57 protein-coding genes and 3 pseudogenes (2 of these 60 cut by a window edge) are annotated in these 57671 nt (G+C 46.2%); 48 read left to right on the plus strand and 12 right to left on the minus strand.

The genetic code is table 11. The features are described from left to right. On the plus strand, window positions 1-946 hold the 3' portion of the coding sequence (locus DXA13_RS09085) for an aminotransferase class I/II-fold pyridoxal phosphate-dependent enzyme (RefSeq protein ID WP_118243632.1). The gene continues 392 nt to the left of window position 1, outside the view; 946 of the gene's 1338 nt are visible here — the last part of the coding sequence; its start codon lies off the left edge, out of view; its stop codon occupies window positions 944-946. A gap of 166 nt (window positions 947-1112) precedes the next feature. Here the strand turns inward: DXA13_RS09085 and DXA13_RS09090 are convergent, their stop codons facing one another. Together DXA13_RS09090 and DXA13_RS09095 are read right to left on the minus strand one after the other, a co-directional pair. After that, on the minus strand, window positions 1113-1694 hold the full coding sequence (locus tag DXA13_RS09090; protein ID WP_118243634.1) for a LysR substrate-binding domain-containing protein: 582 nt from the start codon (window positions 1692-1694) through the stop codon (window positions 1113-1115). Next, window positions 1664-1987 (minus strand): LysR family transcriptional regulator, encoded by a 324-nt coding sequence (locus DXA13_RS09095; RefSeq protein ID WP_181995589.1) that lies wholly within the window; start codon window positions 1985-1987, stop codon window positions 1664-1666. The genes DXA13_RS09090 and DXA13_RS09095 overlap by 31 nt, the downstream gene beginning before the upstream one ends. A gap of 215 nt (window positions 1988-2202) precedes the next feature. On the opposite strand from DXA13_RS09095, the gene DXA13_RS09100 reads away from it, so the two are divergent. The 5 genes from DXA13_RS09100 (at window position 2203) to argH (ending at window position 8954) form a co-directional block, all read left to right on the plus strand. After that, window positions 2203-3096 (plus strand): DMT family transporter, encoded by an 894-nt coding sequence (locus DXA13_RS09100; protein ID WP_118243639.1) that lies wholly within the window; start codon window positions 2203-2205, stop codon window positions 3094-3096. A 63-nt stretch (window positions 3097-3159) separates the two neighbouring features. After that, on the plus strand, window positions 3160-4164 hold the full coding sequence (locus tag DXA13_RS09105) for an FAD:protein FMN transferase (protein WP_118243641.1): 1005 nt from the start codon (window positions 3160-3162) through the stop codon (window positions 4162-4164). Window positions 4165-4279: 115 nt separating this feature from the next. Next, window positions 4280-4708 (plus strand): GtrA family protein, encoded by a 429-nt coding sequence (locus tag DXA13_RS09110; protein ID WP_118243644.1) that lies wholly within the window; start codon window positions 4280-4282, stop codon window positions 4706-4708. A gap of 2 nt (window positions 4709-4710) precedes the next feature. After that, window positions 4711-7515, plus strand: coding sequence for a YfhO family protein (locus DXA13_RS09115; RefSeq protein WP_243009037.1), 2805 nt, complete (start codon window positions 4711-4713; stop codon window positions 7513-7515). Between the two features lie 59 nt (window positions 7516-7574). Beyond that, complete coding sequence (argH, locus tag DXA13_RS09120; protein WP_118243646.1) at window positions 7575-8954, plus strand: argininosuccinate lyase; 1380 nt, start codon at window positions 7575-7577, stop codon at window positions 8952-8954. A 259-nt stretch (window positions 8955-9213) separates the two neighbouring features. On the opposite strand, the gene DXA13_RS09125 is transcribed toward argH, so the two are convergent. The 3 genes from DXA13_RS09125 to DXA13_RS09135 form a co-directional block, all read right to left on the minus strand. Continuing rightward, on the minus strand, window positions 9214-10326 hold the full coding sequence (locus DXA13_RS09125) for an Ldh family oxidoreductase (RefSeq protein WP_118243648.1): 1113 nt from the start codon (window positions 10324-10326) through the stop codon (window positions 9214-9216). A 68-nt stretch (window positions 10327-10394) separates the two neighbouring features. Further along, window positions 10395-11747, minus strand: a complete 1353-nt coding sequence (locus tag DXA13_RS09130) for a 2-hydroxycarboxylate transporter family protein (RefSeq protein ID WP_181995590.1) — start codon at window positions 11745-11747, stop codon at window positions 10395-10397. A 384-nt stretch (window positions 11748-12131) separates the two neighbouring features. Then, on the minus strand, window positions 12132-12995 hold the full coding sequence (locus DXA13_RS09135) for a LysR family transcriptional regulator (protein WP_118243652.1): 864 nt from the start codon (window positions 12993-12995) through the stop codon (window positions 12132-12134). Window positions 12996-13165: 170 nt separating this feature from the next. Here DXA13_RS09135 and DXA13_RS09140 point away from each other — a divergent pair, with 170 nt between their 5' ends. The 3 genes from DXA13_RS09140 (at window position 13166) to DXA13_RS09150 (ending at window position 17247) form a co-directional block, all read left to right on the plus strand. Continuing rightward, window positions 13166-14248: a TAXI family TRAP transporter solute-binding subunit gene (locus DXA13_RS09140; protein WP_118243654.1), complete on the plus strand. Its 1083-nt coding sequence runs from the start codon at window positions 13166-13168 to the stop codon at window positions 14246-14248. 63 nt (window positions 14249-14311) lie between these two features. Then, window positions 14312-16207, plus strand: coding sequence for a TRAP transporter fused permease subunit (locus tag DXA13_RS09145; protein WP_118243656.1), 1896 nt, complete (start codon window positions 14312-14314; stop codon window positions 16205-16207). Beyond that, complete coding sequence (locus DXA13_RS09150) at window positions 16204-17247, plus strand: lactonase family protein (protein WP_118243658.1); 1044 nt, start codon at window positions 16204-16206, stop codon at window positions 17245-17247. The genes DXA13_RS09145 and DXA13_RS09150 overlap by 4 nt, the downstream gene beginning before the upstream one ends. A gap of 132 nt (window positions 17248-17379) precedes the next feature. Here DXA13_RS09150 and DXA13_RS09155 read toward each other — a convergent pair whose 3' ends face one another. The 3 genes from DXA13_RS09155 to DXA13_RS09165 form a co-directional block, all read right to left on the minus strand. After that, a complete protein-coding gene (locus tag DXA13_RS09155; RefSeq protein WP_118243660.1) occupies window positions 17380-18027 on the minus strand; it encodes an L-2-amino-thiazoline-4-carboxylic acid hydrolase in 648 nt (215 codons plus the stop codon). 112 nt (window positions 18028-18139) lie between these two features. Continuing rightward, window positions 18140-18718, minus strand: coding sequence for a TetR/AcrR family transcriptional regulator (locus DXA13_RS09160; RefSeq protein ID WP_118243662.1), 579 nt, complete (start codon window positions 18716-18718; stop codon window positions 18140-18142). A 556-nt stretch (window positions 18719-19274) separates the two neighbouring features. After that, window positions 19275-19982: a Bax inhibitor-1/YccA family protein gene (locus DXA13_RS09165; RefSeq protein WP_118243664.1), complete on the minus strand. Its 708-nt coding sequence runs from the start codon at window positions 19980-19982 to the stop codon at window positions 19275-19277. A gap of 252 nt (window positions 19983-20234) precedes the next feature. Between DXA13_RS09165 and DXA13_RS09170 the strand changes: the two genes are divergently transcribed. Both DXA13_RS09170 and DXA13_RS09175 read left to right on the plus strand, forming a co-directional pair. Further along, window positions 20235-20570, plus strand: a complete 336-nt coding sequence (locus DXA13_RS09170) for a hypothetical protein (RefSeq protein WP_118243667.1) — start codon at window positions 20235-20237, stop codon at window positions 20568-20570. Window positions 20571-20690: 120 nt separating this feature from the next. Beyond that, window positions 20691-21140 (plus strand): hypothetical protein, encoded by a 450-nt coding sequence (locus DXA13_RS09175; protein WP_118243669.1) that lies wholly within the window; start codon window positions 20691-20693, stop codon window positions 21138-21140. A 125-nt stretch (window positions 21141-21265) separates the two neighbouring features. On the opposite strand, the pseudogene DXA13_RS09180 reads toward DXA13_RS09175, so the two are convergent. Next, a pseudogene (locus DXA13_RS09180) lies at window positions 21266-22494 on the minus strand (argininosuccinate synthase). Between the two features lie 325 nt (window positions 22495-22819). Here DXA13_RS09180 and DXA13_RS09185 point away from each other — a divergent pair. The 11 genes and pseudogenes from DXA13_RS09185 to DXA13_RS09230 all read left to right on the plus strand — a co-directional run bounded on the left by DXA13_RS09185 (window position 22820) and on the right by DXA13_RS09230 (window position 29700). Next, complete coding sequence (locus DXA13_RS09185) at window positions 22820-23449, plus strand: cyclodeaminase/cyclohydrolase family protein (protein ID WP_118243672.1); 630 nt, start codon at window positions 22820-22822, stop codon at window positions 23447-23449. 21 nt (window positions 23450-23470) lie between these two features. After that, entirely contained in the window at window positions 23471-23944 is a 474-nt protein-coding gene (locus DXA13_RS22995; RefSeq protein ID WP_347559791.1) for a tetrahydrofolate dehydrogenase/cyclohydrolase catalytic domain-containing protein, read from the plus strand. Further along, window positions 23941-24312, plus strand: coding sequence for a hypothetical protein (locus DXA13_RS23000; RefSeq protein ID WP_347559792.1), 372 nt, complete (start codon window positions 23941-23943; stop codon window positions 24310-24312). Before DXA13_RS22995 ends, DXA13_RS23000 begins: the two co-directional genes overlap by 4 nt. A gap of 133 nt (window positions 24313-24445) precedes the next feature. Next, window positions 24446-24874: a DMT family transporter gene (locus DXA13_RS09195; protein WP_118243674.1), complete on the plus strand. Its 429-nt coding sequence runs from the start codon at window positions 24446-24448 to the stop codon at window positions 24872-24874. A gap of 77 nt (window positions 24875-24951) precedes the next feature. Continuing rightward, window positions 24952-25560, plus strand: a complete 609-nt coding sequence (locus DXA13_RS09200) for a helix-hairpin-helix domain-containing protein (RefSeq protein ID WP_118243676.1) — start codon at window positions 24952-24954, stop codon at window positions 25558-25560. Between the two features lie 18 nt (window positions 25561-25578). Continuing rightward, window positions 25579-26277, plus strand: a complete 699-nt coding sequence (locus tag DXA13_RS09205) for a response regulator transcription factor (protein ID WP_118243678.1) — start codon at window positions 25579-25581, stop codon at window positions 26275-26277. A gap of 216 nt (window positions 26278-26493) precedes the next feature. Then, window positions 26494-26987: pseudogene (locus tag DXA13_RS09210) on the plus strand (GNAT family N-acetyltransferase). Next, window positions 26984-27463 (plus strand): 23S rRNA (pseudouridine(1915)-N(3))-methyltransferase RlmH, encoded by a 480-nt coding sequence (gene rlmH / locus DXA13_RS09215; RefSeq protein WP_118243680.1) that lies wholly within the window; start codon window positions 26984-26986, stop codon window positions 27461-27463. Before DXA13_RS09210 ends, rlmH begins: the two are co-directional and overlap by 4 nt. 119 nt (window positions 27464-27582) lie before the next feature. Further along, entirely contained in the window at window positions 27583-27861 is a 279-nt protein-coding gene (locus DXA13_RS09220; protein WP_118243682.1) for a hypothetical protein, read from the plus strand. A gap of 202 nt (window positions 27862-28063) precedes the next feature. Next, the gene (locus DXA13_RS09225) at window positions 28064-29203 is read left to right on the plus strand and encodes an aldo/keto reductase (protein WP_118243684.1); all 1140 of its coding nucleotides are present in this window, start codon (window positions 28064-28066) and stop codon (window positions 29201-29203) included. Between the two features lie 26 nt (window positions 29204-29229). After that, the gene (locus tag DXA13_RS09230) at window positions 29230-29700 is read left to right on the plus strand and encodes a metallophosphoesterase family protein (RefSeq protein WP_118243686.1); all 471 of its coding nucleotides are present in this window, start codon (window positions 29230-29232) and stop codon (window positions 29698-29700) included. A gap of 58 nt (window positions 29701-29758) precedes the next feature. Here the strand turns inward: DXA13_RS09230 and DXA13_RS23005 are convergent, their stop codons facing one another. Genes DXA13_RS23005 through DXA13_RS23015 form a run of 3 tightly spaced genes read right to left on the minus strand, consistent with a single transcriptional unit; the run spans window position 29759 to window position 31898 of the window. Beyond that, window positions 29759-30553 (minus strand): EAL domain-containing protein, encoded by a 795-nt coding sequence (locus DXA13_RS23005; protein WP_347559798.1) that lies wholly within the window; start codon window positions 30551-30553, stop codon window positions 29759-29761. After that, window positions 30544-31599 (minus strand): PTS transporter subunit EIIC, encoded by a 1056-nt coding sequence (locus DXA13_RS23010; protein ID WP_347559793.1) that lies wholly within the window; start codon window positions 31597-31599, stop codon window positions 30544-30546. The genes DXA13_RS23005 and DXA13_RS23010 overlap by 10 nt, the downstream gene beginning before the upstream one ends. Before the next feature lie 32 nt (window positions 31600-31631). Next, window positions 31632-31898 carry a hypothetical protein gene (locus DXA13_RS23015; RefSeq protein ID WP_347559794.1) on the minus strand — a complete coding sequence of 89 codons (267 nt, stop codon included), beginning with the start codon at window positions 31896-31898 and terminating at the stop codon, window positions 31632-31634. 205 nt (window positions 31899-32103) lie between these two features. Here DXA13_RS23015 and DXA13_RS09240 point away from each other — a divergent pair, with 205 nt between their 5' ends. The 26 genes and pseudogenes from DXA13_RS09240 to DXA13_RS09365 all read left to right on the plus strand — a co-directional run. After that, entirely contained in the window at window positions 32104-33009 is a 906-nt protein-coding gene (locus DXA13_RS09240; protein ID WP_118243688.1) for a patatin-like phospholipase family protein, read from the plus strand. 161 nt (window positions 33010-33170) lie between these two features. After that, window positions 33171-34508, plus strand: coding sequence for an alpha/beta hydrolase (locus tag DXA13_RS09245; protein ID WP_118243690.1), 1338 nt, complete (start codon window positions 33171-33173; stop codon window positions 34506-34508). Window positions 34509-34548: 40 nt separating this feature from the next. Continuing rightward, window positions 34549-35382 (plus strand): helix-turn-helix domain-containing protein, encoded by an 834-nt coding sequence (locus DXA13_RS09250; protein ID WP_118243692.1) that lies wholly within the window; start codon window positions 34549-34551, stop codon window positions 35380-35382. 88 nt (window positions 35383-35470) lie between these two features. Continuing rightward, on the plus strand, window positions 35471-36409 hold the full coding sequence (locus tag DXA13_RS09255; protein ID WP_118243694.1) for a hypothetical protein: 939 nt from the start codon (window positions 35471-35473) through the stop codon (window positions 36407-36409). A 131-nt stretch (window positions 36410-36540) separates the two neighbouring features. Beyond that, window positions 36541-36975, plus strand: coding sequence for a DUF3592 domain-containing protein (locus DXA13_RS09260; RefSeq protein WP_118243696.1), 435 nt, complete (start codon window positions 36541-36543; stop codon window positions 36973-36975). A gap of 135 nt (window positions 36976-37110) precedes the next feature. Next, on the plus strand, window positions 37111-37722 hold the full coding sequence (locus tag DXA13_RS09265; RefSeq protein ID WP_243009038.1) for a sce7726 family protein: 612 nt from the start codon (window positions 37111-37113) through the stop codon (window positions 37720-37722). 81 nt (window positions 37723-37803) lie between these two features. Next, window positions 37804-38463 (plus strand): pentapeptide repeat-containing protein, encoded by a 660-nt coding sequence (locus tag DXA13_RS09270; RefSeq protein ID WP_243009039.1) that lies wholly within the window; start codon window positions 37804-37806, stop codon window positions 38461-38463. A gap of 11 nt (window positions 38464-38474) precedes the next feature. Continuing rightward, window positions 38475-40325, plus strand: a complete 1851-nt coding sequence (locus tag DXA13_RS09275) for a DUF6320 domain-containing protein (RefSeq protein WP_118243698.1) — start codon at window positions 38475-38477, stop codon at window positions 40323-40325. A gap of 12 nt (window positions 40326-40337) precedes the next feature. Next, entirely contained in the window at window positions 40338-41333 is a 996-nt protein-coding gene (locus tag DXA13_RS09280; RefSeq protein WP_118243701.1) for an alpha/beta hydrolase, read from the plus strand. 343 nt (window positions 41334-41676) lie between these two features. After that, window positions 41677-42612, plus strand: coding sequence for a hypothetical protein (locus tag DXA13_RS09285; RefSeq protein ID WP_181995591.1), 936 nt, complete (start codon window positions 41677-41679; stop codon window positions 42610-42612). Between the two features lie 166 nt (window positions 42613-42778). Beyond that, window positions 42779-43774, plus strand: a complete 996-nt coding sequence (gene spoIIIAA, locus DXA13_RS09290) for a stage III sporulation protein AA (protein WP_118243705.1) — start codon at window positions 42779-42781, stop codon at window positions 43772-43774. Beyond that, window positions 43755-44285, plus strand: coding sequence for a stage III sporulation protein AB (locus DXA13_RS09295; RefSeq protein WP_118243707.1), 531 nt, complete (start codon window positions 43755-43757; stop codon window positions 44283-44285). The genes spoIIIAA and DXA13_RS09295 overlap by 20 nt, the downstream gene beginning before the upstream one ends. A 10-nt stretch (window positions 44286-44295) precedes the next feature. Further along, the gene (gene spoIIIAC / locus DXA13_RS09300; RefSeq protein WP_118243709.1) at window positions 44296-44490 is read left to right on the plus strand and encodes a stage III sporulation protein AC; all 195 of its coding nucleotides are present in this window, start codon (window positions 44296-44298) and stop codon (window positions 44488-44490) included. Window positions 44491-44523: 33 nt separating this feature from the next. Beyond that, the gene (locus DXA13_RS09305; RefSeq protein WP_118243711.1) at window positions 44524-44910 is read left to right on the plus strand and encodes a stage III sporulation AC/AD family protein; all 387 of its coding nucleotides are present in this window, start codon (window positions 44524-44526) and stop codon (window positions 44908-44910) included. Between the two features lie 27 nt (window positions 44911-44937). After that, window positions 44938-46122 carry a stage III sporulation protein AE gene (locus DXA13_RS09310; protein ID WP_243009040.1) on the plus strand — a complete coding sequence of 395 codons (1185 nt, stop codon included), beginning with the start codon at window positions 44938-44940 and terminating at the stop codon, window positions 46120-46122. A gap of 58 nt (window positions 46123-46180) precedes the next feature. Next, a complete protein-coding gene (locus tag DXA13_RS09315; protein WP_118243713.1) occupies window positions 46181-46588 on the plus strand; it encodes a stage III sporulation protein AF in 408 nt (135 codons plus the stop codon). Window positions 46589-46916: 328 nt separating this feature from the next. Next, complete coding sequence (locus DXA13_RS23020) at window positions 46917-47246, plus strand: hypothetical protein (RefSeq protein ID WP_347559795.1); 330 nt, start codon at window positions 46917-46919, stop codon at window positions 47244-47246. Between the two features lie 22 nt (window positions 47247-47268). Further along, window positions 47269-48010, plus strand: a pseudogene (locus DXA13_RS09325) (SpoIIIAH-like family protein). Window positions 48011-48205: 195 nt separating this feature from the next. Next, a complete protein-coding gene (locus DXA13_RS09330) occupies window positions 48206-49597 on the plus strand; it encodes a sodium-dependent transporter (protein ID WP_118243715.1) in 1392 nt (463 codons plus the stop codon). A 116-nt stretch (window positions 49598-49713) separates the two neighbouring features. After that, entirely contained in the window at window positions 49714-50934 is a 1221-nt protein-coding gene (locus DXA13_RS09335; RefSeq protein ID WP_118243717.1) for a BMP family ABC transporter substrate-binding protein, read from the plus strand. A 201-nt stretch (window positions 50935-51135) separates the two neighbouring features. After that, entirely contained in the window at window positions 51136-52653 is a 1518-nt protein-coding gene (locus tag DXA13_RS09340; protein WP_118243719.1) for an ABC transporter ATP-binding protein, read from the plus strand. Next, complete coding sequence (locus DXA13_RS09345; RefSeq protein ID WP_118243721.1) at window positions 52650-53723, plus strand: ABC transporter permease; 1074 nt, start codon at window positions 52650-52652, stop codon at window positions 53721-53723. The genes DXA13_RS09340 and DXA13_RS09345 overlap by 4 nt, the downstream gene beginning before the upstream one ends. Further along, window positions 53723-54679 carry an ABC transporter permease gene (locus DXA13_RS09350; protein ID WP_118243724.1) on the plus strand — a complete coding sequence of 319 codons (957 nt, stop codon included), beginning with the start codon at window positions 53723-53725 and terminating at the stop codon, window positions 54677-54679. Before DXA13_RS09345 ends, DXA13_RS09350 begins: the two co-directional genes overlap by 1 nt. A gap of 190 nt (window positions 54680-54869) precedes the next feature. Then, window positions 54870-55766, plus strand: a complete 897-nt coding sequence (locus DXA13_RS09355) for a TIM barrel protein (RefSeq protein WP_118243726.1) — start codon at window positions 54870-54872, stop codon at window positions 55764-55766. Window positions 55767-55813: 47 nt separating this feature from the next. Further along, a complete protein-coding gene (locus tag DXA13_RS09360; protein ID WP_118243728.1) occupies window positions 55814-56779 on the plus strand; it encodes a D-2-hydroxyacid dehydrogenase in 966 nt (321 codons plus the stop codon). Window positions 56780-57195: 416 nt separating this feature from the next. Beyond that, window positions 57196-57671 carry the 5' portion of a cytidylate kinase-like family protein gene (locus DXA13_RS09365; protein ID WP_243009041.1) on the plus strand. The gene runs 172 nt beyond the window's last position, so the window shows 476 of its 648 coding nt (coding positions 1-476); its start codon is at window positions 57196-57198; its stop codon lies beyond the right edge, outside the window.

The raw sequence follows: 57671 nt of genomic DNA on the forward strand, positions 1-57671 counted from the left end.
AAAATTCCTCTGTCCTGTTCCGGGATATGACAGACACTTTACAATTATGGAATATTTTGGAATCGAGATGGTAAATGTTCCGATGACTCCTGCAGGTCCTGATATGGATATTGTGGAGAACCTCGTTTCCAAGGATGCTACCATTAAGGGAATCTGGTGTGTTCCGAAGTACTCCAATCCACAGGGGATTTCCTACTCCGATGAAACCGTAAGACGTTTTGCACGGCTGAAGCCGGCTGCTCCTGATTTCAGGATCTACTGGGATAATGCCTATACGGTTCACCATCTGTATGACCACGATCAGGATCATCTGATTGAAATCCTTGCGGAATGCAAGAGAGCCGGCAATCCTGACCTGGTATATAAATTCGCATCTACGTCAAAAATCAGCTTCCCTGGTTCCGGTATCGCTGCATTGGCAGCTTCACCAAACAACCTGGAAGATGTAAGAAGACAGATGAAGACTCAGACGATCGGACATGACAAGGTGAATCAGCTCCGTCATGTGCGTTTCTTTAAAAATATCCATGGCATGGTTGAGCATATGAGAAAACATGCGGAAATCATGAGACCGAAATTTGAAGCGGTAAATGAGATCCTGGAAAGAGAACTTGGCGGACTTGGAATCGCATCTTGGACAAAGCCAAAGGGAGGCTATTTCATCTCCTTTGATTCCATGGAAGGATGTGCAAAGGCGATTGTTGCGCGTTGTAAGAAAGCAGGCGTAGTGATGACTGGCGCGGGAGCAACTTATCCATATGGGAAAGACCCTCACGATACCAACATCCGTATCGCTCCGTCTTATCCTCCGTTATCAGACCTGATTATGGCGACAGAACTGCTGGCTCTTTGCACAAAACTGGTAAGCGTGGATAAGCTTCTGGCAGATATGGAAGAGAAAAAGGCAGCGCCTGTGAAGAAAGCAGAAAAGCAGGCAGAAGCGTAGTAGTCAAATAGAAGGATGGACTGGGAAAAAGGTCTTCTGGCCCTGGTATCCTATATTGCAGTAAATAAATTCCCGGCAGAGGGAAATGCCTGTACCGTTCCGGTCAGGCAGGGCCAACTGCCGGGAATTATGATGCGGATGAATGATTGTTGAAGCTGTTCTGAAGCTATTCTGAAAACAGGATTACGTTCACAAGGGACTGGAAGGCGAATGTCTGGTATTTGTCCTGCAGGAACATGACATGGCTGGTACAGGAGAGGTTAAACGCCTCTACGGGAAGTTCAACGAGGCGCCCCAGCCGTATCGAATCCTTTGCCAGAATTTTGGGAAGGATGGTAATACCGAATCCTTTTTCCGCTCCGGTGAGCAGGGCATGGGAGCTGGTGCTCGTCCAAACGGGACTGGCCGTTACGCTGTAAAACAGGAACGCGCTGTCGATCAGCTGCCGGATCAGACTTCCAGGCTCGCGCAGCAACAGCGGGTATTCCATCATTTCCGGCACGGTTATGGATGCAACGGAAGCCAGAGGATGGGAAGGCGCGGCGAGCACGGACATCGGTTCTGAAGAAACGGGAACCTTAACAAGGCTTTCGTTTTCCAGAAGCCCTTCCATGAGAACCAGGTCGATCTGGCGGTTAAAAAGCTGTGCTTCCAGTTCCCGCTCATTGCCCACGGCAATCCGTATATCTGTCTCACTGTTGCTGACAGAAAAACGCTTCAGTATTCCAGGCAGAATGGTATCGACAATAACCGGAGTAACGCCAGTCTCAGGACGGACATGCTCCCATTATCCTGAAATGTATTTTCAAGATCTTCGTACAGTTCCAGAAGAGGAATGACCTTGGAAAGAAATAGCTGACCCGTTTCATTCAGGACAACTTTTCTGGAAGAACGGTCAAACAGGCGGACGCCCACAGAATCTTCCAGCTCACTGATCGTTCTGGAGATTGCCGGCTGGGTGGTTGAAAGGCGTTCGGCTGCCTTTGTGATACTTTCTTCTTCACAGACAACACGAAAGGTATATAGTTGTTTCATTTTCATATCAATTTTCCTCGCAGGTATAAGAGTCTGGCGTAACGGTTTCGAAAAGTGCATGTTCATGCATACCTGTGATCGTACAAAGAGCAGCAAAGATTTCTTCGTCCGAAACCGTTACGTTATATAGTATATCACTTTTTGCATAGAAATCTATAACATATAACAAAAAAGTTTTAGCGGCTTGACCGCGTAAAGGAAAGAGCAATCAGGAGGCAGGCATGAATCATAGATATAAGGGAATTATTTTTATTATCATATCGGCGTTTTGCTTTGCCCTTATGAATGTGTTCGTAAGGGCTTCAGGCGATCTGCCGTTTATCCAGAAAAGCTTCTTCAGAAATTTTGTTGCAGCCATATTCGCAGCGGCAGTACTGATGAAAAACAGAGCGTGGTTTTCCGGCAAGAAAGGCAATCTTAAAATTCTGTTCTGGAGATCGGTTTTCGGCGCTGTAGGTATTATGTGCAACTTTTATGCAGTTGATCACTTGCTTCTGGCCGATGCCTCGATGCTGAATAAGATGTCGCCGTTTTTTGCAATTATTTTCAGCTGCTTTATCCTGAAAGAACATATCAGACCATGGCAGGCAGTGGCAGTCATAGCAGCATTTATCGGAAGCCTTCTCGTCATTAAGCCTACGGTTTTCGGAATGAGCATTTTTCCTTCTTTTATCGGTCTTCTGGGCGGTCTGGGAGCAGGTGCCGCTTATACGCTGGTAAGGCTGCTGGGAGAAAGAGGAGAGAAAGGTCCCTTTATCGTCTTTTTCTTTTCGGCATTTACATGCCTGCTGGCGGTCCCATACCTCATTCTGGACTATCACCAAATGACGCTCATGCAGTTTGGAAGCCTCATGATGGCAGGACTTGCCGCAGCAGGCGGCCAGTTTTCCATTACGGCGGCCTACTGTTATGCCCCGGCTAAGGAAATATCCATTTACGATTATTCACAGATTATTTTTTCAGCAGTTTTGGGATTCCTGCTGTTTGGCCAGATTCCCGATGGATTCAGCTGGGCCGGCTATATGGTAATCATCGGCGCGGCTGTAGGCATGTTCCTTTATAACAGAAGGGAAAACCGCAGGCCGGGGACACAGACGAGGACAAATGCACAATAAAGAAGGATAGAAACGTATAAATAAGTGAGAGAACAGGGAACAGGAAATATAAGGGAGAGTAAAATGAGCATCAGAAAATGGGGGGCGGCAGCACTTTCAGCTGTCATGATTATAACTGGAACCGGCTGCGGAAAAAGACCGTCCGAACCAGTCAGCATGTCGAATTTTCTGTTGAATACGGTTGTGACAGTGACCTTGTACGACTCTTCAGACAGCCGGATTCTGGAAGGCTGTATGGAGCTGTGCAGGGAGTATGAGGGGAAATTCAGCAAAACGATAGAGACAAGCGAGATATACCGCCTCAACCACAGAGAAGCGGGAACGAAAGAGATGGAGGTGTCTCCGGAAACAGCAGAACTGATCCGGAAAGGCCTTTATTACAGTGAAATATCAGATGGCGCATTTGATATAACAATAGAACCGCTGAGTTCTCTATGGGATTTTAAGGCGGAGGATCCTGAGATTCCTGATGAAAAACTGTTGAAACAGAACGCAGAAAAGGTCAATTATAAAAATATAAGGATCGAGGGCAATACGGTTGAATTCTTGTCGGATGATGTGACCATAGACCTGGGGGCGATCGCAAAGGGGTATATCGCCGATAAAATAAAAGAGTACCTCCTGGAGCAGAACGTTAGGAGTGCTGTGATCAATCTGGGCGGAAATGTGCTCTGCGTGGGGAGAAAGCCTGATGGAAAGCCGTTTAAAGTCGGCCTTCAGAAACCCTTTAAAGATCACAATGAGGCGGCTGACATCATGGCGCTGGATGATATGTCCATGGTGGTTTCCGGGGTATATGAGCGCCATTTTGTGAAAGACGGCGTTAATTACCATCACATACTGAATCCAAAAACGGGGTGGCCTTATGAAAATGGCTTGACGGCAGTGACGATTTTTTCATCGGAATCAGTGGATGGAGACGGACTGAGCACTACCTGCTTTTCTCTGGGAATGGAAAAAGGGATGGAGCTTATCAATTCTCTGGACGGTATATACGCTGTTTTTCAGACAGAAGACGGAAACATGTACTTTTCAGAGGGAGCAAAAGAACTGGAATGGAAGGATTGACCGGAACCTCTTTACTTTTTTTTCCACCTATACTAAAATATCAACTATATGCGGCCTGAAGAACCATGTGCCAAAATACGGACGTGGGGTCCGGATAAAGATGAAGGAGAACGTGATGTTTGAACGGTTACTGAATAAGGCAATGAACAGGGAGACGGTTTCATATCTGATATTTGGCGTACTGACAACGCTGGTGGACTGGATATCTTACAAGGCATTCCGGCTGGCCGGTATGGATTACCGCCTGGCGACGATCTGCTGCCAGGGAACAGCCATACTGTTTGCCTATATTACAAATAAACTTTGGGTGTTTCAAAGCTATAATTTCCATCCCAAATATCTGCTGAAGGAAATGACCTCCTTTTTTTCGTGCAGAATCCTAACTGCCGTATTTACCTATGTTGCCATGGTTGTGATGGTGGACGGAATGGGAATCAAACAGGATATGATCTGCAAGATTATCGTATCCGCTATTTCACTTGTCCTGAACTACGTGTTCAGCAAGCTGTTTATTTTTAAAAAGAAGTCGTCAGAGGGGAAATAATCATGAGGCAGCATGAGGCTGATCAGGCGTCAGAAGAATTAGAGGAAATTTTAAATATGATGGCAGAACGAGAATACGGAGGGCAGATGCCCTTTAAGAGCAACAGGGAGCCGGAGCAGATGCTTACCGACCCGGAAGGTGAGAATGATGAAATGTTTCCGGCTGAGGAAGATCTTCAGCCAGATGATGACGAACTTCAGATAGAAGAACTGGACATCGAGGATGAAGAAGACTTGAACGCGCTTTCCGCAGTTACGGAAAATGATATGGAAGAACCGGCGGATGAAGAACCGGCCAGTAAGAAGAAAACGGGCAGAAATCTGTCCACAGCCCTGGAAAAAGGAGGACTTTTTAAACCCGCGGACGGACTTGCCGTAGCGTTCTGGATACCGGTTGTAATCATGGTCATTATATTTATCCAGAGAGAAATCTTTCCGTTTGGTGATGAGAGCTTTCTGAGAACGGATATGTATCATCAGTACGCCCCGTTTTTCTCGGAATTTCAGTATAAGCTGAAACACGGAGAAAGCCTGCTTTACAGCTGGGATGTGGGAATGGGAGTTAATTTTTCCGCTCTTTATGCCTATTATCTGGCAAGTCCGCTGAACTGGCTGATCTGGCTGTGTCCGAAACGATTTATCATTGAATTCATGACGTATTCCATCGTTTTCAAAATCGGACTCAGCGGAATGTCTTTTGCGTATTATCTGAAAAGACATTGCCGGACAAACGATTTCGGAGTGGGGTTCTTCGGGATTTTTTATGCGCTGTCCGGCTATATGGCGGCGTACAGCTGGAATATCATGTGGCTGGACTGTATTCTTCTGTTCCCCCTGATTATGCTGGGACTGGAACGGCTTGTCCATGAGAAGAAATGCGGAATGTACTGCATCGCCCTTGGTGTTTCCATTTTGTCTAATTATTATATATCCATAATGATCTGCCTTTTTATGGTGCTTTACTTTATCGCTCTTCTGATTATGGAAGAGAAGAAGCCGGTAAAGGAGTATTGCATAAACTGTCTGCAGTTTGGAATCTATTCGCTTCTGGCAGGCGGCCTTGCGGCGGCAGTGCTTCTTCCTGAGATCTATGCGCTCCAAATGACCGCGTCGGGGGATTTTAACTTTCCCAAGACATATTCCGCCTACTTTTCCATTTTTGATATGCTGGCAAGGCACATCGGAAATGTGGAGGTGGAGATCGGACTGGATCATTGGCCGAACATTTACTGCGGCGTAGCAGTTTTCATACTGTTTCTGCTTTACCTCGCGAGCAGAAAGATATCGGTCAGGGAAAAAGCGGTATACTGTTCGTTGCTCCTGCTGTTTTTTGCAAGCTTTTCCATCAATGTACTGAATTTTATCTGGCATGGATTTCACTATCCCAACAGTCTTCCATGCCGGCAGTCCTTTATATATATCGCTTTGCTGCTACTGATGTGCTACAGGGCTTATATGCACCTGGAAGACACGCCGTGGAAGCATGTGGTGATCGCGTTCTGGGGGGCGGTAATATTTGTCCTTATGGCGCAGAAACTGGTGACGAATACCCAGTTCCATTTTATTGTTTTTTATGCGGCAATCCTGTTTCTGTCCGTGTACGCAGGCCTGATTTATCTGTGGAAAAAGATGGAGGTGAATCCGAACATCGTGCTTTTGCTGGCGCTGGCCGCCGTATCGGTAGAATCCGCAGTCAACACGACGGTGACAAGCGTAACGACTACAAGCCGTTCTGCATATGTGAGGGACAATGAAGACGTCAGGAGCCTGGTAGACGGCCTGTATCCAAGCGAAACATTTTTCCGTGTGGAAAAGGTCACCAGAAAGACAAAAAATGACGGAGCGTGGATGAACTTTCCATCCGTTTCCCTGTTTTCATCGACTGCAAATGCAGATTTGTCTGAGCTGTTTAAGAAACTGGGCTGCGAGGCATCTACAAATGCCTACAGCATTACCGGCAGCACGCCGCTTCTGGATTCTCTGTTCTCCGTCCGGTACGGCCTGTATTCAGAAGAACAGAGCGATAATCCGCTTCTTACATTTGTAGACCGTTCCGGAGATACGTGGCTGTACGAGAAGGCGTATACACTTCCTCTCGGATTCGGGGTACCGTATGATTTCGGAGAGCACTGGCAGCTGGACCTGGACAATCCGGCGCTTGTTCAGAATGATCTGTGTGACATCGTGGGAGCCGGCCGCGTGCTGGAGGAATACTGGGGAACGGAAGAAAACGGAACGTTCCGGTTTGTGGCGGAAGAAGACGGCGATCATTACGTATACGTAACGAATAAAAATGCAGATAAGGTGCGTGTAGATACGGGAATGAATGCCAGAACCTACGATAATGTAAAACGCGGGTATCTGCTGGAACTGGGATATATGAAGGCTGGAGACGAGGCTGTTCTGACATCGGAAGATGAAAAAAGCCAGAGAATAACAGCGAGTGTCTACCGCGTTTCGGAAGATCATCTCCACGAATTTTATGAGCGGCTGAACGATCATCCTTGGATACTGACCAACTGGTCAGATACATTGTTGGAAGGAACGATTGAACTGGATGAGCCGGGACGCCTGTTTACGTCCATTCCTTATGACAAGGGCTGGAGGGTGTGGATTGACGGGCAGGAAATGACGACAGCGAAGCTGGCGGACACCTTCCTGACGGTAACCGTACCGGAAGGCAGCCATACGATTACCATGAAGTACGAGCCTCAGGGACTGCGCCTGGGAGCCTTGATTACGTTTACAAGTATTTTTCTGTTTCTGGTATTTACAGGTATCGGGAGAATGCTGGAAAAGAAGAAATAGCTGTGCGCCGGGAAACGACGGATCAGAGCGAGATAAAAAAGAAAGAGGAGAGATGAGAGATGAAATTATGGGGCGGACGCTTCACTAAGGAGACCAATCAGTTGGTACACAATTTTAATGAATCCCTTTCATTCGACAGAAAATTCTATCACCAGGATATCGAAGGCAGCATTGCGCATGTGACAATGCTGGCAAAGCAGGGGATTTTGAGCGAAGAAGATAAGGACAAAATCATAGCGGGCTTAAAGGGCATCATGGACGATATCGAATGCGGAAAACTGGAGTTTACAAGGGAACACGAAGACATTCATTCCTTTGTTGAGGCCCATCTGACGGAACGGATCGGTGAAGCGGGCAAACGGCTTCATACTGGAAGAAGCCGCAATGACCAGGTAGCTCTGGACATGAAGCTTTATACGAGAGATGAGATCGGTGAAATGGACGGGCTGCTGAAAAAACTGCTTTTCGAACTGCTTGCCATTATGGAAAATAATCTGGATACTTTTATGCCTGGTTTTACTCATCTGCAGAAGGCGCAGCCGATTACTCTGACCCATCACGTTGGCGCTTATTATGAAATGTTCACACGCGACCGGTCCAGGCTGCACGATATTTACGAGAGAATGAATTACTGCCCGTTGGGATCAGGCGCTCTTGCAGGCACGACGTATCCGCTGGACAGAGACTATACGGCAGAACTTCTGGGATTCTACGGTCCTACATTAAACAGTATGGATTCCGTGTCCGACAGAGATTATCTGATTGAATTTTTGGCGGCGCTTTCTATCATTTCCATGCATTTAAGCCGGTTCTGTGAAGAAATTATCATCTGGAATACAAATGAATACCGTTTCGTGGAACTGGATGATTCCTACAGCACGGGCAGCAGCATCATGCCTCAGAAAAAGAACCCGGATATCGCAGAGTTGATCAGGGGAAAGACAGGCCGTGTTTACGGGGCTCTTATGTCCCTTTTGACCACTATGAAGGGAATTCCTCTGGCTTACAACAAGGACATGCAGGAAGACAAGGAACTGACCTTTGACGCCATCGATACGGTGAAGGGCTGTATTTCCCTTTTTACGGGAATGGTTTCATCTATGAGCTTCCGTAAAGATGTTATGGAAGCCAGTGCGAAAAACGGCTTCACAAACGCTACGGATGTGGCCGATTATCTGGTAAATAAGGGCGTACCGTTTAGGGATGCCCATGGAATATCAGGCCGCCTTGTATTAAGGTGTATTGGCAAAAACTGTGCTCTGGACGATCTGTCTTTGGAAGAATTCAAGGCGGAGAGCGAGGTATTTGATCAGGATGTCTATGAAGCAATCAGCATGAAGACATGCGTGGAAAAGAGAAATACGATCGGAGCGCCTGGAAAAGAGGCCATGGAAAAAGTAGTTAAGATTTACAGAGACAGGCTGGAAAACGAGAAATAAGCGAAAAAAATGTTCTATACTTTCTTCAAACAGGATGGGCGGCGTCCGTAAGAACATGCGGCATTACTCTGGGAGCGGCCACTTCCGGTGATGTATTATTTTTTTCCTGCCACAAATAAAACCTCCAAACGAAGTGATTTCTTTCACATCAGTTTGGAGGTTTATATAATTTTTGGGGGATAGCCCCAGGAACGTGCCGGTTACCGTTTAAATCCTTTTGGCTTTATCTTCTCTTTGCAACAGAAAACTTGTAATGGTACTATTTTTCAAATACCACATTCCCTGCATTATGTCCTATTTCGATTTCCATGTCTCCAAGGATATCCCTGCAGGGAACATTTCTCTTCTGGCATTCGAGGTACAGGCTCTCCTGAATGTTTCCGCTGATCAGAATTCCATGTTTCCGGCTGGCTTCCGTCTTCCGGTCCTCCGGTTCTCCCGGCATCAGGATTTCATCGACTCCCGCTGCTTTTGGAAGGGCTTTTAGTCTTTTATAGTAAATATCCATCTTCTTTTTATATTCGTCCATGCTCATGAACATATCGGCTTTCATAATAAACATGATATGTCCCAGATTCTGCGGCTCATCGAAACGGTAATACAGGCTGCTGACATCGCCGGCATAATTGGAACCTGTATACATACCCGCCAGCATATCCATCAGCATTGCCAATGCAGCTCCTTTCGGCCCTCCAAAGGGCAGGCAGACGCCTTCGAACGCTTTTTTCGCATCTGTCGTAGGATTTCCCTCACTGTCGAGTGCCAGGCCTTCGGCAATCGGTTCGTTGTTAATCATGGCAACGCGGATTTTCCCTCTTGCAGTTTTCGTCATCGCCATATCCAGCACATAGGCGGGACTTTCATATCCCCCGGCCATTCCGGCAGCAAACGGCGCAGCGCCCAGAAATACGGTGCGCCCGCCGCAAACCGGAAGGGCAGGACTTGAATTCGTATAAACCATACAGCAGTAGCCGGCCTCTACGGCCTGCTTTACATAGAGGGCGGCCATGCCATAATGGGTGCTGTGGGTACATCCGACCATTGCGATTCCCGTTTTTTCCGCCAGTTTGATTCCTTCTTCCATTGCTTTATGAGCGACCAGAAATCCCATTCCATCATCGCCGTTAACGCGTAAGACGGCAGAAGCAACCTGTTCAACCTTAATGTCTGGAACCGGTTTAACACATTTACATTCCATTCGTTTTAAATACATCGGTATCCTGGATATGCCATGGCTGTACAATCCCCTCATATCGGCAGCCACAAGGTCTTTTGCAATGACGGCGGCATCTTCTTTTCTCATGCCGCCGGTCAGCAGCAGCCGTGTCCCAAGATCAATTAATTCGCTTTCAGTGAATCTTCTTTCTTCCATCAATTATTCCCCTTTTCTAATATTATTCTTTATTACGGTTTTGCGCTTTCCCTGCGCGTAACTGTTTTTCAGCCTAAAAACATTCCGAACATGATGCTTGCAATTACTAAAATGATAGCACCGCCGAGACGTGAAGATATCTGGGCATAAGAGATCAGTGACATACGCTTTGAGGCGCCGAGGACGGCAATATCGCCGGAACCGCCTCTGTTTGCCATGCATAAACCGGCTGAGATACCGGCTTCGATCGGATAAAATCCAACCAGCCAGCCGACGACAGCCGAACCGATAAATGCACCTATCACAATAAGTCCTGCAATAATTACGTTAGGTATGGTCAGAGCCGACAGCATTTCATTAAAATTGGTCAACGCCATGCCGACAGCTAACATCTGAAGCCAGAGCAGGTTGCTTCCAAAAAAACTTTGCAGCCTTTTTGCGCCCTGCTTCATATTGGCAGGGATCAGATTGAATACGTTGCTGAGAGCTACAAATACAATCATATAGGCGTATGTATGAATCTTAACCCCGAGAATCGTGGGCAGCAGAACCTTGGAAAACAAAGTGCCCATCATATAAAAAGTACATGCGAGAGCAAGCCCGGCGCCGATATCTCCTAGTTTTAGTTCTACCTTTTCTTCTGGCTGGTCTGCATTAAAATCCATGTTGCCTTTTAATAATTCACCGTTTCCCGTCCAGCCCGGCTTTACATTTCCGATTTTGTTGAGAACAGATGCTGTAAAGATACATAATATATTTGCAATTGTCAGGATCGGCAGAGCAAACGACAGGAATTTCTCAGCTGATTCACCGGTAGCGGAGGCATAGATTTCGGCCATTGGAATGGCTCCTGCGCCGGTTCCGCCGCCCATGATCGGGAGCATATATAATGTGAGAATTTCTACGGGTGACTTGCCGAACAGGAGACCGGCAAGTACACCGCATACGGATGCCATCGCGATTCCTCCGATAATTGCTGGAAAATATCCCGTAAGCGCCCGAAGCAGCAGCTTCCGGTTAATCGCCAGTACGCTTCCTGTAATCAGCACGGATACAAAAAGGTCAAGATAACCGAATTCATCGAAGAAATGAATGACGAGATCGATGGTCTGCCTGGGCATCCATTCGTAAGTGTAGATCAGTCCTCCGACCAGAAATGCCAATATGGCGCCGCCGCCGATATACTCATTCCATATTGGTATTCTGTCTCCTGCTTCACCTAAAACAGCGCTTAATACTAATAAAACGGCCAGTGCTGCCGGAAGGCTGAAGGGAACGACATTTAAATAAATACATGCAAGAACAACAATCAGCATTGCCGCATATAACGGCCATGGAATACTGTAAATTGCAGGCTTTTTTTTGGAATCTGCATTATGGGCCAAATGCCCGGTTTCTTCTGATTTCGTTGGTTTTTCCACGGGAAACCTCCTCTTTTTGCTGTGATTATTTTCGAAATTCAATAAACGTTTATTCATTCATCTTCAGCTGCTTCGGGCGGCAGGCCATGTAAGAAAATACGCCGTCCGGATCAGCTGTTAGACCCATTATAATAATCATCAGGCACAAAGTAAAATCGCTTTAATGCATATTGCACCATACAAAAAAGCCATGATATTACAGGGAGACTGCAAAAAAATAACCTGCACGCTCCGCGCACAGGTCGTCGTATTCAAGAAAAAGAAGAGGGTGTTGAAAAGTCGAATCCGCATTACCGCCGATACCAGATTTCGTTCCAGGCGGTGGCTAAGTCACTGCATCTGGTATTGGCGGCAATGTTCTATTCCTTTTTGCAACATCCTCTATTAAACTGCATATTTGTCTTTAACAAAATCTACGAAATGCCTCAGGATTGTGTTATTGAGGTTTTCACGGTCGTAGACCAGCCATGTCTTGCGGGTCAGCTTCGAGCCGTCCTTAAACGTCATGGGTATGGAGTAGAGATGTTCATCTTTAAAAAAGTTGTGATCGGAAAAGATTCCATACCCTAAATTATGCCGGATCATTTCCAGGCATGTCTGGCCGTTGTTGACTTTCATCCATATATCAGGGGAAGCGGTAAAATGCTGCCGCCACCACTTGTCCGTAGCCTTGATAATCGTAGGTTCCTTCGAGTAGTCGATCTGCCTGAGTTTAGGAAGATCTTCGATGGCTATCGGGGTATTGGATACAATATAGATCTGCTCTTCGGAAATAAACAGCTTTTCCAGGCGGGTAGCAATATCACCTCTTACAAAACTGGCGTGGAGTTCATGATTTTCCAGCTGTTTTAATAGTTCACTGCTTAAATCAGTAGTTATTTCCAACTTAATTTGGGGAAAATCTATGGTGAAATTTTCTATAATTTCAGGAAGAAGGTAACGGACCAGGGAATTGGGGGCGCCAATGTGTATGGTACCTGTTCTTCCCCCGTTCATCTCTGCAATCAGCTGATGGACTTCATCGATCATGTTCAGTATCCGTTCCGCCCGTTTAGCAATCAATTCTCCCTCTGGAGTAAAAGAAACCCCCTTCGTGCTGCGGGTAATCAGAGTGATCTGAAGCTCCTCTTCGATAATCTGAATTCGCTTCGTAAGGGACGGCTGCGTAATAAATAGAAGATTGGCCGTCTTTGTTATATTTTTTGTCGCATGCAGGGTGGATATGATCTTCCAGTCAAAGTCTCTCATAAGTACCTCGGGTTCTGTGATTTTGCCATATAGTATTATTAAAAGATTATAGTTTTTTGGAATACTTGTCAATAGAATAAAGCAATTTTACATATGGCACAGGATTAGTTAGACTAAAAACAGCAAATAAACAGGGAGGACAGCCGACCAATAAAAGAAAGGGGAATAACATGAAGAAACAAATATTTATGGGGATTTTAGCAGTTACGACAGCGCTTGCGCTGGCTGGCTGCGGCGGAAGTACAGGTGTTTCGGCCCAGAACGGCAGCGCTTCTGGAAATGCAGAGAAAAAAGCGGAAAACGGCGGGAGCGATCATGCTGCTGAGGGAGAAACGATCCAGCTGACCTTTGCCGGAGGTAATTCCAGCACGGAGGCGTATACATACTGGGTAGCCGTCAATAAAGCGGTGAAAAGCATACACCCGGAACTACAGATTACAACGGTAGATGCAACAGGAGGCTTTGATATCGCTCAGAGGCTCAGAGCCGGTTCCATTGACGCCGGCAATGGGGTATCCACTTCTGATTATGAGAGCTTTGCAGGCACGGGCTCATTTGAGGGACAGCCGTATGAGGACCTGAGAATTATGTGGTACTATACGGAAAGCCCCATTAACTTTTGTGTCGATAAGTCCCTGGGGCTTAAATATGTACATGAATTAGACGGAGTAAAAATGCACCCGGGCGGAACGGGATCTGCAAATACGCTTCTCGTAATGAATGCATGTGATGTACTGGGAATCAAACCGGATTGGTTTGAAGCGAGTTCTTCTGATGGAATCGATGCGGTGATGAACCGTCAGATCCAGGGGGCGGCGAGAAACGGCGCGGCGCCGGACAGCCAGGTAGTGCAGATGCAGAGTGCGGTTGAATTGAGTTTCCTATCCCTTACGGATGAAGAAATAGAAAAAATACAGGAGAAATATCCATACGTACTGAAAGCCGTTATTCCGGCAGGCTCCTATGAAGGACAGGATGAGGACTTTTCCACGATAGCTACCTGTCAGGGGGGAATTGCGACACCGAGCCTCACTCAGGAACAGGGATATAAATTTATCAGCGCGATGATGTCGGAAGAAGGCCGTTCTTCCTGGGAAGCAGCATATCCTAAGGGGGGAAAGGCGGATGTAATGGAACTGACGCTAAAGACGGCCAGAGCGCCGCTTCATGCAGGTACGGTTCAGTATATGGCTGAACAGGGGATTGAAGTCCCGGAAAATCTGATTCCGCCGGAATATGTGCCTGTGAAATAAAGACAACTGGGGCGGTGCCCGCAGTTTTGATATTAGAAGAGAGGACAGGTGTAGGGAAGAATAATGAGAAAATTATCAAAAGCATGGCGGAACTTCATTACGATATTCTCCGTCCTTCTTGTAGGATTTCAGATATATACGGCAGGATTTGGAATATTGGACGACGCGCTTCAGCGGAGCATCCACCTTTCGTTCGTATTGACGCTGTGTTTTCTGCTAAAACCGGCTTCTAAGAAGCAGGCGTTGGATAAAGTGCCTATTTACGATATTCTGTTCAGCATGATAGCCGCCGCAGCGTGTATCTATGTGGCGCTTATGAATAAAAAATTAGTATGGAACCCACTTGTATGGATGAATCCGATGGACAAGTTTTTTGCATTTGCCCTGTGCATTCTCGTATTAGAGGCGGGCAGGCGAACCGTAGGATATGTATTTATCGTAATGGCGGCCATTTTCCTGGGATACGGGCTGTTCGGCCCCTATTTTCCGGGAATGTGGAAGCATAAAGGTTTCACGCTGGACATGATATTCCAATATTTCTACCATACCACAAACGGCGTATGGGGAACGATGACAGGACTGTCGGCCAATCTTTTGGCGATGTTCGGTATATTTGGAAGTATGCTGAGTGAAACAGGTGGTGCAGAAACATTTATTAAAATCGGGCAGAAGGCCGTAGGAAAGACGATCGGTGGAGCGGGAAAAGTTGCACTCGTAGGCAGCGGGCTGTTCGGAATGATCTCCGGCCAGCCGGTAGCAAATGTGCTGGCTACAGGCTCTTTTACCGTACCGATGATGGAGCGGGCCGGCTACAGCAGGGAATGGACGGCATCGACCGTGGCGATCGGTTCTACAGGAGGGCAGATTATGCCTCCGATTATGGGAGCCGGCGCGTTTATCATGGCACAGATCATCGGCGTAAAGTATTCCGACATTGCAAAGGCGGCTATTTTTCCGGCATTTTTGTTCTATGCAGGAGCGCTGATCGCCATCCATTACCAGTCCAAGCGATATGGGATCAGGGGAAGCGAGGCACAGGTAAATGAGAAGATTTCTGCCAGACAATACGTGACGATTATAGCCCCAATCGCTATTTTCCTGTTCTTTGTCATTAACAACTATTCCACGGTACTGGCGGCCTGCTACGCATCTGTGATCGGATTTCTTCTATATCTTCTGTGTTATGTGCCGTGGAAGGAAGGCGCAGGCGCAGCTGTTAAGGTTACGGGAAAATCCTTTCTGACGATCTGTGACGAGAGCGCCAAGGCGATGATTTCCATGACATGTCTGATGGTCAGCGCTCAGGTTGTAATTGTATTTATTAACTTCTCCGGTTTTGGGCTGAAGCTTTCCGACCTGATCGTTTCTCTGGGAGCGGGCAATCTGTTTATCTGCCTGATTATGGCGATGATCGTCTGCATCATTTTAGGAATGGGTCTTCCAGCCACAGCAGCCTATGTAATCGGAGCGGCCGTCCTCGTTCCGCCGCTGGTACAGCTGGGTATTACCGTAATGGCAGCTCATATGTTTGTATTTTACTATTCCGCACTTTCTAACATTACTCCGCCAGTCTGTTCGGCTGTTTATGTCAGTTCGAGCCTGGCGAAATCCAACTGGTTTAAGACGGGAATTTTATCCTGTATGATCGCACTTCCGGTTTTCATCATTCCATTTGCATTTGTCTACTGCAACGGACTTCTGCTTATGGCGGGAAGCTCCGCAGGAAATACAATTTTTGCCTTTGTTTCCGCATCCATCGGCGTCTATGCAGTTTCCATAGGAGTAGCGGGATTTAAGGAAAGAACTTTCAGTAAGTGGGAGCAGGCCGTCTGCATTCTGGCCGGTGCCGTGATGGTAACGCCTTTTGTTATACCATCGGTAACTGCGATCGTTATTTTCATGGTATTATTGATATATGAGAAGAAAACGGCAGGAAAAAGAACGGAGGCGGTCACATGAGTTTGGCATATATCGGCTGCAGGACGACGAGAGAACGGAATGCGAGAGGAAAAGGGATCAGCGTTTACAGGACGGACGGCCAGGCAGGGGGATGGGAACTGATTCAGATCATGGAGCATGAAAACAATCCCTCTTGGCTTTGTTTTGGTAAAGAAAAAAATTTTTTATATGCGGTACACGGCGACTTCACGGAGGTCAGTTCCTACAGAATTGACGACAGCACTGGAGAACTGACTTACCTGAATACGGTTTCTTCCGGCGGCAAAAATCCGGTGGCTTCCATCACGGACTGGACAGGGGAGTATCTGTTTGTGGCTTCTCTGCAGGGCGGAACGTTGAGCACGTTGAAGATCAGGGAAGACGGCAGCCTCACACAGCCTGTTTTTCGCGTTCCGCTGGCAGGTATGACAGAAAACGGATTTTCCCACGCCCATCACTGCGTGCTCGACCGGACAGGAAAGTATCTGTTTGCAGCGACTCAGGGCAGGGGAAAAGGATATGGAGCGGTTTATCTTTTCCGTATACTGGAAGACGGAGAGTTAAAACAGCTGCAGCGGTTTGATATTGGTGACGATAAGGAGCCCAGGCATCTCGTGGTGCAGACGGATAACAGGCATATTTATGTGCTGAATGAAAAGGGAAACAGTATTTATGTCCTTAGGTTTTACGAAGTGGAGGGGAAGCTGGAATATCAAAGCGCCGTATCCACACTCCCAGCTGATTATAAGGGGGAGAGCCAGGCGGGAGAAATCCTTCTCCATCCGTCTGGAAAATACGTGTACTCGACGAACAGGACGCATAACAGCGTGGCGGCCTTCCGTGTTTTGGAAGACGGCGGCCTGGAAATGACAGGGTGCATTTCCTGCCGGGGCGATATTCCGAGATTCATGACGTTTGACGTGGAAGCAAAGAATATCCTGGTTGCCAATGAGGAAAGCGACACGATTGAACTGTTTCACATCGACAGCGAAGACGGAAGTCTGAGTTACACGGGAAAGAATATCAAAACCGAGAGTCCCGTGTGTATTATATTAAAATAAAAGAAACGGCATCAAAACATGCCGTCAATACCGGATACAGCGCCTTTTGGCTGCTTCACCCCCTGGAAGGAAGTCCGGTTTTGACGGCATTGCTGTGCCCTTCACCGATATATTTCATTATACGATCCGTGATTATACGGTCCGCCGGAACTTGAAATCGCACAGTTCTCCGCCGGTTCCTAAGGTTTGGATTCTTATAAACGTAATGCCCGGCAGATGTCCGTAAGCGTACTCATCATTTTGACAAAATATGTGTACCAGCTCTGGGCAGCCTTCCTTTTCGCAATAAAACTGATAGGGGCATTGGGTGATGTTAAATTCCAAAGAACGCCTGTCGTTTTTAAGAAATTCCTGGCGGAATCCGGCTGCCTCCCCAAATAATGTTTTGACGCCTCCTGAAAACATCTTTAAAAAGATTCCTTTCATTCCCGGCATACTCACAATCTTTGAATAAGACTTTCCCTTCTTGCAGGAAATCTCTGCGGCTCCCTTTTCCAGAATCGCCATAGGGGAATCAATGCCGTGCTCCGTCAGCGCTTTATAAAAGGCAATGACAGGAAAAATATTGGTATAAGTGTGAAACTGTTCTTTCTTTAAAAGATGGGGATATCGTTCTTTGAGGACGTCAAATATAAGCACTGCCGTATGAATAATTTCAGCCGATTGATTGATACCTAATAAGGACTCCAGTTCCCGTTTATATGTTACTGCGTACCTGCTTTTGAAAAGGATATGTTTGCTATTGATATCATTCATTATATTACTCATCGTATTTTCCATATTGTGATCTCCCTATTCTCTTCATTAACGAATGAATTTTATTCATTGTTATCCTTTTAATAATCCCAGATGAAAGTGCTGTTGAATATTGCCTTTATCTGGGACGGCTGTTTTATAGTTTCAACAATTCAATCAGACAATTTTGTATCCGCTGTGTCTTTTCATCGCTATCCATACTTGGATCCATTAGGATTCCGATCTGCCCAAAAACGATGAAATAGGCGGCGGCCTTCAAATCGGACAGCTGTATTTCTCCGCCCTCAGCCGCCGCTTCTAAAAGTCCGGTTACAATAGGAAGTAATTTTTGCCCAACTAGGAGGAAGAGCTGGTCGTGGAGCTTTCTATTCTCTGCCTTATGAAACAGCTCAAACAGATCTGGCCGCCCCTTTTCGGCAGATCCTTCAGTCATCCCCCGGCCGCTCATCGAACAGATCAATTCCTTTAAAGTCTTACCTTCCAGGTGATAATGGCGCAGATTTTCTCTGACAATAAAATTCGCATACTCCTCAATCGCAGCGTCATAAATTTCTTCCTTGGAAGAGTAATAGCGGTAACAAAGTCCCTGAGAAATACCGTTTTCGGCCGCAATATCCGAAATGGACGTTTTGTCATATCCCTTTTTGGCAAAAACGTGTATGGCGGCTTCCAGAATCTCCCGTTTGCGATCCTCCGGATTTTTTATTATACGCATATGATAAATTCTCCTGTTTATTCTGTATTAAGAAACATACGGTCCTATATCTGATTATATCACATGCATGGAAGATTGTAAATGAATGAAATTCATTCTATAAATACATGAATAAAGAGTTCCGCAAGTGAAACTCTCACGCCTGCGGCGGGTCGCTTCAGCGACTTGATTCCCTTCCGCCGCAGTGACCTCGCTGCGTGCGAGGCCGCACTCCGCTGGGTCAGACCCTGTGCCTCCATAGCGGAGCGTTTTTGCTTTCTAGGAAATCATACACTTTAACACTTTACAATAACAAGGTCTTTCCTAGAAAGGAACAAAGAGTTCCGCAAGCGGAACTCTCGCGCTGAGCGCGGTCGCATTAGCGACATAATTCCTTTCGCGCGAATGCGCCTCCATAGCGGAGCGTTTTTGCTTTCTAGGAAATCATACACTTTATCACTTTACAATAACAAGGTATTTCCTAGAAAGTAAAAAAGAGAGCGCTGCTTTTCGCAACACTCTCTAATCTGATTCGGTGACCTGCACCCTTCGTGAACAGGTTATCATTTCATAATATTTATTTCTTTCTGCCAAGAATTCTAATTAAGTACAGGAACAGGTTAATGAAATCCAGGTAGAGCTGAAGAGCAGAAAAGATTGACGCCTTGGCAGCCATCTCCGGATTGGAACCGTAATAAGCATGGTATGCTTTAATCTTCTGGGTATCGTATGCTGTGAACACCAGGAAAATGAAAATGCCGATTGTACATACGATGGTTTCAAACTGGCTTAAATTGATAAACATAGAAAGAACCCAGAAGGCGATGAGGAAGAGAAGTCCTGCGGTCAGGAACGGACGAATCCGGCTGAAATCTGCGTTCGTTACATACCCCAATACCGCCATGATTCCGAAGAACAGAGAAGTTGCGGCGAAAACCAGGATCAGGTCAAGCATTCCGTAAATCAGAAAGTACGCTGAAAAAACAACTCCATTTAACATGGAATATAGGAAGAACAGGACTTTCGCAGTAAGTACGGACATCTTCTGGATTCTGGCGGACAAATAAATGACGACTACCAGCTCAACGCCGGCCAGAACAAGGTATGCATATGGGATTGTGAATACATAAACGATTGTCCGGGTGGCATATCCGAAGTAAGCAACCAGGAACGTAACCAGCAGTCCGGCGAACATCCAGCCGAATGTCTTGGCTGTATATTTGCCGAGGGTCTCCGCTGGGGTATCATATGCCTGGCTGTAGAATTGTTGTGTGTTATTTTCCATAAAAAAACCTCCTTTAATATTTGAGATTATTTTATCATAGCCGCACAGCGGTTATGAGCCTCCGGCGGATTTTGACATACGGATTTCCGAGGTGAACGCAGAAATCGGCATGCGCTGATAAAATATCGCTATGTGGTTATTTTATCATAGCTGCGTCAGGAAGTACAGTGTATTTCATGAAAAATGATTGTGAAATGCGGAGAAGCGTAGTAAAATAGAGAACAGATAAAATAGTAAGGGAATGAGGCGAGGATGATGGAAGGTTTGATGGCCGGCGGTATTATTTGTATCATTGCAGGGGCTGCCGGGATGGCCCTGGGATTTCGGATATGGTGGAAGCAGAAGATCAACCTGATCTGCATTTACCGCCACGATAAGGTAAAACAGGAGGACGTGGAAGAATACACGCAGCAGATGGGAAAAGCGTGCGCCCTAGACGGATTAGGGGCATTATCTATGGGAGCGTTCTGGATTCTGTTCTATATTTTAGGGAAAGAGGAACTGATTTATATGGGCCTGCTTACATTCTTCATAGCTGTCGGCTTTTCAGCAGTCATGATGTACCGCGCCCAGAAGCGCTACGCATGAGCCAGTGAGGCGCATGTTGGAGCTCTCTTTTTGGTACTGCCGGAAAATGAGAGCAGAATACCACTGTTTTAGCGGTGGCAGTCCATCTGCATCACTTTAATTCTGAGAATGGAGGCATATATGAAAAAGTTTAACATAAAAAGTTTAGCAGCAGGGATTATCATAGGATCGTTTGGGATAACGACGGCATTCGCGGCAACAGTTTCCGGGAATGACAGTTCATATGATACGAGCGGCAGGATCATTTCTGAGGAGAATGCCGTTATAAATTTGGCCAATCATGCTGGCCAGAAGAACATAGCTGAATCCGGCTCTTTTCAAGCGGAACCTGATCAAACATTAATCTTAAATGTAACCTCGGATATAAAAGGCGGGTCCGTAGATCTGTTTTTATTTGACCCGAATGGGAAGGAACACCGGGTTACGATCGGTTCTGATGATATGACGGAAGAAATCCCTTTGGAAAAAGGTGTCTGGCAGTATAATTGCTCCGGTATGTTTAAAGACGGCGGAAATATTAAGATCATAGGTACGATCAAATCAGTGTCCGACGCCGTGGAAAATAGGTGAGCGGTCGGCAGCGCCGGACAGCACAGTGCATTAACCTGCCGCCAACCGTCACCCCGACAGCAAAAAGAAAGGGACCGTATGATTTGGCCATTGCCTCGTCATACGGTCCCTTTCTTTTTGCCTTACTATTTATTCTGATTTTTTTCTGCTTCAGCCATCTTCATAGCCCGAACTTTTAAAGGAAGTCCGAACAGTGTAATGAATCCGTCTGCGTCGTGGTGGTCGTATAAATCGCCCGTTGTGAAGGAAGCCAGGGACTCGCTGTATAAGGAGTATGGGGAAGTCGTTCCTGCTTTGATGATGTTGCCCTTGTAAAGCTTGAACTTAACTTCACCGGTTACATATTCCTGTGTGGATTCTACGAAAGCCTGGATTGCCTCACGCAGTGGTGTGAACCATTTTCCTTCATATACGATCTGGGCGAATTTATTGCCCATGTCTTTTTTTACTTCCAGAGTCGCACGGTCTAAAACAAGTTCTTCCAGCTGCTGATGAGCTTCCATCAGGATGGTTCCGCCAGGAGTCTCATAGACGCCGCGGGACTTCATGCCTACAACGCGGTTCTCAACGATATCGACGATGCCGATGCCGTTTTCGCCGCCCAGTTTGTTGAGCTCCGTGATGATTTCAGAAACTTTCATCTTCTGGCCGTTGATGCTGGTTGGAACTCCCTTTTCAAAAGTCATGGTCACGGACGTTTCCTTATCAGGAGCTTTCTGCGGTGTAACGCCTAAAACGAGAAGGTGGTCATAATTCGGCTCATTCGCCGGATCTTCCAGCTCCAGACCTTCGTGACTGATATGCCATAAGTTGCGGTCACGGCTGTAGCTGTTGTCAGCAGAGAACGGAAGGTCAATGCCATGCTGCTTGCAGTATTCGATTTCCTCTTCACGTGACTGCATGGTCCAGATGTCGGTCATACGCCATGGAGCGATGATTTTAAGGTCAGGAGCGAGTGCCTTGATACCGAGCTCGAAACGGATCTGATCATTTCCCTTTCCTGTAGCACCGTGCAGATGGCAACAGCGCCTTCTTTTCTTGCAATTTCCACGAGACGTTTTGCAATTGCCGGACGGGCCATGGAAGTGCCAAGGAGATATTTGTTTTCGTATACGGCACCAGCCTGTACGCATGGAACGATATAATTGTCGCAGAAGTCATCGATCACATCTTCTACATATAATTTGGATGCGCCGGAAAGCTTTGCACGCTCATCCAGATTATCCAGTTCATTTCCCTGTCCGCAGTTGATGCAGCAGCAGACAACATCGTAATCAAAATGCTCCTTGAGCCACGGAATAATAGCTGTTGTGTCAAGACCGCCGGAATATGCCAAAATAACTTTCTCTTTCATGATAGATCCTCCTCATATATTGTCATCGTTATATAAATTTACTATTTTTAAGCTTTCATAAATATACAACATCTTTCTGCAAAAATCAAGTATAAAATGAACTATTTTTCCTAAATTTTTGAATAGTATGCAGATAAAGTGAATAATTATAATAAATATGCAGAGCGAAATTGTGAGGCGCCATAAGAAAAATTAAGAAGGAATCCAGAAACGTAGGCAGAAAATTCATAATAATATTCGAAAATGCATGCATATTTTACTAGGAATTTGCAGGTAATAATGTTATGATTATCTGCAAATAAAAGTGAAGGGAAGGGACCACGATATGACGGAGAAGAATACAATAGAAGAATTTTTAAATGTACTGTCTTCAAAGGCGCCTGTACCGGGCGGCGGCGGGGCTTCAGCGATTGGGGGAGCGATTGGCAATGGTCTGGGCCAGATGGTAGCTAATCTTACAATAGGAAAAAAACGGTATGCGGATGTCGAAGAAGAGATCGGGGAGCTTCTGGAACGGATGAAGGAACTTCAGAAGGAATTTGTGGATCTGGCAGATAAAGATGCAGCCGTATTTGCGCCTCTGGCAGCTGCTTACAGTATGCCGGCAGGAAATGAAGCTGAGCAGAAATATAAAGAAGATATTATGGAAATGAATTTGCTGGGGGCCAGCCTCGTACCGATTCAGCTGATGGAGCGCAGCCTGGAAATGCTCCTGATCATGGGTGTTCTGGCCGAAAAGGGGAGCCGTATGGCTGTCAGTGACGTGGGAGTCGGCGTGCAGTTTATCCGGGCGGCCCTTACAGGTGCGGCAATGAACGTATTTATCAATACGAAATCCATGAGAAACAGGGATAAGGCGGATGAGCTGAATAAACGGGCAAAGACAATGATCGAAGTCGGTACGAAAAAGGCAGATGAGATTTACGGTCAGGTGCTGGAAGGGCTCTGCAGTTAAGAGGAAAGGAACGTCGGAAGGATGATCATATTAAGAGGGGCAGATGTCGCTGCAAAGATAAAAGAAGAAATTGATGAAGGCATCAGAAAACTGGATGGCTGCATTCCGAAGCTGGCAATCGTCCGAGTAGGCAGCAGGCCGGATGATGTCTCCTATGAACGTGGAGCGTTAAAGAAAATGGAGAAGCTGGGACTGAGGGCAGAAGCTTACGCATTCCCGGAAGATATCAGCGATGAGGAATTTAAGAAAGAATTCAGCAGAATCAACGGAGACAGCGCGGTGGACGGTATTCTGCTTTTGAGACCGCTTCCACGCCAGATCAGGGAAAAAGACATCGAGAAAATGATTTTACCGGAAAAGGATCTGGACGGGATATCCCCCGAAAATATCGCTAAGGTATTTGCAGGGGACAGGGGCGGTTTTGCTCCATGTACGGCGGAAGCAGTGATCGAAGTCCTGAAAGCAAATGATATTCTGCAGAAGGAAAGAGGATGACAATTGTAGGCAGGAGTATGGTGGTGGGCAAGCCTCTGGCTATGCTGGCTCTGAAGGAGAATGCAACTGTGACCGTATGTCATACGAAGACAAAAGACCTGAAAGAGACGTGCCGCAATGCGGAAATCCTTGTCGCTGCCGCGGGACGTGCAAAGATGCTGGACGGAAGCTATGTAGGAGATCATGCCGTTGTCATCGATGTGGGAATAAATGTGGATGAAAACGGAAAGCTCTGCGGCGACGTGGACTTTGAATCGATCGAGGAAAAGGCGGCCATGGCGACTCCTGTGCCTGGAGGTGTGGGAGCGGTGACCACATCGGTTCTGGCAAACCATCTGGTAAGGGCGGCACTGGCAAAACGCCATTGAAAATCTTAATATAAAACCACAGAAAATGCCCCATGTCTTCCATAACTTTATTTTGGACACCTGTATGTCAGTGTATATTTTACAGAATTGGAAAGATACTAAAGCCAAACGGAATAGTATGGAGGAATATAATATGTGGGGAATTATCATTGCGCTTCTTTCCGGCGCACTTATGAGCATTCAGGGCGTATTTAATACGGAAGTGACAAAGCAGACGAGTGTTTGGGTATCAGCAGGTTGGGTACAGCTGACCGCATTTATTACATGCCTGATAATATGGCTGTTTACGGGACGTGAAAGCGTTACAGGCCTGGTTTCTGTTACACCGAAGTATGTGTTGATCGGAGGCGTGCTGGGAGCTTTTATAACTTATACGGTAATTAAGAGCGTCGGGAGCCTTGGTCCGGCCAAATCCGCCCTTTTAATTGTCGTTGCACAGATTATAATTGCATATGGAATCGAGCTGTTTGGTCTTTTTGGCGTTGATAAGGCTCCTTTTGAATGGAAAAAAGCAATTGGAGCGGCTGTTGCAATTGTGGGAATTATTATTTTTCGATATTGATTTATTAACCTGTTTTATGTAAAATAGGACTATCAGACTGAATATGGTATCCGCCTGAAGTGAAAGGTGGAAGAGCCATGAAAGGAAAATATGGAAAGCTGATTTTTGCAGTGATATGTATGGCATGTGCAGGCATATTTTACAATATGGACAAAAATGAGGCTTTAAGCCAGGTTGTCAGTTATGAGGAAGCGCCGCAGGATGATTTATCAGAAGGCGCTTTTGACAGTTCTGGAAGCGGAGAGCCGGAGACCGAACCGTCTCTCTGCTATGTACATATCTGCGGTGAAGTAGCGGTACCGGGAGTTTACCAGGTGGAGGAGGGAAGCCGTATTTTTCAGGCCCTGGAAGCAGCAGGGGGGCTGACGGATGAAGCGGCGGCAGAGTATCTGAATCTGGCCGGATGCGTGCAGGACGGAATGAAAATCGTTGTGCCTTCTTATGAGGAGGCGGAAAAATCAGGTTTGACGCCGGAAGGAGGAAACCCTTCTGACGGTACGGTTAATCTGAATACGGCTACCAGAGAACAGCTGATGACCCTCAGCGGAATCGGAGAAGCGAGAGCAGAAGATATCATCCGGTTCAGGGAGGAAAACGGACCGTTTCGCACGATCGAGGACATTAAAAAAGTCCCGGGAATCAAGGAGGCGGCCTTTCAAAAGATGAAAGATAAGATTAGTGTATAAGGAGAGCAGGATAGGGCAATGGCTAGAGCATTGGTAGTTGATGATGAAAAATTGATTGTAAAAGGGATTCGTTTCAGCCTGGAACAGGAGGGAATGGAAGTAGATTGTGCCTATGATGGAGAAGAAGCCATCAATATGGCGAGGGAAAAGGAGTATGACATCGTCCTTCTGGACGTAATGCTTCCTGAGCATGACGGTTATGAAGTATGCCAGGCGATTAGAGAGTTTTCTGAGATGCCGATTATCATGCTTACGGCAAAGGGCAATGACATGGATAAAATCCTCGGTCTGGAGTATGGAGCCGACGATTACATTACGAAACCCTTTAATATCCTTGAGGTGAAGGCCAGAATTAAGGCGATTATGAGACGTAACGCCAAAAAAGCGAAGAATATGAGGCAGCAGGAGAACAAAGTGGTGACGGCGGGCGATCTGAAGCTGGATACGGAGGGACGCCGCGTATTCATCGGCGAGAGGGAGATCAACCTGACTGCCAAGGAATTCGACCTGCTGGAGCTTTTAGTGTGCAATCCCAATAAGGTTTACAGCAGGGAAGCGCTCCTCACTTATGTATGGGGCAATAAGGCCATGGATAATGGAGACGTGAGGACTGTGGATGTACACGTAAGACGGCTCAGGGAAAAGATTGAACCGAGCCCGAGTGATCCGAAGTACGTTCACACCAAATGGGGCGTGGGGTATTATTTCAGAGTCTGACGGCAACAGAAGAGAAAGTGTTTTACAGAAAAGTATGATCGGCAGGAAGGACTGGATGCTGCTTAAAACGGCTGTTGCCGCAGAGCAAGGCGTGGTTTTCCTGCCGCTTTTTGTATTGCAGTAATGTTGAAAAATCTGTATATATGGCGTAATGGCCGCAGAGCGGCTTTGTATCCATGAAGTGGATACAGGCAGACCAAAGAAGGAGAGAATGAGATGGACTACAAAATCAGAGAAGTACGGCCAGAAGATCTGGATCATGTAACGGAAGTGGAGAAGATCTGTTTTCCGGCGGCGGAAGCGGCGGGCAGGGAGTCTTTTGAAGAACGGATCAGATCATTTCCGGAGAGCTTCCTGGTAGCCGAAGCAGACGGAACCATCGTTGGTTTTATCAATGGAGCGGTGACGGATGAACGGACAATTTGTGACGAAATGTTTGAAGACACGGGGCTGCACAAAAAGGAAGGCGCATATCAGAGCGTGTTTGGCCTGGATGTGTTGCCGGCATATCAGAAAAAGGGAATTGCAGCAGCTCTCATGAAAAGACTTATGGAAACAGCCAGGGAAAGAGGCAGAAAGGGAATGATTCTGACCTGCAAGGAACGGTTAATTCCTTATTATTCCGGTTTCGGATACAGGATCTTGGGATTTCCAGGTCTGTCCACGGCGGCGCTGTCTGGTACGATATGATTGTGGAGTTTGAACGATGAAAATTACACTTATTACAGTGGGAAAAATAAAAGAGAAATTCTATGAGCAGGCCATAGCGGAGTACGTGAAGAGACTTGGAAAATACTGTAAGCTGGAAATCCTTCAGGTGGCCGATGAAAAGACGCCTGACGGTGCCTCACAGGCAGCAGAACAGAAGATAAAGGATAAGGAAGGCGAGCGGATTCTGGCGCAGGTCAGGGAAGGCGCTTATGTAGTCGCCCTGGCAATTGAGGGGGAGATGCTGGATTCCGTGCAGCTTGCTGAAAAGATCGACAGGCTGGGAATATCCGGGATCAGCCATATTGTATTTGTGATCGGAGGCTCTCTCGGGCTGTCGGAGGCTGTTATGAAGCGGGCGGACTACAAGCTGAGCTTTTCCAAAATGACATTTCCTCATCAGCTTATGAGAGTGATTCTGCTGGAGCAGGTGTACAGGAGCTATCGGATTATCAGCGGGGAGCCGTATCATAAGTAGTGGGAGAGCCATGAGTGTGAGATTTAGGAATGGTGGCCTTGATATAGAGGATTGAATATCTTATAATGTAAGTGAAGTCAGAAGGACATGGTGAGTAATGTATATGTGAGGTGATAGATATGATGTATCCATTTATGACACTGGAAGATGATACGGAAATTGTACATTCTGAGATTCTTGAGGATAATGGCAAGGAGACTGTAAAGGTATATATCAAAAAGCCAGTAGAAGGCGGTTTTTTGTCCGCTGAATGTTATCTGCCTGATTATCAGTGGAAGAATATTGAAGGTTTTATTGATGAAGATATAAAGAAATTCCGGGAGTTCTTAGAATCAACAGCACATATTATAATCCGTCTTGCAAGAGAAGGAGGATTTGATAATGCCGCAAATTTTTAGGATTGGAGCCTATGTTATATATTTCTGGGCAAATGGAAGCGACCCACTGGAGCCAGTTCATGTTCATATGGCTAAGGGAACATCGGAATTTATAGATTTGGTAAATTCCATAACAGACGTATGAAATCATACTTATAAAGGAATCATACCATAGGCAGCTGGAAAGACCATTTTAGGTAATCAGAGGAAAGGCGGGGAACACATGGAATACAGAGAAATAGGAAAAACAGGGAAACACAGCAGCATTATAGGACTTGGATGTGAACATCTGGATGGAAAGCCATTCGACCAGGTGAAAGAAACCATCGATGCGGCTCTCGAAAACGGCATCAATATGATGGACGTATTTATGCCGGGAAACGAGGTACGGGAAAATATAGCCAGGGCTCTTGGCAGCCGCAGGGACAAGGTTATGATACAGGGGCATATCGGCTCTACGGATATCCGGCAGCAGTATGACATATGCCGCGATCTGCCTGTCGTTAAGAAGTATTTCGAAAATCTGCTTCGGATTTTTGGCTACATAGACTTTGGAATGATGTTTTTTATTGATTCGGAAGAGGATTACAAGGGCGTTTTTGAAACGGGATTTGCCGATTATGTCCAGCAGCTGAAACAGAAAGGGGACATAAAACATATTGGATTCAGCTCTCACAATCCCAATATGGCAATGCGTGTGATCAATACAGGGCTGCCGGAAATGATGATGTTCAGTATCAACCTGGCCTTTGACCTTTACCCTGCGGAAACAAACGCTCTGGATGAACTGAACCAGGGATTGGATCGGGAGGCGTTCCGCGGTTTTGACCCTACAAGAGCGGCCTTATACGCCTTGTGTGAGCAGAAGAATATAGGAATCACAGTCATGAAAACGCTGGGGGCGGGAAAACTGATATCAGCAGAACATACGCCTTTTGACAAGCCGCTGACAGTACCTCAGTGCGTCCATTACGCCCTGACACGTCCGGCGGTCGCAAGCGTCATGCTGGGCTGCCAAACACGCGCAGAAGTACTGGATGCCGTAACATATCTGGATACGAGTGATGAGGAACGGGATTATACAGCTGTCATGAATACGATGCGTAATGATTTTGCCGGAAACTGTGTCTACTGCAGCCACTGCCAGCCATGCCCTGCCGGAATAGATATTGCGGCAGTCAATAAATATCTGGATATTGCACGTCTGGACGAGAGCAATGTTTTGCCGTCCGTCAGATCACATTATTCAGGACTGGCCCATGGAGGAAAAGACTGTATCCGATGTGGGAAATGTGAGAAACGCTGTCCATTCAGCGTTCCAATCATAAAGAATATGGCCGACGCCGCAAAAATTTTCGGTTAAATTCGGCAGAATGACAGGAGAATCATATGGGAAGCGGGATTCACAGAATCGGAGTGATTTCGGATACTCATGGACTCATCAGAGATGAGGTGAGAGAGCGGTTGAGTACATGTGAGGTGATACTGCATGGCGGCGATTTGAACAGGAAGGATGTATTAAACGAACTGGAGAAAATCGCCGATGTCCATGCAGTCAGAGGAAATAACGATGGAAAATGGGCAGCTAAGATTCCCGAAAAACTGTGCATGGAATTGTTTGGACTGAAGCTTTTCATGACCCATGATAAGAAGCAGCTCCCTGACGATCTGACGCCCTATGACCTCGTCATATACGGCCATTCCCATAAGTATGAGGAAATAAATGAAAACGGGAAGATCATTCTGAATCCGGGAAGCTGTGGTCCCAGGAGATTTCACCTGCCGGTTACGATGGCGCTGATCGAAGTTTCGGACGAAGAATGGAACGTGGAACGAATAGATCTTGCCTGTGACAAATAAAGAGGCGCTGCAATAAATTAAAAAGTATTGCAGCGCCTCTTTTTTGTCGGTGCCTGTATTATGAGACAGGAATGCTGCTGTTAAGCTTCGTTTCAGGCTCGTTTACAGGCAGCTTTGTAATATAATCTGCAAATTCCTGGGGAGGCAGGGGTCTGCTGTAATAATATCCCTGATAGATATTACAGCCTAAATCCAAAAGAACATCCCTTTGCTCTTTTGTCTCCACAAATTCAGCGATGGTGCGGCAATTCAGCCGATTTGACATCTGAACGATTCCAGATACGATTTCTCTGGTGCTTTCATTCACCAGCAGCTGAGATACTAAATGGCCGTCCAGCTTCACCTCATTGAAAAATCCCTCCTGTAATTGGATAAGAGAATTATGCCCCATACCAAAATCATCCAGGCTGAATTCAATTCCCTGGTTCCGAAGTTGTTCCATCTCTTTTTTCAGATCGTCGGACAGTTCCATGGCGGCCCGCTCCGTAATCTCCAGTACAAAATGTATCCCCTTTAAATGGTATTTCCTTATGATTGCGAGCACATTGACAAAGAAACCGTCATCGATAATCTGCTTCGATGAAATGTTGACGGAAAGGCGGACGTCGCTTCCGATGGATTTCTGCATGTTCTGCGCATCCAGGCAGGCCAGGTCAATCAGATAATAGCCCAGTTCGTTTAGCAAACCGTTTTCATAGGCCAGCTGGATCAAAACAGGAGGAGCTATATATCCGGTCACAGGATGGTTCCAGCGCAGTAGGGCCTCCATACCGTGCAGCTGGCCGCGGCTGGATATCTGTGCCTGATAAAACAGCTGAATCTGGCCGCGCTTGATGGCATTGCTTAAGTCCAGGGAAAGGGTTTTGGCATAGTAATAACATGGATATTTGTTGCTGAGATAAACAGGGGTGGTGCCGTGGCGTTCTCCAGAGGCATATCCCGTTCCATTTGACGTACTGCCTGCTTGAAGTTACTGGTTTCCTGCTGTTCACTGCGCCTGATAAATGGGATATAGATCACAATGCCAATGACCAGATTGACCAGCTGCAGAAGGCTACCTGTAATGGAACCGGTGGCCTGGTATCCGCTGAGCAGAACGGGAACGGTCCATTCGACAGACTGTGTAACGGCAGGAACGAGGCCTGCCTTAATCGCAAGAGCGCTGGTAAATGTCAGTATGACAGGAGTCAGGATAAATGGGATGATCATCGTGAGATTGAATATAATCGGAAAACCAAATACTGCAATTTCACTGATATTAAACAGCGCGGACGGCAGTGCCACATAAGAAATTTTCCGGTTATGGCTCTGTTTTGAGGCTATACAAAGTGCGAGAACAAAACTTAAAGCAGTTCCGCAGCCGCCCAAGAATACAAAGGTGTCCAGAAAGGTTTTTGAAAAAATTTCCGTAGGCATTTGCCCGGCCATAATCAGAGTCTGGTTAATTTCCACATTCTGCTCAAACAGCTGCCTCGATACGGCTTCCAGCGTATTTGTTCCGTGAATTCCCATAAACCACAGGAGATGGGTAATCACTACGTAGAGTAAAATACCCAGGAGGTTTCCACTGATCTTATTGAACAGTCTCAAGAACATGTAGGAACCAAAATTTGTAATATTACTGTTTCCCCATGCCATACGGATCAGATAACCGGCAGCGGCAAACAATATGGTAATGATAATCGTTGGAATCAGGCTTTGAATCGAAATGTTAAACAGATAGTCAGCGCCTGTCGTATGCAGCCTTTCAAAACGCCGCCCGATCTGCAGCGTCTTTTGAAACAGGACACAGGACAGCATTGTGATAATCATAGCCGTAAATACCCATTCCGCATCGAAAATATAGTCGCTTTGATTTTCAATGCCGCCGCAGAAGGCCAGATAGGAACAGACGGCCACAATTGGATACAGCAGAAACTGATCCGTTTCCGTCAGCTGTCCATAAGAAATGCTGATCGTAATTGTGAGTACCAGGCGAGAGAGCCAAGGCTGATCTGATACATAGTGCCAAGAACTGCAGGAAGCGCCCCGTTCAGCCAGGTACCGATAAAATCCTGGTAGCAGGCAAGAGGAAAATTCGTAATCAGCAGAGAAAAAGATCCCATGATCAGAAATGGGATGGCCAGTGTCAGGCCGTGCCGCACGGATTGAGCATAGATAGAATTTTGCAGGCGTGACATTATTTGACGCAGACTCATAATAACTCCTTAATATGGAAAATAACGGAAAAAATAATTTGTGGTTTCATTCTATGTTCTCATTATATATGAAATATGATAATAAGTCATGCTATTTGTTGAATTGTGCAAATATTTATATCTGGTTCTGTTTTTGAAGGCACCCTTCGTTTTCGTGTTCATATAGTATACGAAGATGCGAACATTGTGGAATGCGGGAGTGAACATGAAATATGGATTGGCGCTTGCCGGCGGCGGTACAAGAGGAGCGGCTCACGCAGGGGTCCTGCTTGCTCTGGAAGAAGAAAAAATGCTTCCTGATTTTATCGCAGGGACCAGTGCAGGCAGTATTGCGGCAGGGTGTTTTGCCTCGGGAATGAGAGCGGAGGCCTTGTGCGATTTTGTACATCATATGGCAGTCCATGGAAAAGAATATCTGGATCCTGACATTAAGGAACTTGTACGTCTGATTCCCCAGACCATTCGAGGAGATAAAACCGGACTGTCCGGTTTATTGAAAGGGGAACGCCTGAAACACTATTTTTGTAAAATTACAAGGAATCAACGTCTGGAAGACATTAAAATGGATCTTCTTATTCCTGCTGTCGATCTGATCAGCGGGGATACGATCTGCTTTACCAACCGGATTGGGAGGGCAGAAACAGAAGGAAAGGAAAAACGCTCAAAGCCTGCGCATATGGTAAAAAATCAGCGGATCCGGTGGGTGGCAGAAGGCAGACTCTGTGATATTATGATGGCCAGCAGCAGCGTACCAGGCGTCTTCCGGCCTGTGCATCTGAATCACTGCTGTCTGGTAGACGGAGGAGTGGTAGACAATCTTCCTGTTGATCTGATGAAGGCGGTCGGCGCCAGAAAGGTGGTGGCAGTGGATATTGGCTCAGACTATGAAATGCCGGAAGACGATACGATTTTCGAAATCCTTTCGCATTCCTTTTCACTCATGAGCAGCAGCCTGAAAGACTGCAGAACGCGGGGAGAAGATGTATTGTTAAAACCGGAACTCACAAAAAAAGCCGGTCTTCTTACATTTGATAAAATGGAGGAATGTATGGAAGAGGCATACCATTATACAAAAAAGAATATAGGACTGGTACAAAGAGCGGTTTTATGACACGTGCGGTGGCGGTTCCTTTTTTTGACCGCTGTAATCGTGTGCATAATGAAAGATCTGATTCTGACAATCAGCCGTCTGATCTGGCATAGCGGTTTCATCTGTGATATAATTTAGAAAAATGAAACTTACAGATTAATAAACAGGAATGGAGCGTATCGATGAATCAGATAAAGAAATATGCTGTGCGGATGATTTTTTCTATTATAATTTTTCTTACGGCAAACATTCCGATATTGACAGTCAGCTACATACAGCCGTGGTGGTCTCTTCCCTTAATCATTGGATTTTTGCTGATTAATATCATTCCATCTGCATACAGCAGAAGGCTGCCTCAGAAAAGGCTGAGAATCTGTGCGGAAGGCTGTGAACTATTAATTCTGTTTCTGATTTCAGCAGCGGCATCGGTAGTATTTTTGCTTATGATGATACCGGTACTGTTCCCCTCAGATAAAATGACCTGGTTTATCGGCCTTATGACTGTTATTCTGGCAGAAGCAGCTGTATTCTGGAACGGGATCATACGGGTTTACTGCACGTCGGCCCAGATCGGAGTAAAATGGAGGGCGATCGGAATTATCTGTGGATGGATTCCGATTGCAAACCTTCTGGCGCTGTCGAAAATAATACGGCTGGCGTGGAATGAGACGGAGTTTGAAGCCTATAGAATCCGCCTGAATGAATCCAGAAGAGAAGAGGAAATCTGTAATACAAAATATCCGATTCTCATGGTCCACGGCGTATTTTTCAGAGATTTTAAATACTTTAACTACTGGGGACGTATTCCGAAAGAACTGGAACAGAACGGAGCCAGAATTTATTACGGAAATCATCAGTCCGCGTCGTCCGTAAAGGACAGTGCAAGAGAACTGTCAGAACGGATCAGGCAGATTGTGAGAGAAGAGGGCGTTGAAAAAGTGAATGTGATTGCACACTCCAAAGGGGGGCTGGACTGCAGATATGCCATCCGTATGCTCGGAATGGATTCCTATGTCGCAACTCTTACTACAGTGAATACCCCTCACAGAGGCTGTGTATTTGCAGACTATCTGCTGACGAAGGTGCCCCAGGCTCTCAAAGAAAAAGTGGCTGAAGGATACAATGCCACATTGAGAAAGATGGGCGACGAAAATCCGGATTTTATTGCAGCGGTGAGCGATTTGAGGGCGTCTGTATGCAGGGAGTTCAACGAATATGTTCTGGATTGTCCGGACGTTTATTATCAGAGTGTGGGATCTAAGCTGAACGTAGCATCCAGCGGTCGTTTTCCACTTAACTTCTCCTATCAGCTCGTAAAGTATTTCGACGGTGCCAATGACGGGCTTGTGGCTGAAAATTCCTTTCCGTGGGGAGAGAATTTTACATTTTTGACCACGAAAGGCCGGAGGGGCATTTCGCATGGGGACATGATCGATCTGAACCGGGAAAACATCAGCGATTTTGATGTAAGGGAATTTTATATCGGTCTTGTAAGCGGGCTGAAAAAGATGGGGTACTGAGGGGAAAAACGAAAAAACTTGTAAAGGACAGGCTGAGGTTATGATTTCTTTTCACAAAATATACCGGCCGCTGACATCGCGGCCGTTCCTGCGCAGCTCTGCGTACACGGAATATGCTCCATGTGAAGCATTGAAACCATATATAGTCTGTTTCTGGGGGATGGAACGGACAAAAGAAGGAACGGCAGACCAGGAGGTGCTGGTAATTCCGGATACCAGCGTAGATGTTATTATTGAGATCAATCATACGAAACAGAGTATTTCAAGCCGTATATGCGGAATCCAGGACCATTCCTTTCTCGTAGGCAGGAGAAGCGGCAATGATGTGGTATCCAGCTTTGCAGTCCGGTTCCATTTCTGGGCAGTCCGGTTATTTATCAATATGAATATGAAAGAAATCTATAATCAGATGATGGATTTTTCCATGATTGAGACGGGCTGGTCCTCCTGTATGGAAACATTCGCCGGCCTGGAGTCCATAAGAGAGAAAATTGTATGGATGGAAAATTATCTGCTTGGTCACTTGGACAGCAGCCGGTACAATTCCAACCTGTACAATTCCGTACAGCAGATACTGGCTTCATCCGGCCGGACGTCCGTCAAGGAGATTTGTGAATACAGCTGTATCAGCCAGAGGCAGATGGAACGGATTTTTCAGCAGGAGACAGGCGCTTCCATAAAACGCATGGCAAATATGGTACGATATCAGAATGTGTGGAAAGATATTGTTGAGCAGAAATCATTTGCAGTGCAGGATGCGGTTTACCGCTACGGATATTCCGACCAGTCCCATCTGCTGAACGAATTTAAACGTTTTCATGGCGTATCTCCTGACCAGGCCAGAAAGATTGCGGCAGCCAGCATCGGTAAATGAAGCTGGATGTCGTTTTTTTCCAATACAGACGGCCGTTTTTTCCTGTACAATATTTATGGAGAAAATTTTTAAAATACAGGAGGACAAGATGAAACGACTGGGCACAAAAGCATATGATGAAATCAGAGCATGGATCTACCGCAACGCCAGACCGCTGGAACTGGCGCTGTGGCAGTTTTATTTTGAAGAAGGAAGTGCAGAAAAGGCTGCGGAAATATTAAAATTTTATCAGAATGAGGACGGGGGATTCGGCAATGGAATCGAACCGGACTGCTGGAATCCGGAGTCAACTCCGTATGCGACGATGAATGCCGCAGGCATTCTGAGAGAAATCGGTATGTCGGGAACCGGTTGTCAGATGGAACAGGAAATATTCCGTTATCTGGAAAGCGATGCGCACTGTACGGAAGACGGGTGGCTTTTTGCGGTACCGTCCAACGACGGATATCCACGGGCGCCGTGGTGGAGTTATGACGAAAAGGTAAATGAAGTCCAGAGCATGGGAGTAACGGCAGGACTGTGCGCGTATATTTTGAGATATGGAAGCAGGAATTCAAAGGTATTTAACAAAGCATGCCGCTATGCAGAAAAGGTACTGGACCGCGCAAAGCGTACGGAAGATTTTGGAGAAATGGGCGTGGGAGGCTTAAATATGCTGATTCATGTAATTGAAGAAAGCGGATTGTCGGATCGTTTCGACTGCCAAGGCCTGAAAGCCAGAACGCTGGAGCTGGCAAACTGTGCAATTGAGCGTGATCAGGAAAAATGGGCCTTTTACACGGTAAGGCCTTCCGAGGTCATCCCTTCTTTAGACAGCCCTTTATACCATGGCAATGAGGAAATAGTGGAAAAAGAACTGGATTATCTGATCGATACGAGAAATCCAGGCGGCGTATGGAATATTACCTGGACCTGGTTCCAGATGTGCGAACCATATGCGAAAGAATTTGCCGTCAGTGAAAACTGGTGGAAGGCCGAGAAAGCCATTGAAAAAATGCGCTTTTTAAGGAATTTTGACAGACTGTAAGAAACTGTAACGTTCGTCAGAAGGATTTTTCCATGAAAGATAAGGCTTTCGGCAGGACAAATGACAATTTATGTGGTATCCTTTAGTCATTGGATTGTGGGAGTGTGATGAGGCGCAGGAGGGCTGAAGGTATGACGCTGATTATTATTATAATCTGTATCGTAATGATCGTTGTCTTTGCTTTGAGAGTGCGGGAGGCCGCCAATCTTACAGAAGAGATTGAAAAAGCACGGAAAGAATATCATGGAACGGCAGAGGCGAAGGTATTGGAAGTTGAGACGAGGCGCCTTATGCGAACGGTTTATTATTATCCTTTATTCCTGTATGAAGCAGAAGACAGGCCATATGGAGAGAGCAGTACGATCTTCAGCATAAGAAAAGATGATTTTAAACAGGGGAGCAAAATAGAGGTGCGGTATGATGAAAACAGACCGTCGTCGTTTATGATCATTCCGGATGAAGGATTGTATCAGATGGCAAAAGATGAAAAAAGCAGCAATTATATAGCCATTATTATGGCCGTTGTGATCATGCTGCTATCCATTTTTCAGGCCGTATCCGTCTGAAACTTACGATAGGAGACAGAGCGTCAGAAAAAACAGGATGAGGGAAGACTCAAAAGCTTATATGGCTTTAGGTCTTCCTTTTTTAATGGAGAGCAGATATAATAGGTCTATTAGACGCTAAGGAACGATAATGATATGGATACTATGACGGAGACCGCTGGAACAGGCGGAGAGAAAAGAGCTGTTTTATACGATAAAGATATCAGAGAGCCGTTATTTGATTATCTGGAAGAACGGTTTGGAAAAACCAGAATTTTTGAAGAGAAAATGATAGGCAGATCCAGGGCGGATATCCTGATGCTGACAGAGAGCCAGTTTGTAGGGCTGGAAATCAAAAGCGATGCCGATACTTATGAACGGCTGAAAAGGCAGGTCCGTGATTATGACAAGTATTGCGACGTAAATTACGTAACGGTGGGGAAATCCCATGAAAAACATGTGGAAAAGCATGTTCCGGACTACTGGGGAATCCTGCTGGTGTCCTTAAGGGACGGCAGGATTGTAATTGAAGAAAAAAGAGAAGCGAAACGGAATCCGAAAGTTAAAAAGGAGCGGCAGATTACCTTTATATGGAGGCCGGAACTGCAGCATCTTCTGGAAATCAACCACCTGCCGAAGTATAAACAGAAAAGCAAGAAATTTGTTCAGCAGAAGCTGATGGAAAAGATGGATTGGGAGACGTTAAAGCTCCAGATGTGCGAGGAACTGTTTGAGAGGGATTATACGATCGCTTTCTCTCAGCTATAATGTCTCCGTCAAAACGGAGTGCTCGGATTTCTGCAGCAGACGCGGAAACAAAATCGATAGAAATAGCAGGAGGAAAGGGCTGTGAAAGAGAAGGGAATTACGGCGCCGTGGATGCCGGAAGTATTTTATAATACGGAAGGCGATTGTGAATTTTTGAAAGACTGTGCGGAAGAGGAGATTCTTATACATGAAATCATAATAAAGGACGTTACAGCTGTGGATCTGAATTTTTCCAGGATGTGTTCGTCTAAGGTCAGATTTGAGAACTGTACATTTTTAAACTGCATGTTTGATAAAGGCGAGTTTACGGATGTAATTTTCAAATCCTGCAATATTTCAAACTGCAGTTTTAACGACAGCTATTTTAACCGTTGTCAGATGATTTCCTCTAAAGGAATGGGCGCTAAATATACAGGAAGCAGCATACAGAATATGATATTCCGGGACTGCAATCTGGAATATGCGAATTTTGACTCGTCAAAGCTGGAAAAAGTTGGGTTTCAGGATGTGGAACTGAGTCATGGGAACGTCAGCCAGTGCAGAGTGAAAGAGGTGGAATGGGACAGAACCCGCCTTCATGGAACAAGCTTCTTTAAAACATCTCTCAGAAAAATGGATTTTACCACATGTACAATTTCAGAACTCGTGTTGTCGGACGAATGCTCCGAACTGAAGGGCGCTGTAGTTGACTTTTACCAGGCGGCGGAGCTGGCAAAACGTCTGGGACTGATTATAAAGTAGGGGGATGAACGATGAAGAAAGGACCTCAGGGCTGGAGAAGACTGGACAATACGGCAAAGATATTTCCAGTTATTACAAATGAAAATTTCAGCAATGTCTTCCGGGTATCCGTTACCCTCAGGGAACAGGTGGACCCGGAACTGCTTCAGAAAGCTCTGGAGGACGTACTGCCATGGCTGGAGGGATTCAGAGTCAGGCTGAGACGGGGATTTTTCTGGTATTATTTTGAAAACAACAGAAGAACACCCCGGATCGAACGGGAGACGACTTATCCATGCAAGTATATTGATCCGAGAAGCAGCCAGATGTTCTTATTCCGTGTCAGCTTCTACCAGAGGCGAATTAATCTGGAGGTATTTCACGCGATTACGGATGGTATGGGAGCCGTCAATTTCCTGCGTGAGCTGACAAAACGGTATCTGCAACTTTCGCATCATACGGAATACGAGAAACCGGAAGAAGAAAATCTCGGCAGTACCGGTATTCAGGCAATTGAGGACAGTTACCTGAAGAACTACCGGAAGATGAAAAATAAGAGCTACAGTACGGAACGGGCTTACCAGCTGGAGGGAGAACGTCTGCCTCTGGATGCGGAAAATGTCATCCATGGGTATGTGAAGGTGGCTGATTTAAAAACGATGTGCCGGTCATATGGCGTCAGTATTACAAAATATTTGACGGCTCTTCTGATCTGGTCTGTATATCAGGCTTCGATGGATGGAAAACCGTGCGGCCAGACAATTGGAATCAATCTGCCGATCAATTTAAGATCCATATTCAAATCAGAAACAATGGCTAACTTTTTTGCAGTGACGGGAATTGATTTTACGCCTGTTGAGAACACCCATAAATTTGAGGAAATTCTAAAAGAAGTGAGCCGGCAGATGGATGAGAAAATTGTCCGGGAAAAGCTCCAGGAACGGATATCCTATAATGTTTCCAATGAAAAAAAGTGGTACATCCGAATTATGCCTCTGTTCGTAAAATGGGTAGGTGCCAATCTTATTTTCTGCCGGAATGACAGAGCTCACACGCTCACCTTATCGAATATTGGTCCGATTATGCTGGATGAAGAATATCAGAAGTACATTGAACGTTTTCACTTTGTTATCGGCGTATCGGAACGGCAGAGATTAAAATGCGGCGTATGCTCCTGCGGTGATGAAATGATTATCACGTTCAGCTCGGTATTGGCAGATACCAAGCTTCAGGATTACTTTTTCGACTCCATGAGAGATCAGGGCATACCTGTAGAAACGGAAGGAAACGGCGTGGCGGAAGGCATACCGGATAAAAACATGTATCCCAAGATTCATTACGACAAAAGTATGTGGAAAAAGCTGGTTCACGTATTTTATGCTGTAATGGCAGTGATGGCCGTGGTTCTGGGTATTATAAACTATGTGACAGGAACGGAAATTCTCTGGTCGGGAATCGCCGCAGGCTGCATTCTTTACGCCGCAGTTACGATCCGTTATTCCATCATGCGCCATGCCAATCTGGGATCAAAAATTATGATACAGACGATAGGGGCTCAGGTGCTTCTGATACTGACGGATCATTTGCTGGGGTATGAAGGATGGTCTGTAAATTATGCGGTTCCCAGCACGATTTTATTTGCAGATATAGCAATTGTGTTTTTGATTATTGTGAACCGGCTGAACTGGCAGAGTTATCTGATGTATCAGATTACGATTACCATATTCAGCTTTATCCCGGTGATCCTATGGGCTGCCGGGTGGGTTACAAAGCCGGAAATGGCGGTTATAACGGTTATGTTTTCCGTACTGATCCTGATACTTGTGGTGGTGAGAGGCGACCGAAGCGTGAAAAGAGAACTGATCCGCAGGTTTCACTTATGAGAGGAGCATGAAATGAGAGAGAAACGGGTAAGCGTAAGAGGAAATCTGGTACGGGAAATGATGAAAAATGTGATGGAGACTTCACTGAAACAGCCGATTCAGAAGGGGGATTTCAGAAAAAATCCAGTGGAACCAGCCTGGGTCTGCCCATCTGGATATGAGTACGAAATCATTGAGAGGGAAAATTTCCATATGGAATACCTCTGCCCGACAGGGGTCTATACAGGAAGGATGATACTTCAGCTTCATGGAGGCGGTTATATCGGACCGATGAAGAATGTGTACAGGCATTTTGCCGTCAGATATTCCAAAATCAGCTTTGGGGGAGATGTCCTGTCGGTAGATTATCGGGTGGCGCCGGAAAATCCTTACCCGGCAGCCCTTTTAGATGTCGTGGAAGCATATCGATGGCTGATTGAGGAGAAAAATTACAGGCCTTCACAGATCGTGATAGCGGGAGATTCAGCAGGAGGCGGCCTTGCCCTTGCGCTCTGCCTGTATTTGAAAGACCACAGAATTCCTCTGCCGGCCGGGGTGATTCTTATGTCTCCATGGACCGACCTTACATTGAGCGGAGACAGTTACAGGGAAAATTATGAGATCGACCCGTTATTTGGCAATTCTACGGATAATATGCTTTATGATTCCGCCTATATTGGTGAGCACGATCCAAGAGAACCGTATATATCTCCGATTTACGGAGATTTTAAAAAGCTGCCGCCCATGCTGATTCAGGTAGGAAGCTATGAGGTTCTGCTCAGCGACAGCATCGCTGCAGCAGAAAAGGCAAAGGAAGCAGGAGTCCGCCGCAGGCTGTCCATATATGAGGGTATGTTCCACGTATTTCAGATGGGCCTGGACCTGATACCGGAAAGCAGGGAAGCGTGGGAAGAAGTTGCCGCATTTATCAGGATTATCTATAAAATAAAAAGAAAGCCGGAAGGGAAAGTTGTAAAAAAAGTAAGAAACAGAACCAGAAATACACAGAAAAATCCCCCACAAAACTAGAACTTGTGGTATAATGTGCACGTAAGCAATGAGCCATGCAAGAACAAACAGCTAGGTATTCCCGTCGTGCTTGCACGTAAGGAAATATCTGGCTGTCTGCTCTTATAGGGCGAAAGCCCGTGACCGAAATGGAGCGAAGCGAAATTGAGGCCACAGCATGGCGAAGTAAACCATGCGAAAGCCCGTGACCGAAATGGAGCGAAGCGAAATTGAGGCCACAGCATGGCGCAGTAAACCATGCGAAAGCCTGTGACCGAAATGGAGCGAAGCGAAATTGAGGCCACAGCATGGCGTAATAAGCTGATTTTTTACAAAGGACATCACTATGATAGGAGGAAGCAAAATGCTGAAAAAACGATGGGGTATACTGATTACAATGCTGCTGATAAGCCTCTTTCTGATCGGGGGCAGTTTTCAGGCGCTGGCAAAAACCAGCGATGACGATGATGAAAAAGAACAGCTGGAAGAGGTTTCCGGACTGTGGTGGGATGACGATGGTGAGGCAAACTGGGATGAGATCGAGGGGAAATATCAGTATGAAGTAAGCCTTTACCGTGATGGTTCCAGGGTGATTACAGTTAAGACAAAGTCTGAAAAATATAAATTTTACTCCAAGATGACAAAAGAGGGAGAGTATTCATTCCGTGTCCGCGCCCTTGCGAAATCAAGCAGCAGAGATTATACAAACGGCCCATGGTCTGAATTTTCAGATTCCTTTGATGTGGATGACGATTACGCAGACGCAGTAAGAAATAAAAAGACGTCTTCCAAGGATGACGACGACGATGACAGTTCCGATTCAAAGCCTACAGGCAATACGGGATGGCAGGAGGACCAGACGGGCTGGTGGTGGCTCAGGTCAAACGGAAGCTATCCGAAAAATGAGTGGATGACCATTAACGATAAGCGCTATTATTTTAACTCAGACGGTTACATGGTAACAGGATGGGTTGAGATCGACGGCAAGAATTATTTCTTTGATGGTTCCGGCGCTTACCAGCCGGATGGCGGAAACGGACAGCCGTCTGCCACAGGAGAGTGGAAGCATGACAATGCAGGCTGGTGGTGGAAGGAATCAAATGGCAGTAATCCTGTGAACCGGTGGGAATACATCAACAATAAGTGGTACTTTTTCGACTCCACAGGCTACATGAAAACAGGATGGATTTCCTGGAATAACCTTTGGTATTACTGCGACGCCAGCGGGGCAATGGTTACAGACAATTATGTAGAAGGCAGTCACTGGGTTGACAGCAGCGGTGTCTGCAGGGACAGGTAATTCATAAATAATTCAAAGGCAGTTTACAAGGCCGGTATATGCAAAAAAGACAGAGATGTCTTACGCATATGCCGGCTTTTGTTTATCCGGGATAAAGTTCTGCTGTTCTTTGTGGTTATAATTTCAGGACATCCTTACATATACTGAGGTAAAAGGAGGGAAGGATATGGAAAACAGGGACGGGTTTCTTCAGATTTTTTCGAAGGGGATAAGGGAAATGCTGGCCGGCCTGGCCGTCGATTTCGGACAGGTACAGGAAATACGGCTTAGAATTTCCGCCCCCCTTTTTATGGTATATCAAAACAGGGAAGTTTTTATAAGCAAAACAGGGAGAATGTCTGCAGGGAAGGAAGGGGCCTACATAGTCACCCGGAAAGACCTGAAAGAAACGGTAGAATGTATGAGTAATTATTCCATGTATGCCTTTGAAGAAGAACTGCGCCAAGGCTTCATTACCATCCAGGGCGGCCACAGAATTGGGATTGCCGGAAGGGCAGTTGCAGATGGCAGGAATATCCGGACGATGAAATTCATATCATTCATTAACGTCAGGCTGTCCCATGAAGTCAAAGGCTGTGCAGACAGAATAATGCCTTTCCTGATGCGCAGGACGGCTTCCGGGAATGAAGAGTTCTGTCATACTCTGATTGTCTCTCCCCCGCGATGCGGGAAGACGACGCTTCTACGTGATATCATCCGCCAGGTCTCTAATGGGACAGGCATAAGAAAAGGCATGACGGCCGGGGTGGTGGATGAAAGGTCAGAGATTGCCGCATGCTGGCAGGGAGAGCCGCAGAATGACGTGGGAATACGTACGGATGTACTGGACTGCTGCCCGAAAGCGGCAGGCATGATGATGATGATCCGCAGCATGTCGCCGGAAGTGATTGCTGTAGATGAAATCGGAAGCCGTGAAGAACTGGAAGCAGTCCGGTATGCCGTAAACTGCGGCTGCCGCCTGGTGGCAACCGTACATGGGGAATCCATAGAAGACATAAAGAAAAAGCCGGTTTTAAATGAGATGTTTGCAGAGGGGATCTTTCAGCGATATGTTCTTCTGGACTGCAGCGGCCACATCGGCCACGTAGCCGGCGTTTACGATGCAGCTGGGAAAAACGTAGGGAAAGAGACAGGTGACCAGTATGCTGATGGTCTGGATTAAGACGGCGGGGATTCTGCTTACGGCAGCTGGGGCTGCCGGAACAGGAATATCCATGGGACTGAGATACAGAGACCACCTCCGGTTATTAGAAGATTTAAGAAAAATGATCACACTGTTAAAAGGAGAAATCCTGTATGCCAATGCTCCGTTGGAAGAGGCATTTGCGCACGCAGGGGAGAGAAGCAGCTGTGTGTTAAGCGGGATGTTTACAGATATGTCCAAGAGAATAGCAGAGCGGAACGGGGAGTCCTTTTATGAGATGTGGCAGGAAGAGGTTGACCGGCTGGATAAAGAGGTTCCGCTTTCAAATGAGGACAGAAGGCAGCTGAAGGGGTTAGGCCAGAACCTTGGCTATCTGGATCACGCAATGCAGGAGAGAACAATCCTGTTGTATCTGGAGCAGCTGGATGGGGAAATTACATATCTCAGGGAGCATCTGCAGGAAAAGAACAGACTTTATACAAGCCTGGGCATTGCAGCAGGGCTTTTTCTGATTATTGTTATGTGTTGAGGAGGGCGGCATGGGAGTAAATCTGATTTTTAAAATTGCGGCAGTGGGAATCCTTGTTTCTGTGATCTGCCAGGTATTGAAGCACAGCGGCAGAGAAGAGCAGGCGTTTCTGACGAGCTTGGCTGGACTGGTCCTTGTGCTGTTCTGGATGGTTCCATATATATACGAGCTTTTTGAGACTATAAAACAATTATTCGCCCTGTAAAGTAAATGCAGGCGGGGAAGGAAGTGGAAGAGAATGACAATTATCACGATGGCGGCGGCCGGGATAGCAGCAGTGCTTCTGGCAGTACAGCTGAAAGGCGTGAAAAGCGAATACGGTACATATATGGTAATTGCGGCCGGCTTTTTCATTTTCTTTTACGGAGCAGGAAAGCTGGGAATCATTCTGGATACCCTAGAAAAAATCATTTCCTGTATAAAGATCAATAAAGTATATTTAAACACACTTCTGAAAATGGTAGGGATCGCATATGTGGCGGAATTCTCGTCGGGAATCTGCAAAGATGCCGGTTACAGTGCAGTTGGAACACAGATTGAGATATTTGGAAAACTGTCGATTCTGGCAGTCAGCATGCCGGTTTTTATGGCATTGATAGAGACTATGCAGAAATTCCTGGCGTAAAGGACGCAACATGATGGAGAGAGGCCTATGGAAAAAATAAAACGGCTCAGACAGCTGCTTCTGATATTGTTTATCGTATGGGAAGGAAGCCTGGGATTATTGAGTGTCAAAGCGTTTGCTGCAGAGACGGATGCAGACGGCGGCGGGGGCGTGAGCCTGTCGGATTATGATTTTACTGCAGTAGAAGAATTCCTGAAGAATCAGGGAAGGCAGAACGGCTGGAACCTCTCTTTTACAGAGATGATAAAAAAGCTGATGAATGGCGATGCCGGGGACGTAGCCCAAATGGCTGCGGGAACGATAAAAAACGCCATGTTTTCAGAAATAGGAGGGAATGGGGACCTGCTTCTTCAGATCATGGTGCTTGGCCTTGCCGGAGCTGTTTTTACGAATTTCTCAGGCGTTTTTACAGCGAATCAGGTGTCGGAGACCGGATTTTTCGTTACATACCTTTTGATATTTTCCTATCTGGCGGCGAGCTTTTTTGCCAGCGTGACGCTGACAGGAGAAGCCGTTGGAAGAATTCTCGAATTTATGAAGCTGTTAATGCCGTCCTATTTTCTGGCTGTGGCATTCTCAGGAGGGAGCGCTTCCTCGGCTGTACTCTACGAGTCCATGTTTCTTGCTGTATCATCCGTAGAATGGCTGTTTGTGAGAGTGCTTCTGCCGCTTATGAAGATATACCTTCTCCTTTCCCTGGCAGGCCACATTGCCAAGGAAGACATGCTGTCCAAACTTACCGATCTGATAAAATCAGGGGTGACATGGAGCCTTAAAACAGTGATGGGTATTGTACTCGGCTTAAATCTTCTTCAGGGTATGATTATGCCGTATGTGGATGCTGTTAAAAATTCAACCATGACGAAGGCAATGGAAGCGATTCCGGGAGTCGGCAAGGGGGCAGGTATGGTCGCCCAGCTGATGCTTGGTTCCGGAATTCTGATTAAAAATACGATGGGTGCGGCTGCGGCCGTTATTCTTATGGTTATTACGGCAGTACCTATTATTAAACTGGTCATTCTTGCACTGATGTATCAATGTGCTGCGGCCGCTCTGGAGCCGGTCTGTGACAAACGGATCATCTCATGTGTTACGGCTGCTGCGGAAGGGCATAAAATTCTTGTAAAGCTGCTGGTTTATTCCATGGTGCTGTTTGTTATTGCGATCGCTATGGTATGCAGCGCCACAAACGCCGTATATTTCAGCGGTTAAAAAAAGTGCCGTACAGGCATAAAATCTGTAAACAGCCGGTTAGTGAGGAGGAGAAGGGATGGAAGGATTATATGGCTGGGTGAAAAACATTGTCTTTTATCTGATATTCCTGACCGTTCTCATGGGACTGCTGCCGTCAGGAAAATACGAAAAGTACATCAGGCTGTTTGCCGGTATGATTCTGATCTTAATCGTAGCCAGCCCGTTTCTGTCAGGAATAAGGCTGGAGGACAAAATGGCCGGATACTTCGAGGAATTTTCATTTCAGAACGATGCACAGGATCTGAAAAAGGAGATTTACGGCATGGAAGAGAAGCGGCTGTCCATGCTGATCAGCCAGTATGAAGAAGCAGTAGCCGTAGATGTGAGACAGATGGCGGAAGAATCGGGATTGGCCGTCACGGATGTCGGCGTAGAAATAGAAGGAGCCAGTCATCAGAACATTTTGGCAAAGTCCTGGGCATAAGGCTCACTGTGGCCGGAAGGCTGGCCGACAATCAGGAACAATCAGCCGCATTCAGAAGGAAAACAGCTCAGTATTATCAATTGGAGGAAAACCATGTGGAAATTCAATTTCAAAATGACCAGGGATAAATGGTTTCTTGTTCTGGCAGCCGGACTCTGCCTGCTTGTTCTGGCAATGCCGTCGGGAGGAAGAAAAGGAGCGTCTTCCGGCAGTACCAAAGCTCCTGCACAGAGCGCGCAGGGGGGAGGTGAGGTCGGGAAAACGTATGAAAGACAGCTGGAAGACCGGGTAAAAAAAAATCCTTTCTACAGTGGAAGGGGTGGGAAAAGTGGATGTAATGATCGTACTGAAATCTTCAGAGGAAAAAATTCTCAGAACAGACCGGTCACAATCCCTTTCAGAGTCGGATGAGCTGGATCCCGACGGTATGAGCCGCAGCGTAAAAAGCAGCGATACGCAGGAGAGTACCGTCCTTACAGGAAATGGAGCAGACAGCGCTCCTATCGTGGAAAAAGAATTGAAGCCGGAAATTGAGGGAATTATCGTAAGCGCGCAGGGGGGAGGGAATGCCGTAATAAAGGAAGAAATTTCTGCGGCACTGGAAGCATTATTTCATGTACCCAGGCATAAAATAAGAGTATTAAAGAGGGTCGAATAAAGGAGTGTATGACATGAAAAATATGAAAAAGCTGTTCCGAAGGAACCAGATCATCATCACTACACTGGCTATAATGATTGCCGCGGCAGGTTATCTGAATTATGCCGGCAAAAAAGAGGCAGTTTCCGGAATGATGTCTATGAGGCAGGTATGATGGAGATATCCGATGAGGACATTCTGGCTGAAAACCAGGCATTGACGGCATCAGATCCGGTTAAGGAAATTGTCAGTCCGGATGAAGGCATGGAAGAAGCAGAAGACGTAGCCAATGTAGCGGAAGCAACGAAAGCACCGGAAAACGGTCAGGAAACAGGCGGCCTCAGGTGGCGGACGGAAGCGAAGGACAGCAGCAGGAAGCCGGTATGGATAATCCAGGAGAAGCAGTCCTTACGAGCGGTATGAACGTATCGGAATACATAGCGAATGTTCAGCTTTCCAGAGAACAGGTGAGGGCTAAAAATAAGGAAACTCTCAATGAAATCATCAACAGTCCGTCGATTGATGAGGCTGCAAAGCAGCAGGCTGTCAACGATATGATTCGGATGACTGAAGTGGCAGAAAAAGAAAATGCTGCCGAAACACTTCTGCAGGCAAAAGGTTTCGTAAACCCGGTGGTCAGCATTACGGACGGCCAGGTCGACGTAGTTATCAATGCGGCCAGCATTACGGATCCGCAGAGAGCACAGATCGAAGATATCGTTAAGAGAAAAACGGAAGTAGGCGCAGAAAATATTGTTATAACAATGCTGAATACAAAAAAATAAGATCCTCATAAAAGCCGTACAGTGAAATAAGCTGTGCGGCTTTTTACATGATAGAAGCTGATTTGCCCTTTACATTTTACGGATGCCTATTGTAGAATAGAGACGGTACGCAATTTTACAGATGCGTATTGATTGCTGAACACCGGACGGGTGTGAAGCCGGGTAGGTATTTAAAGAAAGAAAAGAGGAAAGACTATGAAAAGAGAACAATTTTCATCCCGGTTAGGATTTATCCTGATTTCCGCGGGATGTGCCATCGGTCTTGGGAATGTATGGCGCTTTCCATACATTGTAGGCGCATATGGGGGAGCAGCTTTTGTACTGATCTACATGCTCTTCCTTCTGGTCCTCGGCCTTCCGATTATTGTTATGGAATTCGCTGTGGGGAGAGCCAGCCAGAAGAGTGCGGCATTGTCATTTGACGTACTGGAGCCGAAAGGTACGAAATGGCATATTGAGAAATATTTTGCCATGGCAGGCAACTATATTCTGATGATGTTTTATACGACGGTGGCTGGATGGATGGTCCTTTATTTCCTGAAAATGGCAAAAGGAGATTTTACAGGGCTGGATGCGGAAGGCGTCGGAGGCGTGTTTAACGACATGCTGGGAAATCCGGCTGTTATGACGATCTTTATGGTATTTATCGTCCTTCTCTGCTTTGGCGTTTGTGCGATGGGACTCCAGAAGGGCGTGGAAGGCATTACGAAGATTATGATGGTATGCCTGTTAATGCTCATGATCGTGCTGGCCGTCCATTCCGTATTTATGGAAAACAGCGGCCCAGGACTGGAGTTCTATTTAAAACCGGATTTTAAAAAACTGATGATGGGAAGTGATGGGAACGTCAGTATACACGCCCTTGGCGAGGCCATCTTTGCTGCCCTTGGACAGGCCTTCTTTACCCTCAGTATAGGAATCGGCGCCCTCGCAATCTTTGGAAGCTATATCGGAAAAGAGAGAAGGCTTACGGGAGAAGCTGTCAGTGTAACGATTCTCGATACATTTGTAGCGCTGATGTCAGGACTGATTATTTTTCCGGCCTGCTTTGCATACAATATCGACGCAGGACAGGGACCGGCCCTGATCTTCGTTACGCTCCCTAATGTATTTAATCATATGGCAGGCGGACGCCTTTGGGGAACTCTGTTTTTCCTGTTCATGTCCTTTGCAGCCATGTCTACGGTTATTGCCGTTTTCCAGAACATTGTATCGTTCGCAACGGACCTTACGGGCTGCAGCGTTAAAAAAGCGGTTGCATATAATATCGTTGCCGTAATCATCTTGTCCCTCCCGTGCGTTCTGGGATTTAACGTATGGAGCGGTTTTATGCCGCTGGGCGACGGAAGCACCATTCTGGATCTGGAAGACTTTATCGTGAGCAACAACCTTCTCCCGCTGGGAAGCCTTGTATATCTGGCTTTCTGTACGAGCCGTTACGGCTGGGGCTTCGACAATTTCCTGAAAGAAGCTAATGCCGGTACCGGAATGAAATTTCCGCGCGCCGTGAAATTTTATGTCAGCTTTATCCTTCCGGTAATTGTCCTCGTTATCTTCCTTCAGGGATATTGGAACAAATTTTTCTAAATAAGGAAAAATGTATAGGATTTGCCGAAATTTACCGGAAAATCTATTGAAAATTTTGTCAGATAAGGATACAATGATGTACGGTAACAAGTAAATTTCATTTCAGGAGGAGTAAAATGAGAAAATTTGTAAGCATTGCATTGGCAGCAGCTATGGTATTATCCATGAGCGCATGCGGCGGTTCTTCCAGCAAGGAAACGACAGCGGCAGAGACCCAGGCAAAAGAGACTCAGGCGGAGAGCAAGACCGATGAGTCCAAGGCAGAGGAGAGCGAGAGCTCAGGCGAGGCAAAGGAAGGCGTTATGCCGGCAGTTGCCAAGGAAGACATCAAGGTCGGCGTAATCCACATCGGAGATCCGGCAGCAGGGTCAGGCTATACGTATGCACATGACCAGGGTATCGTAGGCATGCAGAAGAATCTCGGACTCGAGGACAGCCAGATCGTACGTAAAAATAACGTAGACGATACGGATGCAACAGCAATTGAAACAGCAATTACAGAGTGTATTGAAGAAGGATGCAACATCATTTTCGCTACAAGCTGGGGATATATGGATACATGTGAGGCTCTTGCAGAAGAGTATCCGGAGGTTATTTTCTCACATGGTACAGGATATAAGAGCAACGGAACGAACTTCAACAATTATTTCGGAAGAATTTATCAGGCAAGATATCTGACAGGAATCGCTGCCGGAATGAAGACAAAGTCCAATAAAATCGGTTATGTTGCAGCCATGGGCAAGGACAACTCCGAAGTTACAGGCGGCTGCAATGCATTTGCAATGGGCGTTGCTTCCGTGAATCCTGACGCAAAGGTTTATGTAAAAGTAACGAACAGCTGGCTTGATCCGGAAGGAGAAGGACAGGCTGCAGAAGCGCTGATCGCAGAGGGCTGTGACGTGATCGGACAGCACTGTGATACTCCGAACCCACAGCTGGCTGCTGAAAAAGCAGGCATATGGGGCGTTGGATATAACTCTGATATGAGCCAGGATGCTCCTGCTGCAGTTCTGACTTCCACGATGTGGGATTGGTCAGTTTACTACACAGAAGCAGTAAAATCTTTAATCGACGGAACATGGACAGGTGAAAATTACTTCGGCTCTATCGCAGACGGCCTTGTTACATTTGCTCCTCTTTCTGACCTGTGTGAAGAAGGCACAGCTGAGAAGGTTGAAGAAGCAAAAGCAAAGATGGTTTCCGGAGAATGGGATGTATTTGACGGCGTGATCGAGTGCAACGATGGTTCCACAGTAGGCGAAGAAGGCAAGAGCTTATCAGACGCTGATATTACAGGCAACATGAACTGGTACTACAAGAATGTTGTAGAGAAGTAAGAAGAATAACAATCACATAGAGAGTGTTGCAGAAAAGAAATAATCATTGCCCTCGATACCAGATGGTGTGACCTGGCCGCTGCCTGGTACAAAATCTGGTATCGGAGGCATGTCTGTTTTTCCTTTTGCAACACTCTTTTGTTACTTTTTATTCCACTTTATTCCATTTCTATTTACCTTCCAGGGAAGAAGGAGAGACACATGACAGAGAATTTTGCCATTGAGTGCAGAAAAATTACTAAGAGATTCGGCAGTGTAGTTGCCAATGATGAGATTGATTTACAGGTCAGATATGGAGAAATCCTGGCTCTGCTGGGAGAGAACGGCTCTGGAAAAACGACGCTGATGAATATGCTGTCCGGGATATATCATCCGGATGACGGGGCTATTTATATCGGCGGCAAGGAAGTGACCATCAATTCACCGGTGGATTCGGCAGCGCTTGGAATTGGTATGATCCATCAGCATTTTAAACTGGTAGACGTATTCAGCGCCCAGGATAATATTGTTTTAGGGACAAAGGAGAAGAGACTGGCTTCCAAAGTCCTGAAAAAGAAAATTGAAGAGATCAGCCAGTCGTTTGGATTGGAAATTGAACCGGAAAAGAAAGTCTATGATATGTCTGTCAGCGAAAAGCAGACAGTAGAGATTCTGAAGGTTTTATATAGAGGCGCGCAGATCCTTATTTTGGATGAGCCGACGGCAGTGCTCACTCCTCAGGAGACAGAAAAGCTCTTTGCCATATTGAGGAAGATGAAGGAACAGGGATGCGCGATTATCATTATCACCCATAAGCTTCATGAGGTACTGGATATCAGCGACCGCGTGACGATCCTCAGAAAGGGAAAGAGTATCGACACGGTCAATACGAAGGAATCAGACGAAAAAAGGCTTACGGAACTCATGGTCGGCCGGCCGGTCAACCTGGAGATCAAGCGGCCGGAGGTGAAAAACAAGGAAAGCATCCTGAAGGTTGTGGACCTGACCGTAATGAAAAGCGACGGCTCGACGGCACTGGACGATATTTCCTTCGAAATCAATACGGGCGAAATCCTGGGTGTGGCCGGAGTGGCAGGCAGCGGGCAGAAGGAGCTGTGCGAAACGCTTACCGGACTTATGGAAGCAAAAAAAGGAGCAATTCTTTACCATAAAGAAAATATAGTCGGAAAAAGTCCGGCAGAAATTATCAAGCTGGGAATCAGCATGAGTTTTGTTCCGGAAGACCGCCTTGGGATGGGGCTTGTGGCATCCATGGGCATGGTGGACAATATGCTTCTGAAAACATACAGCAAGGGAAATGGTCCGTTTGTGGAACGGGTAGGGGCAAGAGAACAGGCGGAACGCCTGGTAAAGGAACTGTCAATTGTGACTCCGGGTGTTGATACACCGGTTCGAATGATGTCGGGAGGCAACGTTCAGAAGGTTCTTCTGGGCCGGGAAATCGAATCCAGCCCACAGGTGCTGATTACGGCATATCCGGTCCGGGGACTGGATATCAATTCCTCCTATACCGTCTATGACCTGTTAAATAAACAGAAGGAAAAAGGTGTGGCGGTCGTATATATCGGCGAGGATCTGGACGTACTGCTGGAGCTTTCCGACCGGATTATGGTGTTGTGCCACGGACAGGTAACAGGAATTGTGGACGCGCACAAAGTTACGAAAGAGCAGGTCGGCCTGATGATGACAGGAGCTGATATGAAGGAGGTGGGACTATGAACGAGCCATTGATCCGCGTTGTAAAAAAGGCAGAGCTGGCAGGACGTGAAATCGTCATTCTGCGTCTGGAAGCCGTCATACTGGCTATTGTGGCAGGCGGGCTTTTCATTCTTTCGATCGGCTATAATCCATTCCTCGTATATAAGACGATTGTGGAAGGCTGCTTTCGAAGCGCCATGTCTTTTCAGGCAACAATTAAGATTATGATTCCGCTTCTGGTTTCGTCGCTGGGCGTTACGCTGGCATTTAAAATGAAATTCTGGAATATCGGAGCGGAAGGCCAGATCATTATGGGCGCTGTATTTGCTTCGTATTTCGCTCTGTTTCATTCGGACTGGAACCACTGGATTCTTATACTTGCCATGACTGCGGCAGGCATCGTAGGAGGCGGGCTGTGGGGACTGATACCTGCATGGTTTAAGACGAAATTTGACACGAACGAGACGCTGTTCACCCTGATGCTCAATTATATCGCGCTCCACATTATTTCCTGGCTGCAGGAAGGGCCGTGGAGGGATAAAACGGCTCAGGGATTTGCCAAAATCCCACGCTTTGATAAAAATGCTGCACTTGATAAGGTTTTAGGAATCCAGTTTGGATGGATCATTGCGCTGATCCTCGTTGCTGTTATCCTGATTTACTTAAAATATTCCAAGCAGGGATATGAAATCGGCGTTGTGGGAGAAAGCCAGGATACGGCCAGATATGCAGGAATGAATGTACGCAGGATCGTGCTCAGAACCATGTTCTTTTCAGGGGCCGTATGCGGCCTGGGAGGCATGATCCAGGCGGCAGGGTCCGATATTACCCTGACTACGTCCGTAGCCGGCGGAGTAGGCTTTACGGCTATTATAGTCGCATGGCTGGCGCAGCTGAATCCGGTGATGATTCTGGTGGTTTCCCTCTGCTTCAGCATATTGGAAAAAGGAAGCAGCGTGGTACAATCTACTTACGGGCTGTCATCTGACTGCGCGGCTGTGCTTCAGGGAATCATTCTCTTCTTTATTCTTGGGTGCGAGCTGTTTGTACGATATAAATTTGTCTTTCGCAGGAAAGGAGGTGCGGCATAATGGATATGGCGGTTAAATTTATTGTAGCAGCTGTGCTTGCGGGAACGCCGCTGCTTTTCGGAACGGTCGGAGAAATCCTGAGTGAGAAGGTAGGCCACCTGAACCTGGGGGTGGAGGGTATGATGTCCATCGGAGCATGCGCCGGTTTTATGGCAGGCTATCTGACGGACAACTTCTGGCTGGCAATCCTGGCTTCTTTTATCGCCGGTGTGGCTGCCGCCCTCATCTATGCAGTACTGACGGTTACATTTATGGCGAATCAGAACGTGACCGGCCTGACGCTTACGATTTTTGGCATCGGACTCGCAAATTTTATCGGTTTTTATATGCTGGGTAAGACAGGAAGTAAAAGTCTGAAGCTGCCGGAGACGATTACAGCTCAGATGAGGAACATCCATATTGCAGGGCTTTCCGATATTCCGATAGTGGGACCGCTTTTGTTTTCCTATAATCCTTTTGTATACCTTGGTATTGTGACGGCAGTGCTGATGGGCCTTTATCTCCACAAGACGAAAATGGGACTGAATGTGCAGGCGATCGGTGAAAATCCAGGAGCAGCGGATGCGGCGGGAATCCAGGTGACAAAGCTGAGGTATTTCAATATTCTGCTGGGCGGAGGAATCTGTGGGATTGGCGGTGCATACTGTTCCATGATTATCAACGGAGGCGTGTGGATCAGCGATAATGTAGGAGGCCTTGGCTGGATCGCAGTGGCGCTTGTCATTTTCGCTTCCTGGAATCCGGTTCATGCGATTTACGGGTCTTTCGTTTTCGGAGCGCTCAGAGTGCTTAAATATTACGTGCCGAAGTCAACTTACAATATTCCGATTGCGTTTTTTGATATGCTCCCGTTCCTGATCACCGCGCTTGTACTGATTGTTTCATCGGTCAGAAAAAGCAAGGGAGCGCATATTCCTGCTCATTTAGGAGTCAACTATTTCCGTGAAGATCGCTGATGGAATAGGTTTTATAAACAATTTCTAAAAAAGGCCGTTAAACGGTTGACAAATTCAGGAAAAAGTATTAAATTATTGCTGTAATATGTAAAACCAGATTTCACAATGTGAAACAAATATGAAACGCTGAAACTATTTGGAACGGAGTGAAACTGGAAAATACAAATAAAATTTAAGGAGGATGATTGAAATGAGAGAGTCAATCCATAAATATTTCCAGGTAGGTACCATTTCTTGGATGAGTTATCCGAATAGAGATGTACTTGAGGTAATTCAGAAAGTTGCCAGCGATGATTTCTTCGATGCAATTGAAATTCCAACAAAAATGGATGATGAAACTAGAGCAAAAGCAGCTAAGTTGCTTGCAGAGAGCCATTTAAAGGTTTGCTGCGGCGCACAGCCGAGACTGCTTGGACCGAAGTTAAATCCTAATGATGTTGATGAGGAAGGCAGAAAGCAGGCAGAAGCTACTTTAATCGAAGCAATTGATCAGGCAGAAGAATTAGGCGCTAAGGGAATCGCTTTCCTGGCAGGTAAGTGGGCTCCGGAGACAAAGGATCTGGCATACGAGCAGCTGTTAAAGACAACAAGAGCCGTATGTGATTACGCTGCAACAAAGGGAATGAACGTGGAACTGGAAGTATTTGATTTCGACATGGACAAAGCAGCATTAATCGGACCAGCTCCATATGCAGCAAAGTTCGCAGCTGATATGAGAACAACACACAACAACTTTGGCTTAATGGTTGACCTGTCCCATTTCCCGACAACATACGAGACATCCAAGTTTGTTGTTCAGACTCTGAGACCATACATTACACACTTCCACATTGGCAACGCTGTTGTTAAGGAAGGCTGTGAAGCTTACGGAGATCAGCATCCAAGATTCGGATTCCCGAACTCTGCGAATGATACAGCTGAATTAGTTGATTTCTTCACTGTATTAAAAGAAGAAGGATTCTTCAACGCTGAAAATCCATATGTACTTTCTTTCGAAGTTAAGCCATGGGGCGATGAGAATGACGAAGTCGTAGTTGCCAATACGAAGAGAGTCATCAACAGAGCATGGGCTTTAGTAGAGGATTAATTGTAACAGCAAAATACAATCATATATAAAGAAAGGACAGAACAATCATGAAAATTGTTGTCTTAGATGGTTATACCGAGAATCCTGGAGATTTAAGCTGGGAAGGATTAGAAGCACTTGGAGAGGTTACTGTATATGACAGAACTTCTACAGTAGATGCTCCAATTATCGCTGAAAGAATCGGCGATGCAGATATCGTTATCACAAACAAAACTCCACTTACAAAGGCTACGATTGACAAGTGCCCGAACATGAAGATGGTTGCATTCCTGGCTACAGGCTACAACGTGTGTGATTATCAGTACTGCAAGGAAAAGGGAATTCCGGTAATGAACGTTCCTACTTATGGTACAGATATCGTTGGACAGTATGCAGTAGGTCTGCTGTTAGAAATCTGCTCTCACTTCTGGTATCATGATCAGACAGTTAAAGAGGGAAAATGGGCTAACAACATTGACTGGTGCTACTGGGATTTCCCAATGATCGAGCTTGCTCATAAGACAGCCGGCGTTATCGGCTTAGGACGTATCGGACAGACTACTGCAAGAATTCTTAAGGCTATGAATATGAACGTAATCGCTTTTGATAACTTCCAGAGTGATGCAGGCAGAGAAGTTGCAGAATACGTTGATCTTGATACTCTGTTAGCTAAGTCTGACGTTATCTTCTTACACTGCCCGCTGTTCCCGGATACAGAAGGCATCATCAACAAGGATACCATCGCAAAGATGAAAGACGGCGTTATCATTATCAATAACAGCCGTGGACCGCTCGTTGTTGAGCAGGATCTTGCAGATGCATTAAACAGCGGCAAAGTATATGCTGCAGGCCTTGATGTTGTTTCTACAGAACCGATTAAGGAAGACAACCCATTACTGAAGGCTAAGAACTGCCTGATTACACCACATATCTCTTGGGCTGCTAAAGAGTCCCGTCAGAGAATTATGGATATCACCGTTGCTAACGTAAAGGATTTCATTGAAGGACATCCTGTAAACGTAGTTAACAAATAATCAGAATCACGAAATAAAAGACACTGGCTCCGTTTCAGTCCACCAGGCTGAGGCGGAGCCTTTTTGCTTTCCAGGAAAGCCCTTGTTCTTAAAACGTGTTAAAGTGCTTGATTACTGGAAAGTAAAAAGCGCTCCGCTATGGACAGCGTGCCCCCGCATGAGCGGTTAGGCGCATTCGCGTGAAGGGAATGATACCGTTATAGCGGCGTTATGCCCTTCGCGCGAGTGCCTCCTGCGGAATAGATGGAAGCATCCTGTGTGTATTTGTGCTGATTTTAGAAAATTATAGAAAATAAAGAAGAGATAGCAGAAAATAATTGATTTATTTTTGAAAAATCAGTATAATATAAGTGAAAGTAGATAAAAACAAAGTCAACCATTGCAGTAAAACCGAATACAGAAAGGGGCGGGGATTTATGATGAAGAAGATTATTACGATCAGCCGTGAATATGGCAGCGGCGGACGGCAAATCGGACAGATAGTAGCTGACAAATTGGGAATTCCTTTTTACGACAGGAAAATTATTGAAGAGACCGCCAAAGAAGCCGGTTTGAGCCCGGAATTTGTGGAAGGACATGAAGAAAAACTGCAGAACAGCTTTTTTTATAATTTTGCTCTTGGCGCAATTTATGGGCTGGCTCATCCGGATAAGCCGGATATTAAGAGTCTGCCGGCGACAGAACGGATTTTCCTGGCACAGCAAAAAGTGATCGAGGAGCTTGCAGATCAGGGACCTTGCGTAATCGTGGGACGGTGCGCGGATTTCATACTCAAGGACAGGGAAGACATGATGAAGGTGTTTATCTATGCGGATAAGGAAACCCGTAAAAAGAGAGTGATTGAAGAATACGGCCGCCTGCCTGAGTACATAGACCAGACGCTTGCATATGT

The organism is Clostridium sp. AM58-1XD (assembly GCF_003464085.1).
Taxonomy (GTDB): Bacteria; Bacillota; Clostridia; order Lachnospirales; family Lachnospiraceae; genus Lachnoclostridium_A.

Coding starts and splice junctions, on each gene's coding strand:
- DXA13_RS09220 (WP_118243682.1), top strand. CDS start 27,583: ATGATGTATCCATTTATGACACTGGAAGATGATACGGAAATTGTACAT.
- DXA13_RS09200 (WP_118243676.1), top strand. CDS start 24,952: ATGAAAGGAAAATATGGAAAGCTGATTTTTGCAGTGATATGTATGGCA.
- DXA13_RS09125 (WP_118243648.1), bottom strand. CDS start 10,326: ATGGAAGAAAGAAGATTCACTGAAAGCGAATTAATTGATCTTGGGACA.
- DXA13_RS09185 (WP_118243672.1), top strand. CDS start 22,820: ATGACGGAGAAGAATACAATAGAAGAATTTTTAAATGTACTGTCTTCA.
- spoIIIAC (WP_118243709.1), top strand. CDS start 44,296: ATGGGAGTAAATCTGATTTTTAAAATTGCGGCAGTGGGAATCCTTGTT.
- argH (WP_118243646.1), top strand. CDS start 7,575: ATGAAATTATGGGGCGGACGCTTCACTAAGGAGACCAATCAGTTGGTA.
- DXA13_RS09105 (WP_118243641.1), top strand. CDS start 3,160: ATGAGCATCAGAAAATGGGGGGCGGCAGCACTTTCAGCTGTCATGATT.
- DXA13_RS09295 (WP_118243707.1), top strand. CDS start 43,755: ATGCTGATGGTCTGGATTAAGACGGCGGGGATTCTGCTTACGGCAGCT.
- DXA13_RS09095 (WP_181995589.1), bottom strand. CDS start 1,987: ATGAAAATGAAACAACTATATACCTTTCGTGTTGTCTGTGAAGAAGAA.
- DXA13_RS09285 (WP_181995591.1), top strand. CDS start 41,677: ATGCTGAAAAAACGATGGGGTATACTGATTACAATGCTGCTGATAAGC.
- DXA13_RS09170 (WP_118243667.1), top strand. CDS start 20,235: ATGATGGAAGGTTTGATGGCCGGCGGTATTATTTGTATCATTGCAGGG.
- DXA13_RS09310 (WP_243009040.1), top strand. CDS start 44,938: ATGGAAAAAATAAAACGGCTCAGACAGCTGCTTCTGATATTGTTTATC.
- spoIIIAA (WP_118243705.1), top strand. CDS start 42,779: ATGGAAAACAGGGACGGGTTTCTTCAGATTTTTTCGAAGGGGATAAGG.
- DXA13_RS09305 (WP_118243711.1), top strand. CDS start 44,524: ATGACAATTATCACGATGGCGGCGGCCGGGATAGCAGCAGTGCTTCTG.
- DXA13_RS22995 (WP_347559791.1), top strand. CDS start 23,471: ATGATCATATTAAGAGGGGCAGATGTCGCTGCAAAGATAAAAGAAGAA.
- DXA13_RS09335 (WP_118243717.1), top strand. CDS start 49,714: ATGAGAAAATTTGTAAGCATTGCATTGGCAGCAGCTATGGTATTATCC.
- DXA13_RS09240 (WP_118243688.1), top strand. CDS start 32,104: ATGAAATATGGATTGGCGCTTGCCGGCGGCGGTACAAGAGGAGCGGCT.
- DXA13_RS23000 (WP_347559792.1), top strand. CDS start 23,941: ATGACAATTGTAGGCAGGAGTATGGTGGTGGGCAAGCCTCTGGCTATG.
- DXA13_RS09230 (WP_118243686.1), top strand. CDS start 29,230: ATGGGAAGCGGGATTCACAGAATCGGAGTGATTTCGGATACTCATGGA.
- DXA13_RS09280 (WP_118243701.1), top strand. CDS start 40,338: ATGAGAGAGAAACGGGTAAGCGTAAGAGGAAATCTGGTACGGGAAATG.
- DXA13_RS09275 (WP_118243698.1), top strand. CDS start 38,475: ATGAAGAAAGGACCTCAGGGCTGGAGAAGACTGGACAATACGGCAAAG.
- DXA13_RS09145 (WP_118243656.1), top strand. CDS start 14,312: ATGAGAAAATTATCAAAAGCATGGCGGAACTTCATTACGATATTCTCC.
- DXA13_RS09155 (WP_118243660.1), bottom strand. CDS start 18,027: ATGGAAAATACGATGAGTAATATAATGAATGATATCAATAGCAAACAT.
- DXA13_RS09360 (WP_118243728.1), top strand. CDS start 55,814: ATGAAAATTGTTGTCTTAGATGGTTATACCGAGAATCCTGGAGATTTA.
- DXA13_RS09135 (WP_118243652.1), bottom strand. CDS start 12,995: ATGAGAGACTTTGACTGGAAGATCATATCCACCCTGCATGCGACAAAA.
- DXA13_RS09100 (WP_118243639.1), top strand. CDS start 2,203: ATGAATCATAGATATAAGGGAATTATTTTTATTATCATATCGGCGTTT.
- DXA13_RS23015 (WP_347559794.1), bottom strand. CDS start 31,898: ATGAGTCTGCGTCAAATAATGTCACGCCTGCAAAATTCTATCTATGCT.
- DXA13_RS09330 (WP_118243715.1), top strand. CDS start 48,206: ATGAAAAGAGAACAATTTTCATCCCGGTTAGGATTTATCCTGATTTCC.
- DXA13_RS09140 (WP_118243654.1), top strand. CDS start 13,166: ATGAAGAAACAAATATTTATGGGGATTTTAGCAGTTACGACAGCGCTT.
- DXA13_RS09225 (WP_118243684.1), top strand. CDS start 28,064: ATGGAATACAGAGAAATAGGAAAAACAGGGAAACACAGCAGCATTATA.
- DXA13_RS09195 (WP_118243674.1), top strand. CDS start 24,446: ATGTGGGGAATTATCATTGCGCTTCTTTCCGGCGCACTTATGAGCATT.
- DXA13_RS09205 (WP_118243678.1), top strand. CDS start 25,579: ATGGCTAGAGCATTGGTAGTTGATGATGAAAAATTGATTGTAAAAGGG.
- DXA13_RS09115 (WP_243009037.1), top strand. CDS start 4,711: ATGAGGCAGCATGAGGCTGATCAGGCGTCAGAAGAATTAGAGGAAATT.
- DXA13_RS09345 (WP_118243721.1), top strand. CDS start 52,650: ATGAACGAGCCATTGATCCGCGTTGTAAAAAAGGCAGAGCTGGCAGGA.
- DXA13_RS09350 (WP_118243724.1), top strand. CDS start 53,723: ATGGATATGGCGGTTAAATTTATTGTAGCAGCTGTGCTTGCGGGAACG.
- DXA13_RS09165 (WP_118243664.1), bottom strand. CDS start 19,982: ATGGAAAATAACACACAACAATTCTACAGCCAGGCATATGATACCCCA.
- DXA13_RS09265 (WP_243009038.1), top strand. CDS start 37,111: ATGGATACTATGACGGAGACCGCTGGAACAGGCGGAGAGAAAAGAGCT.
- DXA13_RS09110 (WP_118243644.1), top strand. CDS start 4,280: ATGTTTGAACGGTTACTGAATAAGGCAATGAACAGGGAGACGGTTTCA.
- DXA13_RS09160 (WP_118243662.1), bottom strand. CDS start 18,718: ATGCGTATAATAAAAAATCCGGAGGATCGCAAACGGGAGATTCTGGAA.
- DXA13_RS09315 (WP_118243713.1), top strand. CDS start 46,181: ATGGAAGGATTATATGGCTGGGTGAAAAACATTGTCTTTTATCTGATA.
- DXA13_RS09245 (WP_118243690.1), top strand. CDS start 33,171: ATGAATCAGATAAAGAAATATGCTGTGCGGATGATTTTTTCTATTATA.
- DXA13_RS09175 (WP_118243669.1), top strand. CDS start 20,691: ATGAAAAAGTTTAACATAAAAAGTTTAGCAGCAGGGATTATCATAGGA.
- DXA13_RS09150 (WP_118243658.1), top strand. CDS start 16,204: ATGAGTTTGGCATATATCGGCTGCAGGACGACGAGAGAACGGAATGCG.
- DXA13_RS09250 (WP_118243692.1), top strand. CDS start 34,549: ATGATTTCTTTTCACAAAATATACCGGCCGCTGACATCGCGGCCGTTC.
- rlmH (WP_118243680.1), top strand. CDS start 26,984: ATGAAAATTACACTTATTACAGTGGGAAAAATAAAAGAGAAATTCTAT.
- DXA13_RS09355 (WP_118243726.1), top strand. CDS start 54,870: ATGAGAGAGTCAATCCATAAATATTTCCAGGTAGGTACCATTTCTTGG.
- DXA13_RS09260 (WP_118243696.1), top strand. CDS start 36,541: ATGACGCTGATTATTATTATAATCTGTATCGTAATGATCGTTGTCTTT.
- DXA13_RS09255 (WP_118243694.1), top strand. CDS start 35,471: ATGAAACGACTGGGCACAAAAGCATATGATGAAATCAGAGCATGGATC.
- DXA13_RS09340 (WP_118243719.1), top strand. CDS start 51,136: ATGACAGAGAATTTTGCCATTGAGTGCAGAAAAATTACTAAGAGATTC.